Source organism: Streptomyces sp. NPDC102490 (assembly GCF_044765285.1).
Taxonomy (GTDB): domain Bacteria; phylum Actinomycetota; class Actinomycetes; order Streptomycetales; family Streptomycetaceae; genus Streptomyces.
In genome coordinates, this window is record NZ_JBIWJU010000012.1 from 167,075 (window position 1) to 221,550 (window position 54,476).

At 72.5% G+C, this 54,476-nt stretch carries 55 protein-coding genes, 1 other RNA gene and 1 pseudogene (2 of these 57 running past the window's edge); 27 read left to right on the top strand and 30 right to left on the bottom strand.

Going from position 1 to position 54,476, the window contains the following annotated elements; genetic code table 11:
• The 4 genes from eda to ACIRGB_RS27315 form a co-directional block, all read right to left on the bottom strand.
• Positions 1–278, bottom strand: partial view of a bifunctional 4-hydroxy-2-oxoglutarate aldolase/2-dehydro-3-deoxy-phosphogluconate aldolase gene (eda, locus tag ACIRGB_RS27300; protein WP_403870329.1) — the 5' portion only. The gene continues 397 nt to the left of window position 1, outside the view; 278 of the gene's 675 nt are visible here — the first part of the coding sequence; it begins with the start codon at positions 276–278; the stop codon falls past the left edge of the window.
• A gap of 75 nt (positions 279–353) precedes the next feature.
• Positions 354–1,136, bottom strand: a complete 783-nt coding sequence (gene yaaA, locus ACIRGB_RS27305; protein WP_403870332.1) for a peroxide stress protein YaaA — start codon at positions 1,134–1,136, stop codon at positions 354–356.
• Positions 1,137–1,170: 34 nt separating this feature from the next.
• Positions 1,171–1,800, bottom strand: a complete 630-nt coding sequence (locus ACIRGB_RS27310) for a hypothetical protein (RefSeq protein WP_403870335.1) — start codon at positions 1,798–1,800, stop codon at positions 1,171–1,173.
• Positions 1,797–2,558, bottom strand: a complete 762-nt coding sequence (locus ACIRGB_RS27315) for a MerR family transcriptional regulator (protein WP_403870338.1) — start codon at positions 2,556–2,558, stop codon at positions 1,797–1,799. Before ACIRGB_RS27315 ends, ACIRGB_RS27310 begins: the two co-directional genes overlap by 4 nt.
• A gap of 166 nt (positions 2,559–2,724) precedes the next feature.
• Between ACIRGB_RS27315 and ACIRGB_RS27320 the strand changes: the two genes are divergently transcribed.
• The 5 genes and pseudogenes from ACIRGB_RS27320 (at position 2,725) to ACIRGB_RS27340 (ending at position 6,787) form a co-directional block, all read left to right on the top strand.
• A complete protein-coding gene (locus tag ACIRGB_RS27320; protein WP_403870341.1) occupies positions 2,725–3,315 on the top strand; it encodes a Uma2 family endonuclease in 591 nt (196 codons plus the stop codon).
• 27 nt (positions 3,316–3,342) lie between these two features.
• Positions 3,343–4,176 (top strand): AraC family ligand binding domain-containing protein, encoded by an 834-nt coding sequence (locus ACIRGB_RS27325; protein ID WP_403870344.1) that lies wholly within the window; start codon positions 3,343–3,345, stop codon positions 4,174–4,176.
• Positions 4,177–4,195: 19 nt separating this feature from the next.
• Positions 4,196–5,023: pseudogene (locus ACIRGB_RS27330) on the top strand (DMT family transporter); the annotation flags it as partial.
• Positions 5,024–5,093: 70 nt separating this feature from the next.
• Positions 5,094–5,497: RNase P RNA component class A (gene rnpB, locus ACIRGB_RS27335), an RNA gene on the top strand.
• Between the two features lie 288 nt (positions 5,498–5,785).
• Positions 5,786–6,787 carry a glycoside hydrolase family 11 protein gene (locus tag ACIRGB_RS27340; RefSeq protein ID WP_403870347.1) on the top strand — a complete coding sequence of 334 codons (1,002 nt, stop codon included), beginning with the start codon at positions 5,786–5,788 and terminating at the stop codon, positions 6,785–6,787.
• Positions 6,788–6,869: 82 nt separating this feature from the next.
• On the opposite strand, the gene ACIRGB_RS27345 is transcribed toward ACIRGB_RS27340, so the two are convergent.
• Together ACIRGB_RS27345 and ACIRGB_RS27350 are read right to left on the bottom strand one after the other, a co-directional pair.
• A complete protein-coding gene (locus tag ACIRGB_RS27345; protein WP_403870349.1) occupies positions 6,870–7,211 on the bottom strand; it encodes a MazG-like family protein in 342 nt (113 codons plus the stop codon).
• A gap of 30 nt (positions 7,212–7,241) precedes the next feature.
• Entirely contained in the window at positions 7,242–7,784 is a 543-nt protein-coding gene (locus ACIRGB_RS27350; protein ID WP_403870352.1) for a DoxX family protein, read from the bottom strand.
• Between the two features lie 153 nt (positions 7,785–7,937).
• Here ACIRGB_RS27350 and ACIRGB_RS27355 point away from each other — a divergent pair, with 153 nt between their 5' ends.
• Positions 7,938–8,264, top strand: a complete 327-nt coding sequence (locus ACIRGB_RS27355; protein ID WP_403870355.1) for a nuclear transport factor 2 family protein — start codon at positions 7,938–7,940, stop codon at positions 8,262–8,264.
• Positions 8,265–8,509: 245 nt separating this feature from the next.
• Here the strand turns inward: ACIRGB_RS27355 and ACIRGB_RS27360 are convergent, their stop codons facing one another.
• A complete protein-coding gene (locus tag ACIRGB_RS27360) occupies positions 8,510–9,301 on the bottom strand; it encodes an SDR family oxidoreductase (RefSeq protein WP_403870358.1) in 792 nt (263 codons plus the stop codon).
• 132 nt (positions 9,302–9,433) lie between these two features.
• On the opposite strand from ACIRGB_RS27360, the gene ACIRGB_RS27365 reads away from it, so the two are divergent.
• Positions 9,434–11,104 (top strand): alkaline phosphatase D family protein, encoded by a 1,671-nt coding sequence (locus tag ACIRGB_RS27365; protein ID WP_403870361.1) that lies wholly within the window; start codon positions 9,434–9,436, stop codon positions 11,102–11,104.
• On the opposite strand, the gene ACIRGB_RS27370 is transcribed toward ACIRGB_RS27365, so the two are convergent.
• Positions 11,091–12,176, bottom strand: a complete 1,086-nt coding sequence (locus ACIRGB_RS27370; RefSeq protein ID WP_403870364.1) for a Gfo/Idh/MocA family protein — start codon at positions 12,174–12,176, stop codon at positions 11,091–11,093. The two genes, ACIRGB_RS27365 and ACIRGB_RS27370, sit on opposite strands and share 14 nt — an antisense overlap.
• A gap of 118 nt (positions 12,177–12,294) precedes the next feature.
• Here ACIRGB_RS27370 and ACIRGB_RS27375 point away from each other — a divergent pair, with 118 nt between their 5' ends.
• The 6 genes from ACIRGB_RS27375 to ACIRGB_RS27400 all read left to right on the top strand — a co-directional run bounded on the left by ACIRGB_RS27375 (position 12,295) and on the right by ACIRGB_RS27400 (position 18,423).
• Positions 12,295–13,590, top strand: a complete 1,296-nt coding sequence (locus ACIRGB_RS27375) for a multidrug effflux MFS transporter (protein WP_403870367.1) — start codon at positions 12,295–12,297, stop codon at positions 13,588–13,590.
• The gene (locus ACIRGB_RS27380; RefSeq protein WP_403870370.1) at positions 13,542–14,714 is read left to right on the top strand and encodes a serine hydrolase domain-containing protein; all 1,173 of its coding nucleotides are present in this window, start codon (positions 13,542–13,544) and stop codon (positions 14,712–14,714) included. Before ACIRGB_RS27375 ends, ACIRGB_RS27380 begins: the two co-directional genes overlap by 49 nt.
• 494 nt (positions 14,715–15,208) lie before the next feature.
• The gene (locus ACIRGB_RS27385; RefSeq protein ID WP_403870373.1) at positions 15,209–16,198 is read left to right on the top strand and encodes a small ribosomal subunit Rsm22 family protein; all 990 of its coding nucleotides are present in this window, start codon (positions 15,209–15,211) and stop codon (positions 16,196–16,198) included.
• Positions 16,199–16,211: 13 nt separating this feature from the next.
• Positions 16,212–16,874: a response regulator transcription factor gene (locus tag ACIRGB_RS27390; RefSeq protein WP_403870707.1), complete on the top strand. Its 663-nt coding sequence runs from the start codon at positions 16,212–16,214 to the stop codon at positions 16,872–16,874.
• 57 nt (positions 16,875–16,931) lie between these two features.
• On the top strand, positions 16,932–17,591 hold the full coding sequence (locus ACIRGB_RS27395) for a TetR/AcrR family transcriptional regulator (RefSeq protein ID WP_403870376.1): 660 nt from the start codon (positions 16,932–16,934) through the stop codon (positions 17,589–17,591).
• Positions 17,592–17,691: 100 nt separating this feature from the next.
• Positions 17,692–18,423 carry a bifunctional DNA primase/polymerase gene (locus ACIRGB_RS27400; RefSeq protein WP_403870379.1) on the top strand — a complete coding sequence of 244 codons (732 nt, stop codon included), beginning with the start codon at positions 17,692–17,694 and terminating at the stop codon, positions 18,421–18,423.
• A gap of 15 nt (positions 18,424–18,438) precedes the next feature.
• On the opposite strand, the gene ACIRGB_RS27405 is transcribed toward ACIRGB_RS27400, so the two are convergent.
• The 4 genes from ACIRGB_RS27405 to efeO are packed head-to-tail and all read right to left on the bottom strand — an operon-like array spanning position 18,439 to position 22,690.
• On the bottom strand, positions 18,439–19,428 hold the full coding sequence (locus tag ACIRGB_RS27405; protein WP_403870381.1) for a hypothetical protein: 990 nt from the start codon (positions 19,426–19,428) through the stop codon (positions 18,439–18,441).
• Positions 19,388–20,260, bottom strand: a complete 873-nt coding sequence (efeU, locus tag ACIRGB_RS27410; protein ID WP_403870384.1) for an iron uptake transporter permease EfeU — start codon at positions 20,258–20,260, stop codon at positions 19,388–19,390. The genes ACIRGB_RS27405 and efeU overlap by 41 nt, the downstream gene beginning before the upstream one ends.
• Before the next feature lie 2 nt (positions 20,261–20,262).
• The gene (gene efeB, locus ACIRGB_RS27415; protein ID WP_403870386.1) at positions 20,263–21,519 is read right to left on the bottom strand and encodes an iron uptake transporter deferrochelatase/peroxidase subunit; all 1,257 of its coding nucleotides are present in this window, start codon (positions 21,517–21,519) and stop codon (positions 20,263–20,265) included.
• 16 nt (positions 21,520–21,535) lie between these two features.
• Complete coding sequence (gene efeO / locus ACIRGB_RS27420) at positions 21,536–22,690, bottom strand: iron uptake system protein EfeO (protein ID WP_403870389.1); 1,155 nt, start codon at positions 22,688–22,690, stop codon at positions 21,536–21,538.
• A gap of 284 nt (positions 22,691–22,974) precedes the next feature.
• On the opposite strand from efeO, the gene ACIRGB_RS27425 reads away from it, so the two are divergent.
• Together ACIRGB_RS27425 and ACIRGB_RS27430 are read left to right on the top strand one after the other, a co-directional pair.
• Complete coding sequence (locus tag ACIRGB_RS27425) at positions 22,975–23,619, top strand: PhzF family phenazine biosynthesis protein (RefSeq protein ID WP_403870392.1); 645 nt, start codon at positions 22,975–22,977, stop codon at positions 23,617–23,619.
• Positions 23,620–23,723: 104 nt separating this feature from the next.
• On the top strand, positions 23,724–23,936 hold the full coding sequence (locus tag ACIRGB_RS27430; RefSeq protein WP_403870394.1) for a hypothetical protein: 213 nt from the start codon (positions 23,724–23,726) through the stop codon (positions 23,934–23,936).
• A gap of 84 nt (positions 23,937–24,020) precedes the next feature.
• Here the strand turns inward: ACIRGB_RS27430 and ACIRGB_RS27435 are convergent, their stop codons facing one another.
• Both ACIRGB_RS27435 and map read right to left on the bottom strand, forming a co-directional pair.
• Entirely contained in the window at positions 24,021–24,668 is a 648-nt protein-coding gene (locus tag ACIRGB_RS27435) for a heme oxygenase (biliverdin-producing) (protein WP_403870397.1), read from the bottom strand.
• A gap of 131 nt (positions 24,669–24,799) precedes the next feature.
• On the bottom strand, positions 24,800–25,657 hold the full coding sequence (gene map / locus ACIRGB_RS27440; RefSeq protein ID WP_361007197.1) for a type I methionyl aminopeptidase: 858 nt from the start codon (positions 25,655–25,657) through the stop codon (positions 24,800–24,802).
• Positions 25,658–25,714: 57 nt separating this feature from the next.
• Between map and ACIRGB_RS27445 the strand changes: the two genes are divergently transcribed.
• Positions 25,715–25,957, top strand: coding sequence for a hypothetical protein (locus ACIRGB_RS27445; RefSeq protein WP_403870400.1), 243 nt, complete (start codon positions 25,715–25,717; stop codon positions 25,955–25,957).
• Here the strand turns inward: ACIRGB_RS27445 and ACIRGB_RS27450 are convergent, their stop codons facing one another.
• Positions 25,958–27,289 carry an MFS transporter gene (locus tag ACIRGB_RS27450; protein WP_403870402.1) on the bottom strand — a complete coding sequence of 444 codons (1,332 nt, stop codon included), beginning with the start codon at positions 27,287–27,289 and terminating at the stop codon, positions 25,958–25,960.
• A gap of 528 nt (positions 27,290–27,817) precedes the next feature.
• Positions 27,818–28,432, bottom strand: coding sequence for a hypothetical protein (locus ACIRGB_RS27455; RefSeq protein WP_076974077.1), 615 nt, complete (start codon positions 28,430–28,432; stop codon positions 27,818–27,820).
• Positions 28,433–28,563: 131 nt separating this feature from the next.
• Between ACIRGB_RS27455 and npdG the strand changes: the two genes are divergently transcribed.
• A complete protein-coding gene (gene npdG / locus ACIRGB_RS27460; RefSeq protein ID WP_403870405.1) occupies positions 28,564–29,283 on the top strand; it encodes an NADPH-dependent F420 reductase in 720 nt (239 codons plus the stop codon).
• A 53-nt stretch (positions 29,284–29,336) separates the two neighbouring features.
• Positions 29,337–29,537 carry a hypothetical protein gene (locus ACIRGB_RS27465; RefSeq protein ID WP_403870408.1) on the top strand — a complete coding sequence of 67 codons (201 nt, stop codon included), beginning with the start codon at positions 29,337–29,339 and terminating at the stop codon, positions 29,535–29,537.
• A 6-nt stretch (positions 29,538–29,543) separates the two neighbouring features.
• Here the strand turns inward: ACIRGB_RS27465 and ACIRGB_RS27470 are convergent, their stop codons facing one another.
• Entirely contained in the window at positions 29,544–30,341 is a 798-nt protein-coding gene (locus ACIRGB_RS27470) for a site-2 protease family protein (RefSeq protein ID WP_403870410.1), read from the bottom strand.
• Between the two features lie 199 nt (positions 30,342–30,540).
• Here ACIRGB_RS27470 and ACIRGB_RS27475 point away from each other — a divergent pair, with 199 nt between their 5' ends.
• A complete protein-coding gene (locus ACIRGB_RS27475; RefSeq protein WP_403870413.1) occupies positions 30,541–34,431 on the top strand; it encodes a BTAD domain-containing putative transcriptional regulator in 3,891 nt (1,296 codons plus the stop codon).
• A gap of 12 nt (positions 34,432–34,443) precedes the next feature.
• Here ACIRGB_RS27475 and ACIRGB_RS27480 read toward each other — a convergent pair whose 3' ends face one another.
• The 6 genes from ACIRGB_RS27480 to panB form a co-directional block, all read right to left on the bottom strand.
• Positions 34,444–35,286 carry an ABC transporter permease gene (locus tag ACIRGB_RS27480; protein WP_403870416.1) on the bottom strand — a complete coding sequence of 281 codons (843 nt, stop codon included), beginning with the start codon at positions 35,284–35,286 and terminating at the stop codon, positions 34,444–34,446.
• Complete coding sequence (locus ACIRGB_RS27485) at positions 35,283–36,314, bottom strand: ATP-binding cassette domain-containing protein (RefSeq protein WP_403870419.1); 1,032 nt, start codon at positions 36,312–36,314, stop codon at positions 35,283–35,285. The genes ACIRGB_RS27480 and ACIRGB_RS27485 overlap by 4 nt, the downstream gene beginning before the upstream one ends.
• 546 nt (positions 36,315–36,860) lie before the next feature.
• A complete protein-coding gene (locus ACIRGB_RS27490) occupies positions 36,861–37,751 on the bottom strand; it encodes a hypothetical protein (RefSeq protein ID WP_403870422.1) in 891 nt (296 codons plus the stop codon).
• A 175-nt stretch (positions 37,752–37,926) separates the two neighbouring features.
• Positions 37,927–38,787, bottom strand: coding sequence for a DUF3592 domain-containing protein (locus ACIRGB_RS27495; RefSeq protein ID WP_403870425.1), 861 nt, complete (start codon positions 38,785–38,787; stop codon positions 37,927–37,929).
• 299 nt (positions 38,788–39,086) lie between these two features.
• A complete protein-coding gene (locus ACIRGB_RS27500; protein WP_403870428.1) occupies positions 39,087–40,190 on the bottom strand; it encodes a hypothetical protein in 1,104 nt (367 codons plus the stop codon).
• Between the two features lie 174 nt (positions 40,191–40,364).
• Positions 40,365–41,240, bottom strand: coding sequence for a 3-methyl-2-oxobutanoate hydroxymethyltransferase (gene panB / locus ACIRGB_RS27505; RefSeq protein WP_403870431.1), 876 nt, complete (start codon positions 41,238–41,240; stop codon positions 40,365–40,367).
• A gap of 319 nt (positions 41,241–41,559) precedes the next feature.
• Here panB and ACIRGB_RS27510 point away from each other — a divergent pair, with 319 nt between their 5' ends.
• The 4 genes from ACIRGB_RS27510 to ACIRGB_RS27525 all read left to right on the top strand — a co-directional run bounded on the left by ACIRGB_RS27510 (position 41,560) and on the right by ACIRGB_RS27525 (position 45,103).
• Positions 41,560–42,612 carry an endonuclease/exonuclease/phosphatase family protein gene (locus ACIRGB_RS27510; RefSeq protein ID WP_403870434.1) on the top strand — a complete coding sequence of 351 codons (1,053 nt, stop codon included), beginning with the start codon at positions 41,560–41,562 and terminating at the stop codon, positions 42,610–42,612.
• Positions 42,613–42,724: 112 nt separating this feature from the next.
• Complete coding sequence (locus ACIRGB_RS27515) at positions 42,725–43,960, top strand: MFS transporter (protein WP_403870437.1); 1,236 nt, start codon at positions 42,725–42,727, stop codon at positions 43,958–43,960.
• Positions 43,961–44,039: 79 nt separating this feature from the next.
• Positions 44,040–44,891: a helix-turn-helix domain-containing protein gene (locus ACIRGB_RS27520; RefSeq protein WP_403870439.1), complete on the top strand. Its 852-nt coding sequence runs from the start codon at positions 44,040–44,042 to the stop codon at positions 44,889–44,891.
• Positions 44,888–45,103, top strand: coding sequence for a DUF397 domain-containing protein (locus tag ACIRGB_RS27525; protein WP_403870442.1), 216 nt, complete (start codon positions 44,888–44,890; stop codon positions 45,101–45,103). The genes ACIRGB_RS27520 and ACIRGB_RS27525 overlap by 4 nt, the downstream gene beginning before the upstream one ends.
• A gap of 6 nt (positions 45,104–45,109) precedes the next feature.
• Here the strand turns inward: ACIRGB_RS27525 and ACIRGB_RS27530 are convergent, their stop codons facing one another.
• The 4 genes from ACIRGB_RS27530 to glnA form a co-directional block, all read right to left on the bottom strand.
• Positions 45,110–45,340, bottom strand: coding sequence for a hypothetical protein (locus ACIRGB_RS27530; RefSeq protein ID WP_403870445.1), 231 nt, complete (start codon positions 45,338–45,340; stop codon positions 45,110–45,112).
• A 288-nt stretch (positions 45,341–45,628) separates the two neighbouring features.
• Positions 45,629–46,126 (bottom strand): FBP domain-containing protein, encoded by a 498-nt coding sequence (locus ACIRGB_RS27535; RefSeq protein WP_403870448.1) that lies wholly within the window; start codon positions 46,124–46,126, stop codon positions 45,629–45,631.
• Complete coding sequence (locus ACIRGB_RS27540; RefSeq protein ID WP_403870451.1) at positions 46,123–47,649, bottom strand: MFS transporter; 1,527 nt, start codon at positions 47,647–47,649, stop codon at positions 46,123–46,125. Before ACIRGB_RS27540 ends, ACIRGB_RS27535 begins: the two co-directional genes overlap by 4 nt.
• 605 nt (positions 47,650–48,254) lie before the next feature.
• Positions 48,255–49,616, bottom strand: coding sequence for a type I glutamate--ammonia ligase (glnA, locus tag ACIRGB_RS27545; RefSeq protein ID WP_031046192.1), 1,362 nt, complete (start codon positions 49,614–49,616; stop codon positions 48,255–48,257).
• 290 nt (positions 49,617–49,906) lie between these two features.
• Here glnA and ACIRGB_RS27550 point away from each other — a divergent pair, with 290 nt between their 5' ends.
• The 3 genes from ACIRGB_RS27550 (at position 49,907) to ACIRGB_RS27560 (ending at position 53,041) form a co-directional block, all read left to right on the top strand.
• Entirely contained in the window at positions 49,907–50,575 is a 669-nt protein-coding gene (locus ACIRGB_RS27550) for a DUF3105 domain-containing protein (RefSeq protein WP_403870455.1), read from the top strand.
• Positions 50,572–51,198: a DUF305 domain-containing protein gene (locus ACIRGB_RS27555; protein ID WP_403870458.1), complete on the top strand. Its 627-nt coding sequence runs from the start codon at positions 50,572–50,574 to the stop codon at positions 51,196–51,198. Before ACIRGB_RS27550 ends, ACIRGB_RS27555 begins: the two co-directional genes overlap by 4 nt.
• 82 nt (positions 51,199–51,280) lie before the next feature.
• A complete protein-coding gene (locus ACIRGB_RS27560) occupies positions 51,281–53,041 on the top strand; it encodes an NAD+ synthase (protein WP_403870461.1) in 1,761 nt (586 codons plus the stop codon).
• Positions 53,042–53,074: 33 nt separating this feature from the next.
• On the opposite strand, the gene ACIRGB_RS27565 is transcribed toward ACIRGB_RS27560, so the two are convergent.
• From ACIRGB_RS27565 to ACIRGB_RS27575, 3 genes are all read right to left on the bottom strand, one after another.
• Entirely contained in the window at positions 53,075–53,521 is a 447-nt protein-coding gene (locus tag ACIRGB_RS27565) for a VOC family protein (RefSeq protein ID WP_403870464.1), read from the bottom strand.
• Between the two features lie 81 nt (positions 53,522–53,602).
• Complete coding sequence (locus tag ACIRGB_RS27570; protein WP_333752445.1) at positions 53,603–53,857, bottom strand: Txe/YoeB family addiction module toxin; 255 nt, start codon at positions 53,855–53,857, stop codon at positions 53,603–53,605.
• Positions 53,854–54,117, bottom strand: a complete 264-nt coding sequence (locus ACIRGB_RS27575; protein ID WP_361007257.1) for a type II toxin-antitoxin system prevent-host-death family antitoxin — start codon at positions 54,115–54,117, stop codon at positions 53,854–53,856. Before ACIRGB_RS27575 ends, ACIRGB_RS27570 begins: the two co-directional genes overlap by 4 nt.
• A 173-nt stretch (positions 54,118–54,290) precedes the next feature.
• Here ACIRGB_RS27575 and ACIRGB_RS27580 point away from each other — a divergent pair, with 173 nt between their 5' ends.
• A protein-coding gene (locus tag ACIRGB_RS27580; RefSeq protein ID WP_403870468.1) for a bifunctional [glutamine synthetase] adenylyltransferase/[glutamine synthetase]-adenylyl-L-tyrosine phosphorylase crosses the window boundary here: on the top strand, positions 54,291–54,476 show its beginning. It continues 2,811 nt past the right edge of the window; the window shows 186 of its 2,997 coding nt (coding positions 1–186); its start codon is at positions 54,291–54,293; its stop codon lies beyond the right edge, outside the window.

The following is a 54,476-nucleotide window of genomic DNA, read 5'->3' on the forward strand; positions in this document are numbered from 1 at the left end:
AGGAACCGCGCCCCGGCCGCCACGACCTCGGCGACCTGCTCCGCCGTGATGACCGTGCCCGCGCCGACCACCGCGCCCGGCACCTCACCGGCGATGGCCCTGATCGCGTCGAGGGCGACCGGTGTCCGCAGCGTCACCTCGATCGCGGGCAGCCCACCGGCGACGAGCGCCCGGGCGAGCGGCACGGCGTCGGCGAGGTCGTCGACGACCACGACGGGCACCACGGGCGCGAGATCCAGCACCGAGGCGGCGGGGGAGGAGGGCAGCGGAGAACTCATGCCCTCATCGTGCCGCCCCAACGCACTCCCTGCAATCACCGTTGCAGTCAGCGCAACGGCGGCGCGATCGACGGATCAGTGCACCTCGTCCACCAGCACGTCCAGCGACCACGGCCGCCCGGCCTTCGCGGGCGCCGCCGCCTCCACCTCGTACCCCAGGTCCCGCAGGGCCTCCACCAGCTCCGCGGGCCCCGAGGGCGCGGTCCCGGACGCCAGCAGACTCCGTACGATCCGCCCCTTGGTCGCCTTGTTGAAGTGGCTGACCACCTTCCGGGTCGGCGCGTGCAGCACCCGTACGGTCGCCGTCCGCGAGGCGACCTCGCCCTTCGGCTTCCACGCCGCCGCGTACGCCGCCGAACGCAGGTCGAGCACCAGCCCGTTCCCGGCCGCCTCCGGCAGTACCTCGGCCATCGGCTCCCGCCAGTGCGCGCCCAGTGCCCCGAGCCCGGGCAGCTTCACGCCCATCGAGCACCGGTAGGAGGGAATCCGGTCGGTCACCCGCACCGCACCCCACAGTCCCGAGAACACCAGCAGCTGCCTGGCCGCCCGCCGCTTGGCGGCGGCATCCAGCGAGGCCAGGCCCAGGGCGTCGTACAGCACACCGGTGTAGATCTCCCCGGCCGGACGCGCGCCCGCCGTCAGCAGCTCCACGTTCTTGGCGACCTCGCCGCGCAGCCCCTCGCTCAGCCCGAGTACCTCGCGGGCCTTCTCCTCGTCGCCGGCGCACAGCTCCACCAGCTCGGCGAGGACGGCCTCCCGGGCCGCGGTGAGCCCCGGCAGGGACAGCGACCCGGTCTTCAGCGGGGCGCCCCGGCCGGACGCGGCCTTCCCCTCGGACGGCGGCAGCAGGACAAGCACACGTACTCCTTCACAACAAGCTCCGGGCCCCAGGTCAGGGTACGGCGTACCCCTCCCGTGCCTGCTCGACGGCCCGTACGAGCGCCCCGGGGTCGTCGGCGTGACACCGCACCACGCGGACCTCCCGCCGCCGTCCGAAGAAGGAGACGTGGGCGACGGGCTCGGCCAGTTCGAGGGTGACGGAGGTCTGGGACCCCACGGGGAGGTCGAGCGCCCCGTCCGTCCGCTCGTGCGTCGTGCGCAGCTCACGCCGGACGGAGGCGATCCGCTCCAGCGGTATCCGCACGTCGACGTGGCCGGCCCGCCGGACCCGCAGCGTCCCGGCGGCCGGGTCCAGGACGTGCGGCCGGACCACGGACGCGGCGTGCAGCCCGACCACGACCAGGACCGTGTACACGTCCAGCACCAGCACCACGTGGTGCACGGCGGGCCGGCTCCGCAGCAGCACGGACATCATCACGGACTCGACGACACACACGAACGCGAACCCGGCCATCATCGCGCCCTGCCCCCGCGCGTACCCGAAGACCGACCCGCCGGCCACCGCCCCGTGGGTCCGCCGCACCGCCCACAGCCACAGACTGGCCAGCAACCGCAGCTCGTGCCGGATCAGGAGGGACGGGACGGTGACGAAGGACGGGCGGCCCGGACCCGGGCGCGTCATGACCGCCGCTCCCGCGACACGAGGGCGAGCGCCTGCCGCACCGCCTCCGACTGCCCCGGCGCGAAGTCGGCGTACATGGCGCGCAGGACACCGTGGCCGGAGTCGAGGTCGACGCCCTCCGCGGGCAACAGCTCCGCCGGGATGCAGTCGGCGAGCGCCCGCGCGGCCCCGGCCACCCGGGGATCGTCGGCATCGGCGTCGGCCAGCTCGTCCAGCAGGGCGTACGCCTCGTGGGCGCGCGCCACCGCCTCCGGCGACTCGAACGCCTCGCGCAGCGTGGCCAGCAGCCCCTCCCGCTCCTCCGGGCCCACCGCGCCCTCCATGAACGCCAGCATCTCCCGGTCCCGCAGGGCCATCGGCGAACCGGACACGTCGCCCATCCCGGCGAACAACCCGGCCAGCTCCGGCGAGACCGGCCCCTCGGCCGGCAGCCCGCCCTCCGTCTCCAGCAGCGCCCGCAGCCGCGCCCGGCGGTCCCGGATCGCCGCCTCCTGCCGCGCGAGATCCGCGTCCAGTTCCTCCAGCACCTCGGCAAGGTCCTTCCCGGCCTCGTCCGCGAGCACGTCCCGCACCTCCGCGAGCCCGAGCCCCAGCTCGGTCAGCCGCCGGATCCGGGCCAGCACGACGACGTGCCGCAGGGTGTACGTCCGATACCCGTTGGCCAGCCGCTCCGGCTCCGGCAACAGGCCCTGGTGGTGGTAGTGCCGCACGGTCCGCGTGGTGACGCCGACGGCGCCGGCGAGTTCTCCGATCCGCATGACCCCAGTAGAAACGTTGACGCTGCGACAGGGTCAAGCGCGACGAGCCCGCCTTCCGGACAGGGACCTCGCTCCTGTGCCACGATCGAGGGAACGGTTCCCGATCTCTCGGACAGGTGATCAGCCGATGTCCCAGTCTGGCGAGCGACCGAAGGAGGGGCGTGACATGACTGCCATGGCCCATGAGCCGCTGGCGCAGGCGGATGTCCTGCTGGAGGGGTTCCTCGCCCTGGAGACGCCGGAAGGCTTCCGGGCCGAGCTGATCGAGGGGGAAATCGTTGTGACGCCGCCGCCGGACGGGGATCACGAGGACTACATCAACCTGATCGTGAAGCAGGTGATCAGGAGGTCCAGGGCGGACATGGACTTCTCCGGGAACAAGGGGCTGAAGCTCAGAGGCGGCCTCGACCTGCCCATGGATCACGTCATCCCGGACGCCACCTTCGCTCCCACCGACCTGCGCCTGTATCGCGGCGCCGACCCCTGGATGCCCTGTCAGGGAGTTGCCATGGTCCTGGAGGTGACGTCGAGCAAACCCCGGGTCGACCGCGAGGCCAAGCGCCGCTGCTACGCAGGTGGCGGTATTCCCCTCTACCTGCTGGTCGACCGGCACGCGTCCTCGATCACGCTGTTCAGTACCCCGCAGAAGATCGACCATCGGGACGACTACCGGGAGCACTGCACCCGCCCCTTGGGCAAGTCACTCACGCTCCCCGCCCCCTTCTCCTTCGACCTGGACACCGCCGACTTCCTCTGATCCCGTAGGGGCAGGGGGTGGGCAGCGGTGGGCGCACGGGGTGAACAGGCGCGCTGGACCAGGGCGCGGCTGGGGGCGGCAGGACCGCCGCTCGATCTCCTGACCGCACGCTTCGACCGGCACGTCTACGCCCCGCACGCCCACGACGAGTACACCGTCGGCGTCACCGTCGGCGGCCTGGAGGTCATCGCCTACCGGGGCGGGCACATCCACTCGGGGCCGGGCTCCCTCGTCGTCCTGGAGCCGGGCGAGGTGCACACCGGCGGCCCCGCCGCCCCCGACGGCTACTCGTACCGCGCCCTGTACGCGGCCCCGGACCTCCTCACCGACGGCACCCGCGCCGCCGCCCTCCCGCACTTCCGCGAGCCCGTCCTCGACGATCCCGAACTCGCCGCCGCCCTGCGCGCCGCCCACACCGACCTGGCCCGCTGCCCCGACCCGCTGGAGGCGGAGTCCCGCCTGCCCTGGCTGCTCGCGGCGCTCGCCCGCCGCCACTCCACGGCCCGCGCGGCCGACGACACGGTCCCCGGCGCCGACCGCGTCGCCCGCGCCGTACGCGACCGCCTCGCCGACGAACTCCTCGCCCCGCCGTCCCTGGCGGCCCTCGCCACCGACCTCGGCCTGTCCCGCTACCAACTCCTGCGCGCCTTCCGTACGGCGACGGGGATGCCGCCGTACGCCTGGCTCGCCCAGCACCGGGTGGCCCGGGCGCGCGGACTCCTGGAGGCGGGCCTGCGCCCGGCCGAGGTGGCGGCGCTGGTGGGCTTCGCCGACCAGGCGCACCTGACCCGCTGGTTCCGGCGGGTGCTCGGGGTGACCCCGGCGGCGTACCGCAACAGCGTTAAAGACCGCACCCGCTGACCCGGCGGAGACTCGCCGCATGACTGCACGCGGCTGGTTCCTGTTCTCCCTGATGGGAGTGGTCTGGGGCGTTCCCTACCTGATGATCAAGGTGGCGGTGGACGAGGTGTCCCCGTCCGGAGTGGTGTTCACGCGCTGTGCGCTCGGCGCGCTGCTCCTGCTCCCCTTCGCCCTGCGCAAGGGAGACCTCCTCGGCACCGTACGGAGCCACTGGAAGCCCATGCTGGCCTTCGCCGTGATCGAGATCATCGGCCCCTGGTGGACCCTGACGGACGCCGAGCGGCACCTGTCCAGTTCCACCGCGGGGCTGCTGATCGCGGGCGTGCCGATCGTCGCCGTGCTCCTGGCCCGCTTCTTCGGCGCCGAGGAACGGGTCGGCGCCCGCCGGGTCACCGGACTCGGCCTCGGCCTCGGGGGCGTCGCCGTGCTCACCGTGCCGCACCTCACCGGCGGCGACGCCCGTTCGCTGGCCGAGGTGCTGGTGACGGTCGTCGGTTACGCCACCGCCCCCCTGATAGCCGCCCGCCACCTCAAGGACGTCCCCACCCTCCAGCTCATCACCCCCTGCCTCACCCTCGCCGCCGTCGTCTACGCACCCGCCGCCTTCCTGACCCGGCCCACCACCCTGCCCTCGGGCGAGGCCCTGGCAGCCCTGGCCGGCCTCGGCCTGGTCTGCACCGCGATCGCCTTCGTGGCCTTCCTGGAGCTGATCAAGGAGGTCGGTCCGACCCGGGCCGGCGTCATCACGTACGTCAACCCGGCGGTCGCCGTCGCCGCGGGCGCTCTCCTCCTGGACGAGGACCTGACCCTCGGCATCGGCGTCGCCTTCACCCTGATCCTGGCCGGCTCGGTCCTCGCGACGGCCGCCGCCGGTCCGGGGCGGGAGGTCCGCCGGGTACCATGGTCGACACGGCAGACGAGCCGGGCGGGCGGCCGCGTGGAGTCCCTCACGGGACTTCCCGAGGAACGTCCGGGCTCCACAGGGCAGGGTGATGGCTAACGGCCACCCGGGGTGACCCGCGGGACAGTGCCACAGAAAGCAGACCGCCCGGGACCTCGGTCCCGGGTAAGGGTGAAACGGTGGTGTAAGAGACCACCAGTGCCCAGGGCGACCTGGGCAGCTAGGTAAACCCCACCCGGAGCAAGGTCAAGAGGAGCGCTGTGAAAAGCGCTCTGCGCGGACGTTCGAGGGCTGCCCGCCCGAGTCCGCGGGTAGACCGCTGGAGGCCGGTGGCAACGCCGGTCGTAGATGGATGGCCGTCGCCGGAAGGCCCGCGAGGACCTTCCGGAACAGAACCCGGCGTACAGCCCGACTCGTCTGCCGCTGTGCGGCTCACGCCGCTGGATGCGACCCCCACCCCCCGCTCCGCACCCGATGCGTCGAAAGTTTCGGTGGGGGGCCTCCTGCTTTCCGGGTCCTTCGGTGCGGGGTTTCTGCTTGCGGTGCGCTGTCCTGGGGTGAGGGCTAGCTGATCTGCATATACGGCCGATCAGAGGCGTCTCCTGGCGCGTCGAAGGTTTCGAAATATTTACCGAAACTGTTGACGCTTGATGGGTGCAGGTCAACACTGTCGCCGTTGTCCGAACCCGCAGGAGAGGAACACCCCCCATGAACCTGCTCGTCCCACCGAGGCGTCGCAGACGAGGTCCCGTCACCCTGCTCGTCAGGAGCGCGTGGGTCGTCGCCCTCGCCGCGCTCGCCGCGCTGATGCTGCCGGGCACCGCCCAGGCGGACACGGTCGTCACGACCAACCAGGAGGGCACCAACAACGGCTACTACTACTCGTTCTGGACCGACAGCCAGGGCACCGTCTCCATGAACATGGGCTCCGGCGGTCAGTACAGCACCTCGTGGCGCAACACCGGCAACTTCGTCGCGGGCAAGGGCTGGAGCAACGGCGGGCGCAGGACCGTGCAGTACTCGGGCAGCTTCAACCCGTCCGGCAACGCGTACCTGGCGCTCTACGGGTGGACGTCGAACCCGCTCGTCGAGTACTACATCGTCGACAACTGGGGCACCTACCGGCCCACTGGCGAGTTCAAGGGCACCGTCACCACCGACGGCGGTACGTACGACATCTACAAGACGACGCGGTACAACGCCCCCTCCGTCGAGGGCACCCGCACCTTCGACCAGTACTGGAGCGTCAGGCAGTCGAAGCGGACCGGCGGCACCATCACCACCGGCAACCACTTCGACGCGTGGGCGCGGGCCGGGATGCCGCTCGGCAACTTCAGCTACTACATGATCATGGCCACCGAGGGCTACCAGAGCAGCGGCAGCTCCAACATCAACGTCGGGGGGACCGGCGGCGGTGGCGGCGACAACGGGGGCGGTGGCGGCGGCGGGTGCAGCGCGACGCTGTCCGCCGGGCAGAAGTGGAGCGACCGGTACAACCTCAACGTCTCCGTGAGCGGTGCCGCCGACTGGACGGTGACGATGAACGTGCCGTCCCCGGCGAAGGTCCTGTCGACCTGGAACGTCAACGCCAGTTATCCCAGCGCGCAGACGCTGACCGCCAAGTCGAACGGCAGCGGCAACACCTGGGGTGCCACCATCCAGGCCAACGGCAACTGGACCTGGCCGACCGTGTCCTGCACCGCGGGCTGACCGAGCCCGGCCCCGGTCCGTACCCGTGGCCACGGCTCACGGGTACGGGCCTCTGCGGTCACTCACTCACTCGCTCACTTACTCATTCACCCAGCGAGCGTCCAGCCACCCGCGCCAGGTGCCGGCCGAAGACCTCCCGGGCCTCGGGCGTCAGGGTCCGCAGGGCCACCATCGCCGTGATCACGACGTCGCACAGCTCCGCCTCCACGTCGTCCCAGGTGTGGGTGACGCCCTTCCTCGGATTCTGGCCGATCGCGCCGATCACCGCCTCGGCGACCTCGCCGACCTCCTCCGACAGCTTCAGCATGCGCAGCAGCAGGCCCTCCCTGCCGCCGACGGGCTGGTCCGCCTCCAGCCACGTCCACAGGGCGTCGACGGTGTTCCAGAGGTCGTCGGCCCGCGCGCCGTCCGGGTTGTCGCTCATGTGGAGCAGCGTGCCACGGTCTCGCTAGCTTCAGTCGAAGAGTGCTTCCTGCCGCCCCTCGGCCGCCCTGCGCAGCCGCCTGTTCCGCGCCCCGACGACCACCGTCGTAGCCGCCGCCGTCACCGCGAGGGCGGCCGGGACCATCCAGTTCCGGTTGACCGCGTGGCCGAGGGCGTGGTCGAGGGAGAGGCGGCCGGGGCCCGAGACGGCGAGGCCCGCGGCGGTCAGACCGAGGGAGACCGCGTACTCGTAGCCGCCGGCCGGGGCGAAGAAGCCGTTCGGGGCGTGCACCGCCGCGGCGCCCGCCATCGCGCCGGCCGCCGCCGCGCCCGCGGCCGGCGTGGCCAGGCCCAGCGCCAGCAGCGTCCCGCCGCCCGCCTCGGCGAGGCCCGCCGTGGTGGCGCTGGCCCGGCCCGGCGCGTAGCCCATGGCCTCCATGGCCCGGCCGGTCTCCCCGAGGCCACCGCCGCCGAACCAGCCGAGCAGCTTCTGCGTGCCGTGCGCGGCCAGGACGCCGCCGGTCCCCAGGCGGAGCAACAGCAGTCCCAGATCACGCCGGTCACAGCACTTCACGTCGACTCCTCGCGGACGATGGCGGCTCATCTGTCCACCGTCGCCCGTCGGCGGCGTCCGGGCCCGTCACCGGGCGCCGTTCGGGTGGCGGCGGACGGGCGAAGCACGGCGGGCCCGGTGGCGGGGGTGCGGGGCCGGTGTGACGCTGCGGCCATGACCATTCAGACCACGCGACTCAGCGACCCGGCCGTCCGCGCCTTCGTCGCCGCCGTCAACGCCCACGACCGCGAGGCCTTCCTCGCGCTGCTCGCGCCGGACGCCACCATGGCCGACGACGGGGACGAGCGGGACCTCGACCAGTGGATCGACCAGGAGATCTTCTCCTCCCACGGTCACCTGGAGGTCGACCGGGAGTCCAACGGCGGTCGCGCCCTCATCGCCCGCTACCGCAACGACACCTGGGGCGAGATGCGGACCCGGTGGGACTTCACTGTCGACGAGGACGGCCGGATCGCCCGCTTCGAGACCGGGCAGGCGTAACCGGGAAACGGTGCGGCGGCCGTTCCGTCCACCGGTGCGCCGGTGTGGCGGAACGGCCGCCGCCTCCCCCCTCGGTATGGCTCATGGAGCGTCGCGGAAGGGTCTTGTGAAAGACCGTCTTGCGGAAGACCGCCTTGTGGAAGACCAACGCTTCAAGTGTGAAGTTCCGGTGAAGGAGATTTGAGCATACGGCCTGCACCGGTCGCAATACCGCGGACGTTGAAATTCCGAATGTATGAATCTGCTCAGCCGCGCCCCACGTACGGCATCGCCGTCGCCATGACCGTCGCGAACTGCACGTTGGCCTCCAGGGGCAGCTGGGCCATGTGCCGCACCGTGCGCGCCACGTCGGCGACGTCCATCACGGGCTCGGGTGCCGTCTCCCCGTTGGCCTGGAGCGCGCCGGTCTGCATGCCGACCGTCATGTCGGTCGCCGCGTTGCCGATGTCGATCTGGCCGACCGCGATGCCGTAGCGGCGGCCGTCCAGCGACAGCGACTTGGTCAGACCCGTCAGCGCGTGCTTGGTCGCCGTGTACGCCACCGAGTGCGGGCGCGGCGTGTGCGCCGAGATCGAGCCGTTGTTGATGATCCGCCCGCCCCGCGGGTCCTGCTCCTTCATCTGCCGGTACGCCGCCTGCGCGCACAGGAACGCCCCGTTGAGGTTGGTGTCCACCACGTGCTGCCAGGCCTCGTAGGGCAGATCCTCGACCGGCACGCCGCCGGGGCCGAACGTCCCGGCGTTGTTGAACAGCAGGTCCAGTCGCCCGAACCGGTCGCGCACGGCGCCGAACAGGGCCGCCACGTCCTCCGGGCGCGACACGTCGGCGCGGACGGTGAGGGCCGAGCCGCCGCCCGCCGGTGCCGCCGCGGCCGTCTCCGCCAGCGGCTCGGGGCGGCGGCCGGCCAGGGCCACCGACCAGCCGGCGGTGAGCAGTTCGACGGCGACCGCCCGGCCGATGCCCGATCCGGCGCCCGTGACGACGGCGACCTTCCGTGCGCCGGTGCTTTCCTCGGCGCTGGTTCTCACGGTGTTCATGAGTCGGCAGCGTACGGGTCGCGGAACATCCGGAACTCATCCGTCCGACATGCGATCGCCATGTCCGCGCCAAGCATGGGTCGTTCCCGGCCCGTCGAATTCCCCTGGCAACCACCGCTAGGGGAGGAACGGATGACACCCGCGAACCACCAGGCCCCGACCCCGGTCCCGGCCCAGTCGCAGTCCTCGCACGCGCCCGAACTCCGCGCCGCCGCCCGCAGCCTGGGCCGCCGCCGCTTCCTGACCATCACCGGCGCCGCCGCCGCGCTCGCCTTCGCCGTGAACCTGCCGGCCGCCGGCACCGCGAGCGCCGCCGAGCTGGACGCCGCGCAGCTGACCGCCGACCCCTTCACGCTCGGTGTCGCCTCGGGCGACCCGCAGCCCGGCTCCGTGCTGCTGTGGACGCGCCTGGCCCCGGTCCCCTACCAGGCCGACAGCGGACTGCCCGCCAAACGCGTCGAGGTGAGCTGGGAGCTGGCCCTGGACGAACGCTTCCGCCGCGTCGTCAGAAGGGGCCGGGCCACCGCCCACCCCGAGTTCCACCACACCGTGCACGTCGAGGTCGACCACCTCGCCCCCGGCCACGTCTACTACTACCGCTTCCGCGCCGGCCGGTACGTCAGCCCGGCCGGCCGCACCCGCACCGCGCCCGCCCAGCACAGCCGGGTCTCCGACCTCACCTTCGGCCTGGTCTCCTGCCAGAAGTACGACGAGGGCTACTACACCGCCTACAAGCACCTGGCCCAGGAGGACGTGGACGTCGTCTTCCACCTCGGCGACTACCTCTACGAGTACGCCGTGAACGCCACCGGCGGCTCCCGCGCCTACCCCGCGGGCACCCTGCCCGCCCACTTCAACCACGAGACGGTGACGCTGGAGGACTACCGCCTGCGGTACGCCCTCTACAAGTCGGACCCCGACCTGCGGGCCGCGCACGCCGCGCACCCCTTCATCGTCACCTGGGACGACCACGAGACCGAGAACAACTACGCCGACGAGACCCCGGAGAACAGCGTCCCGCCGGAGGAGTTCCTCATCCGCCGGGCCGCCGCCTACCGCGCCTACTGGGAGAACATGCCGCTGCGCCGGCCCCAGCTGCCCGACGGCCCCGACCTCAAGCTCTACCGCCGCCTGCACTGGGGGCGCCTGGCCCAGTTCGACGTCCTCGACACCCGGCAGTACCGCTCCAACCAGGCGTACGGCGACGGCTGGCAGTTCCCCGGGCCCGAGTCCGAGGACCCGAGCCGCACGCTCACCGGCGACGCCCAGGAGCGCTGGCTGATCAACGGCTGGCACCGGTCGAACGCCCTGTGGAACGTGGTGCCCCAGCAGGTCACCTTCTCCCGGCGGTACAACATGACCACCACGCCGTCCAAGGTCTCCATGGACTCCTGGGACGGCTACCCGGCCTCCCGCGAGCGGGTCCTGGCCGGCGCGCAGGCCGCCGGGATCGAGAACCTCATGGTCCTCACCGGCGACGTGCACGTCTCCTACGGCTTCGACATCAAGCGCGACTTCGACGACCCGGACTCCCGGACCCTGGGCACGGAGATCGTCACCACCTCCGTCACCAGCGGCCGCGACGGCTCGGCGAAGCCGTCCAACTGGGACACCCTCATGACCGCCAACCCGCACCTGAAGTTCTTCAACGGGCTGCGCGGCTACGCCACGGTGGCGCTGGGCCGGGAGTCGGCGCGCGCCGACTTCAAGACCGTGTCCCACGTCAGCACCGAGGGCGCGCCGCTCACCACCGCCGGGTCCTTCGTGACGGAGGCGGGGGAGCCGGGGCTCAAGCCGGCGTGACGACCGGCTCCGCCGCTTCTCCCCGGTCCCCGGGTGTGCCCTGGTCGCCCTGGTCGCTCTGTGCGTCCTGTGTGCCCTGTTCGCCCGGGTAGTGGACGCCGACGCGGTCCCGGATCGCGTCGAGCGTCCGCATCACGGCCAGCGTGCCGTCGAGGGGGACCAGCGGCGACTCCCTCTCCCCGGCGCGCAGGGCCCGCATCACCTCCTCGGCCTCGTGCCGCAGGCTCTCGCGGGGGCCGTCGGCCGGGTCGGCGCGGAACTCCTGCGGGTCCCGGCCGGTGCGGTGCAGTACGAAGTGGTCCGGGAAGAAGAAGCCGTTCGGGACGTCGATGCGGCCCTCGGAGCCGGTGACCGACGCGGAGTTGGGCGTACCGCCGGTGATGGAGCAGTGCACCGAGGCGAGGGCGCCGCTCCCGTAGGAGAGCAGCGCGCCCGTCTGGAGATCCACGCCCTCCTCGGAGAGCACCGCTCGCGCCGCGACGTCCGAGGGCTCACCGAGCAGCAGCTGCGCGAACGACACCGGGTACACCCCCAGGTCCAGCAGCGCGCCGCCGCCCTGCGCGGGGTCGCGGAGCCGGTGCGCGGGCGGGAAGGGGCCCGCGAGGCCGAAGTCCGCCTGGAGGCTGCGGACCTCGCCGATCGCGCCGTCGTCGACCAGCGTCTTCAGGCGCCGCACCAGCGGGTTGCAGTACATCCACATCGCCTCCATGAGGAAGACGTGCTTCTCCCGGGCGAGCGCGACCAGTTCCGCGGCCTCCCGCGCGTTCAGCGTGAACGGCTTCTCGCACAGCACGTTGCGGCCCGCCTCCAGGCACAGGCCGGCCGCGGTGCGGTGCGCCGAGTGCGGGGTCGCGACGTACACCACGTCGACCTCTTCGTCCCGGGCGAGCGTCTCCCAGTCGCCGTACGCCCGCGGTATCCCGAACCGCTCGGCGAACGCCTTCGCCGACGCCTCCGTCCGCGAGGCCACCGCCACGACCTCCGCGTCCGGCAGATCGACCAGATCCGCCGTGAACCGCGCCGCCATCCCGCCGGTCGCGAGAATCCCCCAGCGCACCTTCTGTCCGGTCACCGCTGACACCCTGCCCCACCCTCGCTCAGGTTCGTTCGTCGTTCGAGTTTGTTCGTTCGAGTCCGTACGAGCTGAGAGCATAGGTGGCGGATCTGTAGAAGAGGGAGGGGCACATCACATGCCCGAGCGCGGGCCGTCCACGCACATGCCGCACACATCGCAGTCGTCACCCATACCGCAGACCCTGCCCGCCGCCCGGCGCGTCGGTCTGCTCGTCACCCTCATCCTCGGCAGCCTGACCGCCACGCCGCCGCTGGCGATGGACATGTACCTCCCCGCGCTCCCGGAGGTCACCCGGTCCCTGAGCGCACCGGCCGCGACCGTCCAGCTCACGCTCACCGCCTGCCTGGCCGGCATGGCCCTCGGGCAGATCGTGGTCGGCCCGATGAGCGACAAGTGGGGGCGCAGGCGTCCCCTGCTGGCCGGCCTCGCCGTCTACGTCGTCGCCACCGCGCTGTGCGCCGTCGCCCCGAACGTGGAACTCCTCGTCGCCTTCCGGCTGGTCCAGGGGCTCGCGGGCGCCGCCGGGATCGTCATCGCCCGCGCCGTCGTACGCGACCTGTACGACGGTGTGGCCATGGCCCGCTTCTTCTCCACCCTCATGCTGATCTCCGGTGTCGCGCCGGTCGTCGCGCCGCTCATCGGCGGGCAGATCCTGCGCGTGACGGACTGGCGGGGCGTGTTCGTCGTCCTCGTGGTGGTCGGGGTGGTGCTGGGCGTCGTCGTGTGGGCCCGGCTGCCGGAGACGCTGCCCGTCGAGGAGCGGCACGCGGGCGGTGTCGGCGACACCCTGCGCGCGATGCGCGGCCTGCTCGCCGACCGGGCCTTCACCGGGTACATGCTCGCCGGCGGCTTCGCCTTCGCCTCGCTGTTCGCCTACGTCGCGGCGTCGCCGTTCGTCGTGCAGGAGATCTACGGTGCGTCCGCGCAGACGTTCAGCCTGCTGTTCGGCCTCAACTCGATCGGCCTCGTGGTGGTCGGGCAGATCAACGGCAAGGTCCTCGTCGGGCGGGTCCGGCTGGACCGGGTGCTCGGCCTCGGCCTCGTCGTCGTGATCGCCGCCGCGACCGCGCTGCTGCTGATGTCCCTGGGCGTCTTCGGAGAGGTCGGGCTCGGGCCGGTCGCCGCCGTGCTGTTCGTGCTGATGTCGGCGATGGGCATCAGCCTGCCCAACACGCAGGCGCTCGCGCTGATGCGGGTCAAGAAGTCCGCCGGGTCCGCCTCCGCGCTGCTCGGCACGTCCTCCTTCCTCATCGGCGCGGTGGCCTCGCCGCTGGTCGGGATCGCGGGGGAGGACACCGCCGTACCCATGGCCGTGGTCCAGCTGGTGGCGGCGGTGATGGCGCTCGGGTTCCTCGTCACCCTGTGCCGGACCCCGGCCGGGCAGGGAGCCGGCAAGGGGGAGGACAACTGAGCGCTCCCAGACTGCGCGGCGACACCCCGGAGCGGGCCGGACTCGACGCCGGGCAGCTCCGCCGTGTCGTCGCCCAGGTACGCGGCCTCACCGCCGGCGAACGCCCCTGGGCGGCGGGCGCCGTCGTGGCCGTCGGACGCGGGCCCGTGCTCGCCGTCGAGGAGGCGGCGGGCTGGGCCGTGCGCTACGCCTCCTACGACCCGCGCACCGACAGGGGCGTGGAGCTGCCGGCGGGCTCGCGGGTGCCGGTGAGCGTGGACACGCCGTTCGATCTCGCCTCGCTGACGAAGCTGTTCACGGCGGTCGCGGCCGTGCAGCAGATCGAGCGGGGCACGCTCGGCATCGACGCGGAGGTCGGCGCGTACCTGCCGGACTTCCGGGCCGCGGCCCGGCACCACGTCACCGTGCGGCAACTGCTCACCCACACCTCCGGGTTGCGGCCCGAACTCCCGCTGTACGACTGTGCCGACGAGGAGGAACGGCTGCGGCGGCTGCGGGCGGAGCCGCCGGTGGGGGTGCCGGGCACGTACTGCTACTCGGACCTGAACCTGCTGCTCCTGCAACAGGTGCTGGAGCGGATCACCGGGCGGGGCCTGGACGTCTTGGTCCGGGACGGGATCACCCGGCCGCTGGGCATGACGGCGACGCGCTTCGGACCGTGTCCGGACGCCGCGGCGACGGAGGACCAGCGGCGGCCGTGGGCCAAGGTGGACCGGGGGATGCTGCGCGGGGTCGTCCACGACGAGAACGCGTGGGCGCTGGGCGGGGTGGCGGGGCACGCGGGGCTGTTCTCGACGGGGCGGGACCTCGCGGTCTTCTGCCGGACGCTGCTGGCGGGCGGCTCCCACGGGCCGGCGCGGATCCTCGGGCCGGACTTCGTGGAGCTGCTGCTGACCGCGCCGGGGCTGGGCTTCGCCCTGGACCAGCCGTGGTTCATGGGCGAGCTGGCGGGGCGCGGGGCGGCGGGGCACACCGGGTTCACCGGCACGATGCTGGTCCTCGACCGGGCGACGGACACCTTCGCGGTCCTCCTCGCCAACACGGTCCACCCACGCCGCCGGGCGCCGGACAACCGCCCACGCGCGGCACTGTGCACACGGGTGGCACGGGCGGTACGGGTCTGACGGGCGTGCGCGTAGCGCGGTGCGTCCGGTGGGTGGCACGGGCGGTGCGGGTCTGACGGGGGTGCGCGTAGCGCGGTGCGTCCGGTGGGTGGGTCGGGGCCGCGCCGGGGGGTGTCCGTCCTCGGAACGGCGCGGAATCGGTCGGCTACGGGGGTGCGGGGCGTTGACGCGCCAACCGCTGCGGGCGGACACCCCCCGACACGACCCCTTCGCGCCGTACGCGGCTTTCCCGCAGCGTCGCCCCAGCTGCGGGCAGTCGTGCCGCCGGGGCGGCACGGGTGGGCGCAGCGGCACCCGGCCAGCGCCGGCCCGCGTCCCCCCACCCCGCGCCCACACCCGCGCCGGGCACCCTGGCAGCGCCGGGCTCGCGTCCCCACCCCGCGTCCACGCCCACCCCGGGTGAGCCAGGGACCCCGGACCAGCTGGCCGCGCCCGCACCCACCCCCGGTGACCAAGGAACCCGAGCCCCACGGAGTGCCTCGTACAATCGCCGGGTGAACCACCCCGCCGACACCCTGCGCACCGCCCTCGCCGACCTCGTCGACGGGTTGCCGCCCCGGCAGGCCGCGCAGGCCGTGGAGCGGCTGATCGCCAACTACCGCGGGGACACCCCGACCGACACCCCCATCCTGCGCGACCGCGCCGACGTCGTCGCCTACGCCGCCTACCGCATGCCCGCCACCTTCGCCGCGGTGCGCTCGGCGCTGGACGCGTTCGCCGCGGCCGTGCCGGGCTGGGTGCCCGGCAGTCACGTGGACGTGGGCGGGGGGACCGGCGCCGCGACCTGGGCCGTCAGCGACATCTGGGACGGGACGCGTCCGGTGACCGTGCTCGACTGGGCCGAGCCCGCCCTCACCCTCGGGCGGGAGATCGCCGCCTCGCTCCCCGCCCTGCGCGAGGTCCACTGGCGGCGGGCACGGATCGGAGCCGCGCTCGCCGTCGAGAGCGCCGACCTCGTCACGGTGTCCTACGTACTCAACGAGCTGACCGGTGCCGACCGCGCCGCCCTCGTCGACGCCGCCGCCGCTGCCGCGCAGGCGGTCGTCATCGTCGAGGCCGGCACCCCCGCCGGGTACGCCCGGGTCATCGAGGCCCGCGACCGGCTGATCGCCGCCGGGTTCCGGGTCGCCGCGCCCTGCCCGCACAGCGCCGCCTGCCCCATCGTGCCCGGCACGGACTGGTGCCACTTCGCGGCCCGCGTCAGCCGGTCCAGCCTGCACCGGCAGGTCAAGAGCGGGTCCCTCGCCTACGAGGACGAGAAGTTCAGCTACGTCGCCGCCACCCGGCTCCCCGCCGAACCCGCCCCTTCCCGGGTGGTCCGGCGTCCGCAGCTCCGCAAGGGGCAGGTGCTGCTCGATCTGTGCGAACCCGATGAGCAGGTGCGGCGCCGTACGGTCACCAAGCGGCACGGCGACCTGTACAAGGCGGCCCGCGACGCGGCCTGGGGCGACTCCTGGCCCGCAGAGGAGCCCCGTGGAACGTGACGTGCACCGCGCCCTGCGGATCGTGATCGCCGAGGACGATCCGCTGCTGCGCGAGGGGCTCGCCCTGCTGCTGCGGGCCGAGGGACTGGACGTGGTGGCCACCGCGGACACCGCCGACTCGGTGCTCGCCGCCATCGACGAGCACGAGCCCGACGTGGCCATCCTGGACGTGCGCATGCCGCCCACCCATACGGATGAAGGGGTCCGCGCGGCCGTCGAGGCGCGGCGGCGGCGTCCCGGGCTCGCCGTCCTGGTGCTGTCCGCGTATGTGGAGCAGTCCTTCGCCACCGACCTGCTGACCGGGGGCGTGGGCGGCCTCGGCTATCTGCTCAAGGAACGCGTCGGGCGGGTCGAGGAGTTCATGGACGCCCTCGGCCGGGTCGCGGGCGGCGGCACCGCCATCGACCCGGAGGTCGTCGCGCAGCTGTTCACCCGGATCCGGCAGGACACCCGGCTGGAGCGGCTCAGCCCGCGGGAGCGCGAGGTGCTCGGTCTGATGGCCGAGGGCCTGGGCAACAGCGCCATCGCCGGACGGCTCGTGGTCACCGACGGTGCCGTCCACAAGCACATCCGCAGCATCTTCGCCAAGCTCGACCTGTCCCCGGCGGACCAGGTCGACCGGCGGGTGGCGGCCGTCCTGCACTACCTGGAGAACGCGCGGGCGCCCCGCCACTGAGCGGTCCCCGACGCGGTGGCGAGACGTACCGTCTTGTCGACCTGGTAGCTTCGGAGCATGGCCACCATCCGGAAAACCGCCCGCACCACGCCCCCCGCCGCCGAGCGGCCGCACCCCGACGCCACCCGGCGCAGCCAGCGCTCCCGCCAGGCCATCTACGACGCCGCCCTCGCCCTGGTCGGGGAGGTCGGCTACCCGAAGACCACCATCGAGGGGATCGCCGCCCGCGCCGGCGTCGGCAAGCAGACGATCTACCGGTGGTGGTCCTCCAAGGCGGAGGTCCTGCTGGAGGCCTTCCTCGACCTCGGGGAACAGGCCGTGCACGCGCAGGGACAGGAGGCGCCCTACGCCATCCCGGACACCGGCGACATCGCCGCCGACCTCAAGGCCGTACTGCGCGCCACCGTCGACCAGCTGTACGACCCGAAGTTCGAGGCGCCGTCCCGCGCCCTGGCCGCGGAGGGGCTCGTCAACGAACAGCTCGGCCGGGAGTTCGTCGCCAAGCTGCTCGAGCCCTCGCTCCAGCTCCACGTCGACCGGCTGCGCGCCGCCCAGGCGGCCGGGCAGGTGCGGCCGGAGATCGACCCCCGCATCGCGCTGGAACTCTTCGTCTCGCCGCTCGCCCAGCGCTGGCTCCAGCACACGGCACCCGTCTCCTACGCCTACACCGACACCCTCGTCGACTACGCGCTCCACGGGCTCGCTCCGCGGCGGTGACCAGTCTGACCAGGGAAGTTTGTCCCTTCACGGCCCCCAAGCGCGGAATGGTGCGACGATAGGGCATGCTGGTGCGCACGACGGCGAGGCAAGGGGATAGATGAGCGCGGAGTTCGGCGGTCGGAGCGGTCTGCAGGGCAAACTCTCCTCGTGGCTGCGCGGACGCCGGCCCAAGGAGGTCACCGGAGACGGTGGCCGGGAGGACCTGCTGCTCGCCGCCGCCGGTGCCGGACTGCCCCTGGCGCCCGCCGCGCACCCCGCCGGATACCGATGCTCGTGCGACCGCGTGGGCTGTCCCACCCCCGCCCGGCACCCGGTGTCGTTCGCCTGGCAGACGCAGTCCACCACCGACCGCGCCCAGATCGAGCGCTGGGCCCGGCACCAGCCCGAGGCCAACTTCATCACCGCGACCGGCATGGTGCACGACGTCCTGGACGTGCCGCTGGAGGCCGGTCGGGAGGCGCTGGAGCGGCTGCTCGCCGCCGGCGTCGAGGTCGGGCCGGTCGCCGAGAGCGACGACGGACGCATGCTGCTGTTCACCCTCACCCGCGGCACCCCCGAGGACGAGGACGAGTGGTGGCCCTGCGAGCTGGACTGCCACCCGGAGACCATGGACGAGCACCCCGGGCTGCGCTGGCACTGCCGCGGTTCCTATGTGCTGGTGCCGCCGGCCCGGCTGCCCGGCGAGGACCGGACCGTGCACTGGGTGCGCGGCCCCGAGCACCCGCTGCCCGACCCGCTGACCCTGCTGGAGACCCTCACCGACGCCTGCGCCCGGCACGCCGGAACGGAGAGCGACCACGAGGGAGCCTCCTGGCCGCTGCGCCGCTGAGGCCCCCGGCCACCGCTACTCGCCCTTCCCCGACGTCAGGCCCTGGACCCGGCCCAGCACCGCCACCTGTCCGTCCGCGGGGTCGAGCGCGACCTGGTTGGAGACGAACTCCATCGTCAGCGACTGCTTGATCTCGCCGTCCGTCAGCGCCAGCACGTCCTTGTTCGGCGTCGGCACCGACGCCCCCCGCGCGGCGGTCTGCTTCTCGAAGTGCCGCGTGGTGAAGAACACCAGCGCGTCGCCGTCCTTCGTGCGCAGCGCCAGCGGCGCGTGGTCGCCGCTGGTCAGCGGCTCGTCGAGGTACTGGGTGACCAGGCCGGGGCGGATCGACCGCTTCTCGCGCAGCGCGCGCCAGGAGCTGGTGTGCACGCCGTCCGCGAAGGACGTGCCGCCGTCTTGCAGATACCTCGTGTAGCCCTTGCTCAGGTCGGCCGGCGGGACGCTCACGCCGGTGGAGTTCGCGGGCACGGCCTCGGCCCAGCCGTCCCGGTCGGTCTTGAACTCGGGCACCTTGCCGGGGGCGACCAGTGTCAGGTACGCCGCCTGCCAGGTCTCCTCCAGGCCGTTGCGGGTGAACACCAGCAACCAGCGTGCCGTACCGCCCTTGTTGGCCTTGGTGTCCGCGAGGAACCAGCGCGGCCAGCCCGCCTTCTTCGGGATCGTGAACTTCGCGTCGGTCAGCTCCAGCGGCTCGTGCGCCGGATTGCCGTCCGGGTGGTTGGCCGCCCCCGCCTTCAGCCGCGCCGCGTCGATCGCGCCGAGGGCGCCGGTGGTGTGGTCGGCGTCCAGGGAGGCGTCGTACGCCTTGTCGGCCGCGTTGTACGCGGTGGTGAACTGCTCCAGCGCCTTCGCGGCCTCGGCCCGGGTGGCCGAGGGGAGCACCTCGCGCTCACCGTGCACCACCACGCAGCCGCTCGCCGTCAGCGACAAAGCCGTCGCCGAGGCGGATATGAGCGCGTACTTCTCAAGCCTGCGGGGCCTTCGAGGGCCGCGATCCTGGCTCATCAGGTTCCTTCACCTTCCCCTTCCCGGAGGCGAACCCTACCGGGGCGAGGAAGAGCGCGAGCGTCGGGACCAGGTACAGCAGCCACACCGTGACCTGGAGGACGGTCGGATCGGGCTGGAAGTTGAACACGCCCTTGAGCAGCGTGCCGTACCAGCTGGCCGGGTCGACCGTGCCGCTGATGTCGAAGGCCAGGTTCGTCAGGCCCGGCACCAGGTCGGCCTCCTGCAAGTCGTGCACGCCGTACGCCAGGACGCCCGCCGCCACGACGACCAGCATGCCGCCGGTCCAGGTGAAGAACCGGGCCAGGTTGATGCGCAGCGCGCCCCGGTAGAACAGCCAGCCCAGCAGGACCGCGGTGGCCAGCCCGAGGGCCACGCCGATCAGCGGGCGCGGGGTGCCGTCGCTCGCCGCGTGCACCGACGCCCACACGAACAGGGCCGTCTCCAGGCCCTCCCGGCCGACCGCCAGGAACGCCGTGGCCACCAGCGCGCCGGTGCCCATCGCGAGGGCCGCGTCCAGCCTGCCGTGCAGCTCCGCCTTCAGGTGCCGGGCGGTGCGCCGCATCCAGAACACCATCCACGTCACCAGGACCACGGCCAGGATCGAGAGCGAACCGCCCAGCGCCTCCTGCGCCTTGAACGTCAGCTCCTGCGAGCCGAACTCCAGCGCGCAGCCGAAGCCGAACGCGATGGCGACCGCGACGCCGATGCCCGCCCAGATGGGCTTCAGGGCGTCCCGGCGGCCCGTCTTGACCAGATAGGCGATCAGGATGCAGACGACGAGTGAGGCCTCCAGGCCCTCGCGCAGTCCGATCAGGTAGTTGGAGAACACGGTTACGCCTCCTTGCCGAACAGCGTGCTGCCCCACCAGTCGTCCGCGTCGCGGACCCCGGGCGGCACGGCGAAGACCGCCGAACCCACGTGCTGGATGTACTCGTTGAGCGCGTCCGTCGCCAGGTTCCGCTGGACGCGGACGAAGCCGGTGCGGATGTCGCGCTGGTAGGCCAGGAAGAACAGCCCGGCGTCCAGGCGGCCCAGGCCGTCCGTGCCGTCGGTGAAGGAGTAGCCGCGGCGCAGCAGCGTCGCCCCGCCGTTGGAGTCGGGGTGCGCGAGCCGGACGTGCGCGTCGGGCTTCATCGCCTTCAGGAACGGCTCGTCCCGCTCCTTGGCCTTGCCGACCGGGGCACCCTCGCCCTTGTCGCGGCCGAACACGTCCTCCTGTTCCTGGAGCGAGGTCCGGTCCCAGGTCTCGATGTGCATGCGGATGCGCCGGGCGACCAGGTAGGAGCCGCCCGCCATCCAGGCCGGGCCGTCCTGCTCGGCGGCCCAGACGAACTTGTCCAGCCGGTCCCGCTCGGTGCCCGCGATGTTGCGGGTGCCGTCCTTGAAGCCGAGCAGGTTGCGCGGGGTCTGCTCGCCGGGCGTCGTGGACGAGGTCTTGCCGAAGCCGAGTTGGGACCAGCGCACCACGACCTTGCCGAAGCCGATGCGGGCGAGGTTGCGGATCGCGTGCACGGCGACCTGGGGGTCGTCGGCGCAGGCCTGGACGCACAGGTCGCCGCCGCTGCGGGCCTTGTCGAGGTTGTCCCCGGGAAACTTCGGCAGGTCGGCCAGCGCCTCGGGGCGCAGGTCGGCGAGGCCGAACTTCGCGAAGAGGGACGGCCCGAAGCCGAGGGTGAGGGTCAGCCGGGACGGCCTGAGGCCCAGCGCCTCGCCGGTGTCGTCCGGCGGGGCCTCGGGCAGTCCGCCGTAGGCGCCCTCGCCCACCGCGTGACCGGCGGTCATCCGGCGGGCCGCCGCCGTCCACTCCTTGAGCAGCGCGACGAAGGCGGCCCGGTCCTCGGTCGTCACGTCGAACGCGGCGAAGTGCAGCCGGTCCTGCACCGGCGTGGCGATGCCCGCCTGGTGCGCCCCGTGGAAGGGGACGGCCGAGCCCGCGCCGGCCGAATCCGCGTCGTCGCCGGACCGGTCCAGCGCCACCGCCCCGCCGGCCGCCGCGGCGGCGCCGAGCGCGAGGCCCGCGCCGCCCCAGCCGATCAGCGCCCGCCGGGAGGGGGCGGGTGCGGGTGCGGGGGAGTCGGTGTCCGTCATCGTCGTCTCCCCGCGCCTACTTGGCGACCACGGCCGCGGCGAGCCGGGACAGCGGCTCCGCGAGCGCGTTGACCGCGTCCGACAGCTCCTTGCGGTCCGCCTTGCCGACCTTGTCGTAGGAGGTGAACTCGTAGGAGGAGGTGTTCGGGCGGTACTGGTCGAGCAGCTGGTCCAGCGCCGCGAACTGGCGGTCCAGCTCCGTCGTCAGCGCCGCGTCGTTCTCCTTCGCGACCGGCTTCAGCAGCGTGTACGACCGCTGCGCGCCCTCCACGTTGGCCTTGAAGTCGACCAGGTCGGTGTGCGAGTAGCGCTCCTCCTCGCCGGTGACCTTGCCGGTGGCGACCTCGTCGAGGAGTTCCTTGGCGCCGTTGGCCATGGAGGTGGGGGTGATCTCGGCCTTGCCGACCCGGTTCTGCCAGTCCTCGAGGTCGGTGACCAGGGTGGCGGCGAGTTCCTTCTCCCGGCCGCCGATCCTGCCGTCCTGCCAGAGCGCCTTCTCCAGGCGGTGCCAGCCGGTCCAGTCGGTCGCCGGGTCCTGGCCCTCCTCCAGACCGTCCTCGCGGACGTCGACCTTCGGGTCGATGTCGCCGAAGGACTCCGCGACCGGTTCGGTGCGCTCCCAGCCGATGCGGGAGGGCGCGTACGCCTTCTTCGCGGCCTCCAGGTCACCGGCCCGGACGGCCTTCGCGAACGCCTCGGCCTTCGGCAGGGTCTCGTCGGCCTGCTGCTGGACGTACTGGCGGTAGGCGGCCACGGCCTTGTCGAGGCGCGGGTCGCGCGCGGCGGCCTTGCCGCCGGTGGCATGGACGTGCTGGCGGATGCCCTTGCCCTTCATGCCGGGCTTGCAGGCGATCCGGTAGTCGCCCGCCTTCACCTCGGCGGTGACCCGCTGCTTGGTGCCGGGGCCGATGTTCTCCCGCTCGGTGACCACCCGGTCGTCGGGGAAGAGGAGGTAGACCTCGGTGACCTTGGAGCCCTTGTTCTCGACGGCGAGTTCGACGTGACCGGCCGGGAACTCCGACGCCGACACCTCGCAGGCGTCGTCCGTCGCCGTGACCGTGATGACGTGCTCGCCGTCCTCGGCGCCGCTCTTCTCCGTGCAGCCCGTGACGGCGGCCAGGGCCGCGGCGGTGGCGACGGCGGTGACGACGGAGAGTCTGGCGGCTCGCATGCGGGGCTCCAAGGGATGGCCGAAAGTGCGCGTGACGGACCTCATAGGAAGGTGAGGCTGGCCTAACATACCTAAGGATTTCCTAAGCAAAACCCGTCCATACGGTGATCCGAATCTCATGGACGGTGTATGAGCACGGGCCGGTCACGAGGGGTCGATGAAGTGCTCATAGGAGAGTCAAAGGTGCGTCAAGGATGGCCCGGTCCGGGGAGGGCGGACGTCGCGGCGAGGGGGGCGGGACGACGAGGAGCGCGCCCGTGCGCGGACGGTGCTTGAATGCCCCGGTGACCGACTACGACGTACTGCGCGTCTTCTGCGCTCCGAACGGCGGATACGGCAACGAACTGGGCGTCGTCCGGGACGGTGCCGTGCTGCCGGAGCCCGAGCGGCGGCAGGAGCTGGCCGCCAAGCTGGGCTTCAGCGAGACCGTGTTCGTCGACGACCCGGAGCGCGGCGTCGTCGACATCTACACGCCCACCCTGCGGCTGCCCTTCGCCGGCCACCCCTGCGTCGGCGCCGCCTGGCTGCTGGACGTGCCCGAGCTCGTCACCCGGGCCGGGGTGGTGGGCGTCCGGCTGGACGGGGAGTTCAGCTGGATCGAGGCCCGCCCGGAGTGGGCCCCGCCGCGCACCCTGCGCCAGTACGCCACCGTCGCCGAGGTCGACGACCTCGCGGTGCCGCCGAAGGGGGAGTGGATCTACGCCTGGGCCTGGGAGGACGAGGCGGCGGGACGGGTACGCGCCCGTGCCTTCCCGGGCCGGGACGACGGCATCGACGAGGACGAGGCGACCGGCGCTGCGGCGCTGCTGCTGACCGGGCGGCTGGGCCGCGCCCTCAACATCACCCAGGGGGTCGGCTCCCAGATCCTCACCGCCCCGCAGCCCGGGGGCTGGGTCGAGATCGGCGGGCGGGTGCGCCTGGAGCGGTGACGGGAGCGCCGTACGGCGCCTCCGTACGGGTGGAACAGCGTGTGCGCGCGGCGGTGAGGGGGGACCTCTGGGCCTGACCGCTCAGTCTCCCCGAGAGGAACCCCATGCGCATCCGCTCCGCCCTCGCCACGGTCCTGCTGACCGCCGCCATGACCGCCGGTGGCGCCGCGACCGCCACCGCCTTCGACGGCCACCTGCACGGTGACGAGGACGCCACGTGCAGCCCGTACTTCGGCGCCATCACCACGGACAGCACCGGCGACCTGTACTACGGCGGCATCAACTGCCGCAGCGACGACTACGACATCGACAACTGAGTCGGTCCGGCCGTCCGCTCTCCCGGTCCCCCTCGGCCCACGCGGCCGAGGGGGGCCGGTCCGTCCACGGGGCGCCGGGGCCGCTCACGCGGAGAGCGGGAACTCCTCGCCGAGCGCCCGGAAGACCGCCGTGTTCAGCGCGAAGGCGCGCTTGCACTCCGCGACGACCCGCTGCTTCTCCAGGTCGTCCGCGCGGATGCCGTCCAGCAGGTCGCGGTACTCCCGCTTGAAGGCGGCCGGGTTGGGGATCTCCTCGAAGACGTAGAAGCGGACCCCGTCGCCCTTCCTGGCGAAACCCCACGTCCGCTCGGCCTTGTCGCGGATGATCTGACCCCCCGACAGGTCGCCGAGGTAGCGCGTGTAGTGGTGGGCGACGTACCCCGCCGGCCAGTCCTCGGCGCACTCGCGCACCCGGGCCGCGTACGCCTCGGTCGCGGGCAGGGCGGTCAGCCCCGCGCGCCAGCCGTCCCCGCGCAGATGCGCCAGGTCCCGCTCCAGGGAGTCCAGCCGCAGCAGCTCCGGCCGGACGAACGGCCCGGCCACCGGGTCCGCCGCGAGCCGTCCGGCGGCGGCCTCCAGGGCTTCGTAGACGAACCACAGCTGCTCGGTGTAGCGCGCGTACGCGTCCACGCCCAGCCGGCCCCCGAGCAGGTCGCTCATGAAGGTGGAGGTCTCCGCCTCCACATGCTGCTCGTGGGACGCCGTGCGGATGAGGGTCGAGAAGGAGTCCATGGGCGCGATTTTCTGTGGTTAGGCTTACCTAAGTCAATAGGTTGCCGACGGCCTGTCGGTAAGAGCCTACCCACCGGGACGCCAAACGGCCCGCCCTCCGAGGAGAGCGGGCCGTCCGGGGACGTGCGGGGTCAGGGCAGGGTGAGGATCTCCGCGCCCGAGTCCGTCACCACCAGCGTGTGCTCGAACTGCGCCGTCCGCCTGCGGTCCTTCGTCACGACCGTCCAGCCGTCGTCCCACATGTCGTACTCGTGGGTCCCGAGCGTCAGCATCGGCTCGATGGTGAAGGTCATCCCGGGCTGGATGACGGTCGTCGCGTGCGGGCTGTCGTAGTGCGGGACGATCAGCCCCGAGTGGAACGACGAGTTGATGCCGTGGCCGGTGAAGTCCCGCACCACCCCGTACCCGAACCGCTTGGCGTACGACTCGATGACCCGGCCGATGATGTTGATCTGCCGGCCCGGCTTGACCGCCTTGATCGCACGGGCCAGGGACTCCCGGGTCCGCTCGACCAGCAGGCGGCTCTCCTCGTCCACGTCGCCGACCAGGTAGGTCGCGTTGTTGTCGCCGTGCACCCCGCCGATGTACGCCGTCACGTCGAGGTTCACGATGTCGCCGTCGCGCAGCACCGTGGAGTCGGGGATGCCGTGGCAGATGACCTCGTTGACCGAGCTGCACAGGGACTTCGGGTAGCCGCGGTAGCCGAGCGTGGAGGGGTAGGCGCCGTGGTCGCACATGTACTCGTGCGCCACCCGGTCCAGCTCGTCCGTCGTCACGCCGGGCGCGATGTGCTTCGCGGCCTCCTCCATCGCCCGCGCCGCGATCCGCCCGGCCACGCGCATCGCCTCGATCGTCTCGGGCGTCTGCACCTCCGGCCCGGTGTACGGCGTCGGCGCGGGTTTGCCGACGTACTCGGGCCGGCGGATGTTTCCGGGCACGGAACGGGTGGGAGACAGCTCCCCTGGTACGAGCAGCGACTGGCCAGACATGCAGCGAGTCTAACCAGCACGCATGGGGGAACATGTCGGTGGCGAGAGGAGCTGCCCATGGCCCTGTTCAAGAAGCGCACGGTCGGCAAACCGGGCGAGTGGTACTACTGCCTGGAGCACCAGAAGGTCGAGGAGGGCCCGGACTGCCCGGGCCGGGACCGCTTCGGGCCGTACGCCTCCCGCGCCGAGGCCGAGCACGCGATGCAGACCGCCCGCGAGCGCAACCTGGAGTGGGAGAACGACCCCAGGTGGCACGACGCCTCCGCCCCGGGAAGCGCCGACGGCGACCGGGACGGCTGATCAGCCGCTCGCGGCGGCGGCTGCGCGCTTCTCGCGCAGCCGCACCGCGTGCTCGTTCGTCCGCACGTCGTAGGTCATCATCGTCGGCAGGCACAGCGCCAGCAGCCCCACCGCGCCCGCGCACAGCAGCCCGCCCGACCACACCGACGCCCGCACCCCGGCGAGCGCGGCCGTGCCACCCGCCCGGACCTGGCCGAGCTGCGGGCCCACCGAGTACGACAGCAGCTCGATGCCCGCGAGCCGGCCGCGCAGTTCGTCCGGGATGGTCTGGTTCCACATCGCGCCGCGGAACACACCGCTGACCATGTCGCAGGCCCCGGCGCACACGAAGCACAGCAGTACCAGCCACACGTTCCCGGCGAAGCCCGCCGCGGCGATCGCCACGCCCCACCCGGCCGCCGCGAGCACCACCATCCGCCCGTGCCGGTGCACCCGCGACGTCCAGCCGCTGCTCACGCCGACCAGCAGCGACCCGGCCGGGATCGCCGCGTACATCAGCCCGAGCGACCACTCGGCGTCCAGCTCGTCGGCCAGGAACGGCAGCACCGCGAGCGGCATCGCCAGCAGCATCGCCGCGATGTCGACCGCGTACGTGCCCAGCAGCTCCTTGCGGCTCCACGCGTACCTGGCCCCCTCGGCGATCGCCGCCCACGACGGGCTGCGCGCCTCGTGCGAGGCCGGTGCGGAGGCGAGGCCCGCCACCAGGGCCACCGAGGCGGCGAAGGTGACCAGGTCCACCGCGTACGCCCAGCCCAGGCCCGCGTACGCCACCACCACGCCCGCCAGCGCCGGTCCCGCGATCCCGCCGACCTGCCAGCGCAGTGCGTTCAGCGAGGCGGCGGCCGGCAGGTGCTCGTGGGCCACGATCCGCGGGATCAGCGAGTCCAGCGCCGGGCGCTGCACCGCGCCGAGCGCCGAGGTGAACGCGGCGATCACGTACAGCGGCCACACGGCGGGGCTCGGCAGCACCGCGTTGACCAGCAGCGCCGCGCACAGCGCGCCCTGACCGGCCTCCGTCCACAGGATCAGCTTCCGCTTGTCCCAGGCGTCGGCCAGCGCGCCGCCGTACAGCCCGAACACCACCAGCGGCACCAGTTCCACGGCACCGATCGCGCCCACCGCCGCCGCCGAGCCGGTCAGCTCCTTGATCTGCACCGGCAGGGCGACGAACGTCAGGAAGCTTCCGAAGTTCGTGATCAGACCCGAGACCCAGAGCCGCCGGAAGTCCCGGGAGGCCCGCCAGGGGGAGAGATCGGGCAGCAGGCCACGCAGGCCGGTGGGCGCGCCGGCGGCCTTGTCGGCGGGGGCGTCGGCGGGGGAGGTGTCGGTCACGAGGGCTCATCGTCCGGGGGCCGCCCGAACACGGGCAACCGGTTTTCCCCGGGACGGCAGACGCCCGGGCCACGGCCGTCACCCGCCGGGCGGCGACGGTCACGGGTCGGGTCGTGCGGGGTTGGGTCGGGCCGCGGGTCGGGGCGGGCCGCGGGGCGGGGCGGGCCGCGGGGCGGAGCGGGGCGGGTCGTGGTGGTTGTGCGTCGGGCGGTCGGGATCACGGCCGGGCGCCGGTGGCCAGTGGCCGGGGGCGTGGACGTCACGGGGCGGACCGTGGTGGTCGCGGTTCGGGGTGGGGGCGGGCAGTGGTCGGGGGCGCGGACGTCTCCGGTTGGGCGGTGGCGGACGCGATCGGTTCGCGGTGGGCTGTGGCGGGGGCGTGGCCGTCACGGGCTGGGGTGGGGGTGGTCGCGGTTCGGGGTGCGGGCGGGCTGCGGCGGGGGCGTGGCCGTCTTCGGGCGGGCGGTGGCGGACGCGGGGGGTTCGCGGCGGGCTGTGGTCGGGGCGCGGTGGGCGGTCGCCGGGGTGTTACCAGCCGGACGGTGGGGGTGCCGTCAGGTGGTCGGCGAGGCGGGAGAGGCGGTCGCGGAAGCGGCGGCGGCCCCGGGGCTGCGGCACCGCGTTCTCCCCGGCCGACGCGCTGACCAGGTGCTGCACCGTGTCCAGGTCCAGTTCCGCGCCGTCCGGGACGGTCAGCGTCTCGTGCGCCATCGCCGTCAGCTCCCGCTCGCCCGGCGCGCGGTCGGTGCCCAGCGCCAGCACCGTCGCACCGGCCCGGCGGGCGTCGTGCACCCGCTCCAGCAGGGGGGCGCCGGGATCGTCGGGCGTGACCACCAGCAGCGTCTCCCCGCGCCGGGCCGCCGCCAGCCGCCCCAGGCCGACCGCGAGGTGCGCCGGGTCCGACGGGCGCGCCCCGTGCCGTACCAGCGTCGGCGCCAGCTCCGGCGTCCCCGACCAGGCGGCCTCGTCCACCAGGTGCGCCGCCAGGTGCCAGGGCTCGAACCCGGGGGTCCCCACCAGCAGCAGACCGCCCCCGTGCGGGACCACCGACCCCCGCAGCGCCCCCGCGAACCTCCGGGTGGCCCCCAGCCACTCGGTCCCGGCGAGCACTTCCCGCAGCAGCGCGACCCGTACGGCGTCCATGCCGCCGCATCCTGCCGCACCCCCGTCCCCGCGGTCCGGTGTTCGCCCCGGATTCACCCGGCCCGGGGACCGCCTCCCGCCGGGCGGGACCCCTGCCCCTGGGCCGGTCCGCACGGACGTAGGGTCGCCCCATGACCTCTACCGACAGTGCTGCACAGAAGGCCCCCGCCAAGGCTCCGGCCAAGGACCCCTGGGACCTGCCCGACGTGTCCGGGCTGGTCGTCGGCGTGCTCGGCGGCACCGGTCCCCAGGGCAAGGGCCTCGCGTACCGCCTCGCCAAGGCCGGCCAGAAGGTGATCGTCGGCTCCCGCGCCGCCGAGCGCGCCCAGGCCGCCGCCGAGGAGATCGGGCACGGCGTCGAGGGCGCCGACAACGCCGAGACCGCCCGCCGCAGCGACGTCGTGATCGTCGCCGTGCCGTGGGACGGACACGGCAAGACCCTGGAATCCCTGCGCGAGGAACTGTCCGGCAAGCTCGTCGTCGACTGCGTCAACCCGCTCGGCTTCGACAAGAAGGGCGCCTACGCGCTCAAGCCCGAGGAGGGCAGCGCCGCCGAGCAGGCCGCCGCCCTGCTGCCGGACAGCCGGGTCGCCGCCGCCTTCCACCACCTCTCGGCGGTCCTCCTCCAGGACCCGGAGATCGACGAGATCGACACCGACGTGATGGTGCTCGGCGAGGAGCGCGCCGACGTGGAGATCGTGCAGGCCCTGGCCGGGCGCATCCCCGGCATGCGCGGCGTCTTCGCCGGGCGGCTGCGCAACGCCCACCAGGTCGAGTCGCTGGTCGCCAACCTGATCTCCGTCAACCGCCGCTACAAGGCACACGCCGGGCTCCGCGTCACGGACGTATGAGGCGATGGGGGACACTGGTCGGTACCAGTGTCCCCCCGACAGGAGCCGTTCCCATGCCCCGCCTCGCCCTCTACGCCCTGGTCGTCTGCGTGCTCGCCGTGGCCGCCGCCGTCGTCTCCTTCGTGCGGGGCAGCATCGTGATCGGCGTCGTGTGGGTGCTGCTGTCGGGGCTGTCGTCCAACATGTGCTGGTACTACGTCAAGCGCGGCCGGGACGCCCGCCGCGCCGGCTCGTCCCCGTCCGTCACCGGCTGAGCGGTCTCAGCCGCCCGGCGTGCACAGCGGGTCGGTCTGCCAGAAGCGGTACAGCTCGAAGCCGCAGTACGTGTCGATCTCGCCGATCCCCAGACCGCGCAGCAGCGCGTCGATCGCGTCGAAGAACACGCCGTTGAGCGCCGGGATCCACAGCAGCGCGAACACGATCAGCAGGCCGAACGGCGCGAGCGGCTCCACCTGCCGCCGCACGTGGTACGACAGCCAGGGCTCGATCACGCCGTAGCCGTCCAGGCCGGGCACCGGCAGGAAGTTCAGGATCGCGGCCGTGACCTGGAGCAGCGCGAGGAACGCCAGCGCCAGCCGGAAGTCGCGCGGCACGCCGTCCAGCGCGTCCAGCCAGAACGGCGCCGTGCACACGACGGCGAACAGCACGTTCGTCAGCGGGCCCGCCGCCGAGATCAGACTGTGCCGCCAGCGCCCCCGGATCCGCCCGCGCTCGATGAAGACCGCGCCGCCGGGCAGGCCGATGCCACCCATGATCACGAAGAGGACGGGCAGGACGATGCTGAGCAGCGCGTGCGTGTACTTCACCGGGTTCAGCGTGAGGTAGCCCTTCGCGCCGACCGAGATGTCGCCGCTGTGCAGCGCGGTGCGGGCGTGCGCGTACTCGTGCAGGCACAGGGACACGACCCACGCGGCCGTCACGAACAGGAACACGGCGAGACCCGGCTGCTCGGCGAAGCCGGTCCAGGTGGCCCAGCCCGTGACCGCGGCGACGGCGACGATCCCGAGGAAGACGGGACTGATCCGCCGGTCGCTGGGGCGGGCGGTCGCGGTGGACATGGAACTCCCTGACGGTCGGGCACGCGTGACGGGCACCCGCGGGGTGCGGGACTGCCCGACCGTACCGGGCGCAGGGGGAGAACGTCTCGTGCGGGGCGGACGGTTCCGGGACGGGCGGGGAGGGCGGGCGGAGGCGCCGGCCGCGCCGTGCGGCCAAAACCCCGTGACCGGCGCGGACGGCAGCGGGGACAATGGGTCCGTGCGCTATCGCATCCTCGGCACCACACAGGCACTCCGCCCCGACGGCACGGCCGTCCCGCTCGGCGGGGCGCGGCTGCGTGCCCTGCTGACCGTGCTCGCCCTCCGGGCCGGCCGCGCCGTACCCGCGGGACTGCTGGTGGAGGAGGTCTGGGACGGGGACCGGCCCGCCGACGCGCCGGGCGCCCTCCAGGCACTGGTGGGGAGGCTGCGCCGGGCGCTGGGCGCGGACGCGGTCGCCTCCGCCGACGGCGGCTACCGGCTCGCCGCCCTCCCCGACGACGTCGATCTGCACCGCTTCGACCGGCTCGCGGGGGAGGGCACCCGCGCCCTGGCCGACGGCGACCCGGCCAAGGCCGCCGTCGTGCTCGACGACGCCCTCTCCCTGTGGCGCGACCCCGTCCTGCCCGACCTGCCCGACCGCACCGCCGAGGCGGCCCGCTGGACGACCCGGCGCCTGGACGCCCTGCGCGCCCGCCACACCGCCGCCCTGGGCCTCGGGCAGGCCGAGCACTCGCTGCCCGAGCTGACCGCGCTGTGCGACGGGCACCCCCTGGACGAGCCCCTCCAGGCGCTGCGGCTGCGCGCCCTGCGCGACACCGGCCGCACCGCCGAGGCACTGGCCGCCTACGAGGCCGTACGCCGCCTCCTCTCCGACCGCCTCGGCGCCGACCCCGGCCCCGAACTGCGCGCCCTCCACACGGAACTGCTCAACCCCGCGCCCACCCCGACACCGGCCCGAACCCGCCCCCCGGTCCGGACGACCGACACCACCCCGAGCACGACACCCACCCCCGGCGCGAACCCCGCCCCCGCCCCGACCTCGAAACCCGCCGCCGCGCCCGGCTCCGGTACGGACCCTGCCTCCGGTGGGTGGCCCGCCTCCGGACCGGCGCCGGGGACCTCCACCACGCCGTCCCACGGCACGGTACCTGCCCCCGGCGAGGCCCCAGCCCCTGGCACCACGCATGCCCCGGGCACGGCACCTGCCCCGGGCACGGTGCCTGCCCCCGGCACGTCATCTGCCCCGGGCACGGCATCCGCCCCGGGCACGGCACCTACCCCCGGCGAGGCCCCAGCCCCTGGCACCACGCATGCCCCGGGTACGGCACCTGCCGCAGGTACGACGCCCGCCCCTGACACGGCCCCCGCCCCTGGCGCCACGCCCGCCCCCGGCGCGGCCCCCACCCCTGACCCCACGTACGCCCCCGGCACAGCCCCCGCCCCCGGTCCGCAGTCCGCCGCCGGGCCGCAGCCGGTCACCGCGCCCGGCACGGCGTCCGACGCCGCTGTCGCGTCGTCGGGTGGCGCGTCGTCGGACGGGGGCGCCACCGCGGGCGTCGCGGACGGCTACCGGCCCCGGGGTAATCTGCGGGCCCGGCTCACCTCGTTCGTCGGGCGGGACGGGGACGTCGAGGCGCTGCGGGCCGACCTGGCGAGGGCCCGGCTCGTCACCCTCCTCGGTCCCGGCGGCGCCGGGAAGACCCGGCTGTCGCAGGAGGCCGCCGAGGTGGCCGGGGACACGGCGCGGGACGGGGTGTGGCTGGCCGAGCTGGCCCCCGTGGACGACCCCGCCGACGTACCGGAGGCCGTCCTGACCGCCGTCGGCGCCCGCGAGACCGTGCTCTACCGCGCCGGTGCCGAGGAGATGCGGGCCGTCACCGGCGCCGACGGGCAGGCCGGCGCCGTCGAGCGGCTCGTCGAGCACTGCGGCCGGCGCCGCATGCTGATCGTCCTCGACAACTGCGAGCACGTCGTCGACGCCGCCGCCCGCCTCACCGAGGAACTCCTCGCCCGCTGCCCCCACCTGACCGTCCTCGCCACCAGCCGCGAACCCCTCGGCGTGCCGGGGGAGTCGCTGCGCCCCGTGGAGCCGCTGTCCGAGCCCGCCGCGCTGCGGCTGCTCGCCGACCGGGGCGCCGCCGCCCGCCCCGGCTTCCGCGTCGACGCCGACGAGGAGACCGCCGCCGCCTGCGCCGAGATCTGCCGCCGCCTCGACGGCCTGCCGCTGGCCATCGAACTGGCCGCCGCCCGGCTCCGCATGCTCACCCCGCGCCAGATCGCCGACCGGCTCGACGACCGCTTCCGCCTGCTCACCTCCGGCAGCCGCACCGTCCTGCCCCGCCAGCAGACGCTGCGCGCGGTCGTCGACTGGTCCTGGGACCTGCTCGACGCGGACGAACGCGACGTGCTGGGACGGCTGTCCGTCTTCGCGGGCGGCTGCGACCTCACCGCCGCCGAGGCCGTGTGCGGCCCCGCCGCGCTGGACGCCCTCGGCTCCCTCGTCGACAAGTCCCTCGTCGTCGCCACGCCCGTGACGGACCGGCTGTCCGGCGACGGCATGCGCTACCGGCTCCTGGAAACCGTCGCCGAGTACGCGGCCGAGCGCCTGGACGAGTCCGGCGGACGCGCCGCCGCGGCCCGCGCCCACCTCACGTACTACCGCGAACTCGCCCGCACCACCGACCCGTTGCTGCGCGGCGCGCGGCAGCTCGCCGCCATCGAGCGGCTGGAGCGCGAGTACGAGAACCTGCGCACCGCGCTGCGCCACGCCGTCGCCGAGCGCGACGAGCAGGAGGCCCTGTGCCTGGCGCTGTCGCTGGTCTGGTACTGGCAGATGCGCGACCTGCGGGTGGAGGCCCGGAACTGGTTCGTCGAGGTGATGGCGCTCGGCCCGGACCCCTTCGCCGAACCGGTCACCCCCGCCCAGCCGGTCTGGGAGCGCTGCACCTCCGCCCCGCCCCCGATGACCGGCGAACTCCTCGCCGAGGCCCGGCGCGGCGTGCACCTGGCCCATGTGGCCTGCATGGACACGGAGCTGGACGCGTGGCAGAACCCGGCGGCCCAGCACAAGCTGCGCGCCATCGCGGACACCTACGAGCCGGGCATGCCGCAGACCTGTTCCAGCCCCGGCCTGCTCTGGTTCTACGCCGTGATGCTCACCGGTGACATGGAACGGCTGCGCGAGATCATGGACGCCACCGTGCGCACCTGCCGCGAGACCCCGGGGTACGAGTGGGAGCTGGCCGGCGGGTTGCAGATGCGCGCCAACATGCTCGCCAACCGCACCGACTGGGCGGGCGACGCGGTCCGCGACGCCGACGAGTCGCTGGAGATCTACCACCGGCTCGGCGACGCCTGGGGCATGGCCGAGGCACTCTCCGGGCGGGCCGAGGCCCGGGAGCGCGTCGGCGAGTACCGGCTGGCCGCCGCCGACTACCGGGCCGCCGCCGAACACGCCGATCGGCTCGGTGCCCGCGCCCAGGTCGACATCCTCGAAGCCCGCCTCGGCAGCGTGCTCCTGGAGGCGGGCGACACGGAGCGGGGCGAGCGCGTCCTGCGCGACGTGATCGGCCGCACGGCGGGCACGGGCCACAACGGCGCGATGCCCGCCGCCCGACTGTACCTCGCCGGGCACCTGGGCATGACCGGCCGTCTGGACGAGGCCGGCGAGCAGCTGCGGTTGCTGCGCCAGGACTTCTCCCTCGCGCACTTCGTGGTCTTCGACGCCTTCATCCTCGCCGCCGAGGCCTGGCTCGCCACCCTGGAGGACCGGCACGAGGAGTGCCTGGGCCGGATCCGCCAGGCGCTGCGGAAGGCCGAGGACCCGCTGTCCACGGCCATCGCCCCGCACATGAGCTCCGCGTACCTGACCATCGCCGCGATGGCCCTGGCCCGCCTGGACGGCGGACGCCGGGCCGCGGACGGCGCCCGGTGCCTGGGCGCCGCCGACGCGATGCTTCCGCCCGGGCACGTGTCGACGGGCATGGAGCGGGACGCGCGCGGGCGGGCCGCGGAGCGGGTCCGCGAGGCGCTCGGCACGGAGGTCTACGACACGGCGTACGCCGAGGGCGGCCGGCTCTCCGCCGAGGAGGCCGTCGCCCTCGTCTGACGCGTACGCGGTTCAGCTCTTCGTGCGGAACTTGTGGATGGCGATCGGTGCCATCACCGCGGTGATCGCCGCCGACCAGCCGAGCGTGATCCACAGGTCGTGCGCGACCGGGCCGCCCACCATCAGCCCGCGCGCCGCGTCGGCGAGCGTGGACAGCGGGTTGTAGTCGGTGAAGGACTGAAGCCAGCCCGGCATCGACTGCGTCGGCGCGAAGATCGAGGAGCCGAACTGCAGCGGGAACAGCACCATGAAGCCCATCGCCTGCACCGACTGCGCGTTCTTCAGGACCACGCCCAGGGTGAGGAACACCCACATGATCGACGAGGCGAACACCGCGGACAGACCCACCGCCGCGAACAGCCCGGCCCAGTGGTCGATGTCGAAGCCGACCAGGACGGCGACGATCATCAGCACCGTGGTGGCGAACAGCATCCGGGCCATCTCGACCCCGATCTTCGCGAAGAGGACCGAGCCGCGGCCGATCGGCAGCGACCGGAAGCGGTCCATGACACCGGAGTTGAAGTCCTGGCTGAAGCCGGTGCCGACGCCCTGGGAGAGCGTCATGCTCATCATGGCGATCATGCCGGGGATCACGTACTGCACATAGCCGTCCTGCCCGCCGCCCAGGGCCTGGCCGATCGAGCCGCCGAAGACGTACACGAACAGCAGGGTGAAGACGATCGGCATCAGCAGCGCGTCGAACATCGACTCCGGGTCCTGCCGGATCCACAGCAGGTTGCGGCGGACCAGGGCGCCGGTGTGCCGCACGTGCGCGCGCAGCGAGATGCGCGCGTCGGGGGCGGGGGCGGCAGGAGCGGGAGTGGCAGGAGCGGTGGCGGTGGCGGTGGCGCTCATACGGCGACCTCCTCGCGGGCGTTGTCGGTGGCGGGGGCGGGGTCCTGCGGAGCACTGGCGCGGTGGCCGGTGAGGGACAGGAAGACCTCGTCCAGGCTGGGGAGTTCGGTGGTGACGGCGGAGACGGTGATGCCGCGCGCGGTGACCGCGCCGACCACGGCCGTCAGCTGCTCGTCGCTGAGGATCGGCACCAGGACGGTCCCGCGCTCGGCGTCCACCGTGGAACTGGCGAGCCCGGTGATGCCCAGCTCGTCCAGGTAGGCGGCGAGCGGACGCAGGTGCAGCGGGTCGGCCGGGCGGACCCGCAGGGTGCGGCCACCGACCTTGGCCTTCAGCTCCTCGATGCCGCCGTTCGCGATGACCTTGCCGCGGTCCACGACGGTCAGCTCGGAGGCGAGCTGCTCGGCCTCCTCCATGTACTGGGTGGTGAGCAGCACGGTGACGCCGTCGCCGACCATGCGCTTGACCTCGTCCCACACCTCGTTGCGGGTGCGCGGGTCCAGGCCGGTGGTGGGCTCGTCCAGGAACAGCACGGCCGGGTGCCCGATCATGGACGCGGCGAGGTCGAGGCGGCGCCGCATGCCACCGGAGTAGGTGGAGGCGGGTCGCTTGCCGGCCTCGGTGAGCGAGAACCGCTCCAGCAGCTCGTCGGCGCGGGTGCGCGCGTCCCGGCGGGACAGGTCGAGCAGCCGGCCGATCATGTAGAGGTTCTCCCAGCCGGGGAGCTTCTCGTCCACGGACGCGTACTGCCCGGTCAGCCCTATGACCCGGCGCAGCTGCCGGGGCTGCCGTACGACGTCGTACCCGGCGACGCGCGCCTGGCCGGAGTCGGGGGTGATGAGGGTGGACAGGATGCGCACGAGGGTGGTCTTGCCGGCGCCGTTCGGCCCGAGCACGCCCATCACGGTGCCCTCGCGCACGTCCAGGTCGACGCCGTCCAGCGCCTTGGTCTCGCCGTAGTGCTTGACCAGCCCCCGCACGGAGACCGCGCTGTCCGCGGCCCGGGGGATGTCGTCGATTCGCTTCATGCCCCAGACGATGACAGGCCCCACCGACAAACCACCGACATCCCACCGACAGCACGACCGACGGCGCCGACATCTCGCCGATGGGCGCCGCAACCAGGGCCGGCGCCCGCCACGAGAACGACGTCCCCGGGACCGGAACGACTGCGGCCGGCACCGTGCCATGCGACGGACATCGGCTCGACCAGAGCGCCCCTTTGAAGGTCGACGTCCTCAGGAAGCCGGTGGACCTGTCCCGCGTCGACCGACACGAACTCCGCCATGCCGCCGCCGTTGGCGTTCGCCCCCAGACCGGCCACGAGACGGCAGCTGCGCCCGGTCACGGGATGCGGACGGAAGAGATCGACAGGCGAAGCCTCCGGGTGGAAGTAGGTGTGCACACATCACCACCGCAGATACCGACGTACCTGTTGCGGATCTTCACCCGTCCGGGACCGACCTCATCGCGTGCACGGCCCACTGAACAGGCACTCACACGCCGGTGTTCAGGGGGACCACTCCGGGTGGGTTCGGGGACGGTGGAGTCCTCGGCCGCCAGGAGCCCAGCGCTCACTCGATGAAGACCTTCACGGAATCGGCGCTTCCGCCGTTTCGGTTGACTCCGATGAAGAAATCGCTCCCGATGTGGGTGACATCTTCGATCTCGTCGGTCCGACCGTTCCCCGGAATTCCGATGTCGCTCTCCACATCGCCTCCGGACCAGTTGTACTGGTACACCCAGTTCCACCCGGTTTCTGGCGTTGAACTGTTGATGGACTTGGTGTTCCAGATGTAGTTCTCGGAGCAGTCGATGCCTTGGTCGGAGCGATTGTCGTGACTCGTCAGGTTGCTCTTCACCAGCGTCCAACCGCTCGTCAGAGAACCGGCACCGGGATGGGTCCACAGGTTGCCCGAGCGGCGGGCAGCATATTTGCCGGCTCCGTCGGCCGCCGTCGCGCTGTAGCAGAGGCCGCTGATATTGCCAATGGGCAGATGGACTACCTCGCTTGCGCCAACAGATCCCGTCGAGCTGAGGTGAATGATCGTCACATCGTCGCTCGGGTAAGCCGATTGACTTCCTTGAGTGGCGATCAAGGCAGGTCCCTGGCCCCGATAGTTCGGATGGTAGGCGAGGTCGTTGCCATGGCCGAGTGCGGGTATGGAGGTCGGCGCCCCGGCGCAACTCCAGCTGGCACCGTCCCAGGTTGAGCCGTCGCGCAACCACCTGGACAGGACCGGCTCCGCCCCGCCCGCCTTGGTGAAAACGATGTAGAGCTGGCCGCCCGGCCCCGCGACCATGCCTTGCATGACAGTGCGGCCTGCCCTGCAGGCACTGCTGTTCGGGATGTTCAGCCGTTCCGCCCCGCTCCTGTCCGCAGCGGCGTAGGCGGACGTTGTCGAGGCCATGGCTATTCCGGTCAGGAGTGCCAGTACAGACGCGAAGCTCAGTAGTTTCTTCACTCGGTGCCTTTCCTCTGTGGATAAACGGGAGGAGGCTAGCGTTTGATGTGCACCTTACATCCGAGACGGCGTCAATTCGTCGCGATGTCGATAACTGTGACGGCCGGCCGGCGATGCGGATTCCTCACCCCCGATGCCCGTCCTGACCTCGTCGTCGGGCGTCGCTCCTCGGGTGTCACAACAGCGCTGCCCCTATGACGGCCGCCGCCACTCCGAGGGCCAGTGCCCCGGTGCCGCAGGTGATGTCGAGCAGGCGGGAACGGTCCTCGGAGGCGAGGTCCGGGGTGAAGACGGCGGGGTCGTCGGGGTCGTAGTGGATCGTGACGTCGCGTCCGTGGGAGGTGGTGGCGTCGGGCAGGTCGTCGGGGCAGTAGGCGGTGACGGCAGTGCCCTCGTGGGTGGTGAAGGCGATGACCGGCGTGTGGCTGGTGAAGGTGCCGCCCTCACTGTCGGTGTCGGTGTCCGTGAGCACGGCGATGACGCGGCCCTTAACAGGGGGGCAGGAGTTCAGCGCGGCGATTCGGCGTCTCACCGCGCGTGCGCTCTGGGGCACGTACCACACGCCGGACAGGGTCCAGGGCACGCCGAAGCCGATCAGAGCCCACGGCCAGCTCCAGTCGATCGCGGCGAAGACCACCAGTGCGACGTAGATGAGGAAGAGCGCGAAGTTCGGCCATCCGAGTCCGCGTCGGCCTGCCCGGAGGTCGCTGGTGAACTGGTACGCGTGCGGCCTTCCGCGCGGGTAGCGGACTCCTATGTCCCGCCCCGTCCAGGCTGCTGTGATCCTCTCCCCGTGGTCGCTGTCGTTCGTCACGGTGAACTCCTCACCGCTGCGGGGGTCCTGGAAGGAGACGACCACGAATATCCCGTCGCGCTGCGAGCTTCCGTGCCTCGGTTCGCGGACCTGCTCGATCCGCCCCATCACCCGGACCGACCGTTGCGCCGCGGTCATCCCGGCCAGCGACCGGGCGTAGCCGACGAGCGCGACGGTGCCGAACACCGCGCACCACAGCGCCAGATATCCCTGAAGGCTCACGCGGCTCCACCTTCTTGCTGGGTCTGCCCCAGCCGTTCGTAGGGTTGGGGCACCCAGGGGGCCGGGTGTCCCTTCAAACGGCGGCTGACGACCGCAGGCACGCGGACGGAACACGCCGTACCCAGGCCGTCCTCGCCCCTGCCCACCGACGCGTCAACGTCTTGCGGGCCCTGGTCAGCGGCCGACGGTGCCGCCCAAACGCACCTCCCGTCACTGCGACGGCTTGACTTCAGCCTTGGAAGGCTTCCCTTCATCGGTGGGATCTCTTCACCGGTGAGACCCGGCCGTCGCGGCATCCGTCAGCGTGCCGGGGTGCGCCGGACCACCTTGGCCTCCCCGTCCGCCTCCAGCGACGCCGTTCCCCCGGCACCCGTCACACCGACCCTGATGGTGAGCGAGCCGGTGAGCCGCTCGACGGTGAGCTGCCAGGTCTGGGGCGACCCGACCCCCAGGCCGCTCTGCGCTTCCCTGACGAGGGCGGGGAACCGGTCGTAGGGCAGGGAGCCCAGGTCGAACGCCGGGGTCTGCGAGCCGGTGGGCGCGTACACGACGGACAGCCGCCGGTCCTGTACGACGACGGTGAGCCCCATGCGCGCGTCCGTGCCCTGGGTGAGTGAGGTGACGGCCTTGCGCAGCTCGCCCTGGTCGAGGAATGACTGGTGCGGTGCGAGAGTGACCGTGCCGGAGGCCGACGAGACCACCGTGGTCGACGAGGAGGCAGAGGTGGAGACCGAGGGCCGGGTGGAGGACGGCGACCCTGCGGAGGTGTCCTCGTCGAACAGGTCGGTGCGGAACAGCAGGACCACACCGGCCGCGGCGAACAGCAGGGCGAGCAGCCTGACGAAGCCGACGGCGGAGCCCTCGGGCTCCTCGCCGGTCAGGACCGGCCCGACCGCGGGGTCGACGCGGGCGCCGGCCGCCCGCTCCTCCCACTGAGGCGTCGGCCGCTTCACGATCCTGACCCGCCACGGCCTGTCCGGCGGGTACTGGACCACCACAACGCCGCCCGCCCGGTAGTCGGGCAGGTCGGCGAGATTGACGTGCTGCGTGAACGCGACGCGGTACGCCGCCGCGTCGTCCGGCGCAACGGTCGACACGAACCGTACCGCCACGTCGCTGGTCGCCTCGCCCCCGACGGCTTCCACGCTTTCGACCATCGCGAGCGCCGTCCGCGGTGCGATCGCCGCCTCCCGGGCGCGTCTCGGCACACCGGCGAGGAAGCCAAGCAGGCCGTACACCGCCGGCACTCCCAGTCCGGTGACGAACAGCGGCACGCTCTTGATGACGGCGCCGACGACGAGAGCGGCCAGCGACGCCCCGATCACACCGCCTGTCAGAGCCCCTCGGGCGAGGGCGAACAGTGTGTTACGAGCCGGGGGCACGACACCGGTGGTGATCGCCATGAGGTGATTGTGTCGGAGTCGGGTGACAGCCGGTAGATCTCCATGCGCCCGACTCCGGGGCTGCGGGGCTGCGGGGCACAGCCTGCCAGGACTCAGGCGCAAAGAGGGCCCCGCCGACGGGGGAAGATCGGCGGGGCCGGTGGTCGTACCGCGACGGCCTACTGGTGGACGGAGCTAGTGGACGGAGTGCTCGTCCGCGGGGAACGTTCCGCCGACGACGTCCTCGGCGTACGCCTTCGCCGCGTCGCCCATGACCTTGCGCAGGTCGGCGTACTGCTTGACGAACTTCGGCATCCGGCCGCCGGTCAGCCCGAGCATGTCGGTCCACACCAGCACCTGGGCGTCGGTGTCCGGGCCCGCGCCGATCCCGACGGTCGGGATGTGCAGGGTCCGCGTCACCTCGGCGGCCAGCTCGGCCGGCACCAGTTCGAGGACGACCGCGAAGGCGCCCGCGTCCTGCACCGCCTTGGCGTCGCGCAGCAGCTGCTGGGCGGCCTCCTCGCCGCGGCCCTGCACCCGGTAGCCCATGGAGTTGACGGACTGCGGGGTGAGGCCGATGTGCGCCATCACCGGGATGCCGGACTCCACCAGCAGCTCGATCTGCCGGTGCGAGCGCTCGCCGCCCTCCAGCTTGACCGCCCCGACCCCGGCCTCCTTCACCAGCCGGGTCGCCGAGCGCAGCGCCTGCACCGGACCCTCCTGGTAGGAACCGAAGGGCAGGTCGCCCACGATCAGGGCGCGGCTGGTGCCCCGGACGACCGCCGCCGAGAGCATCGTCATCTCGTCCAGCGTGACCGGCACGGTGGTCTCGTAGCCGAGGTGGCAGTTGCCCGCGGAGTCGCCGACGAGCATCACCGGGATGCCGGACTCGTCGAAGACGGAGGCGGTCATGGCGTCGTACGCGGTGAGCATGGGCCACTTCTCGCCGCGCTCCTTGGCGGCGGTGATGTCCCGGACGGTGATACGGCGGTTGATCTTGCCCCCGTACAGCGCCCTGCTCCCGTCGGAGGGGGTGCGCTGCGACGTCTGGGCAGCCGGAAGCTGCGTCATGGCAACGGCTCCTTCATGTCATCTCGAGGCGCCCTGACGGCGTCCCCGGATCCCTTCCATGGTGGCACTGGTGGCGCCCCGACGGCTAGGGGACCCCCGTCACGTACCCCGTCCCGGGGCAGAGCGTGGCTCATGGGGTCGAATGTGCCCGTTCTGTCACAGAGCCGCCCGTCCCGGGGCGGTGCGGAACTCCGCGGGGCGGCCCGTGCGTCCTCGTGCCGTACGGCCGTCCAGGGACGGCGGGATCGGAACCGATCATCCCCTATGGTGCTGAGTCACAGGGGGCGACGGTGTGCACAGCAGGCAGTGAGGCAACGGTATGGCGCAGCAGGCGTACGTGACGGAGACGGACGGTGGCGGCTCGGACTCCGAGCGCCGGGAGACCCGGATTCGGCGCCTGTTCGTCCGGGCGGTCCGCGGCTGGCGCGGCGACCGGCGGATCTGGCGCCGGGGCCTGGTCACGGCGGTGGTCGCGCTGCTTCTGGCGGCGGTCATGGCGGCCCACTCGCACATCCCGAACGCCATCGGCAACCTCGGCAGCCTCACGGAGACCTTCCTGCCGTGGTTCGGCCTGCTGATCCCGGTCCTGCTGGTGATCGCCCTGGTCCGCAAGTCGGCGACGGCGCTGATCGCGCTGGTGCTGCCGGTGAGCGTGTGGCTCAACCTCTTCGGCGGCCTGCTCTTCGACAAGACCGGCTCCGGCGGCGACCTCACCGTGGCCACGCACAACGTCAACGCCGACAACCCCGACCCGGAGGGCACCGCCCGCGCGGTGGCCGCCGCCGGCGCGGACGTGATGGCCCTGGAGGAACTGAAGGCGTCCGCCGTCCCGACGTACGAGAAGGCGCTGGCGGCGAAGTACCCGCACCACGCGGTCGTCGGCACCGTCGGGCTGTGGAGCAAGTACCCGGTCAGCGATGTGCGGCCGGTCGACATCGAGCTGGGCTGGAAGCGCGCGATGCGCGCCACCGTCACCACGCCGTCCGGGCCGATCGCGGTGTACGTCGCCCACCTGCCCTCCGTACGGGTGAAGCTGGAGGCCGGTTTCACCGCCCGGCAGCGGGACAAGAGCGCCCAGGCCCTCGGCGAGGCCATCGGCCACGAGAAGCTGCCCCGCAAGATCCTCCTCGGTGACCTCAACGGCACCATGAACGACCGGTCGCTCACCGCGATCACCTCCCAGCTGCGTTCCCCGCAGGGCGCCGTGGGCGACGGCTTCGGCTTCAGCTGGCCGGCGTCCTTCCCGATGGCCCGCATCGACCAGATCCTGGTCACCGGCGTGGAACCCATGACCAGCTGGACCCTCCCGGCGACCGGCAGCGACCACCTGCCGATCGCCGCGCGTGTGAAGGTCGACACAACGGCTTCCTAGAATTCGTCCGAGGAATACCCGCCCTGAGAGTCTTTGTTCCGTACGGGAACATACAGTCGTCCCCCTGTCCCCGTCCCCGTACGGACCCCGCTCTCGAAAGGTGAGACTCCTCATGCCCCTGGCCCTGCTCGCCCTTGCCGTGGGCGCCTTCGGCATCGGTACCACCGAGTTCGTGATGATGGGCCTGCTGCCCGACGTCGCGGACGACCTGGGCATCTCCATCCCCACCGCCGGCCACCTCGTCTCCGCCTACGCGCTGGGCGTCGTCATCGGCGCCCCGCTGCTCGCGGCGGCGACGACGCGGATGTCCCGCCGCGCCGTCCTGATCGCCCTGATGGCGCTGTTCGTGGTGGGCAACGCCCTGTCGGCCGTCGCCCCCGGCGAGATCTCCCTGCTCGCCGCCCGCTTCGTCAGCGGCCTGCCGCACGGCGCCTTCTTCGGCGTCGGCGCGGTCGTCGCCACCGGCATGGTCGCGCCGGAACGCAAGGCCCGCTCCGTCTCCCTGATGTTCCTCGGCCTCACCGTCGCCAACATCGTCGGCGTCCCCGCCGCCACCGCCATGGGCCAGCAGCTCGGCTGGCGGGCCACCTTCCTCGGCGTGAGCGCGATCGGCGTGGCGGCGATAGCGGCGCTGGCCCTGCTGATCCCGCGCGACAGCGCCCCCGCCCCCACCACGGGCCTGCGCGGCGAACTGGCCGCCCTGCGTTCCCTGCCCGTCTGGCTGGCGCTGGGCACGACGGTCGCGGGCTTCGGCGCGCTCTTCGCGGCGTACAGCTACATCACGCCGATGCTGACGGATGCCGCCGGGTTCGCCGAGACCAGCGTGACGCTGCTGCTGGCCCTGTTCGGCGTCGGCGCCACCGCGGGCAACCTGCTGGGCGGGCGCCTGGCCGACCACTCCCTGCGCGGCACCCTCTTCGGCGGCCTCGCCTCTCTCGTCGTGGTCCTGGCCCTCTTCCCCCTGCTGATGCGTACGCCGGTCACGGCGGCCGCGTCGGTGGCCCTGCTCGGCATGGCCGCCTTCGTCACCGGCTCCCCGCTCCAGCTCATGGTCATGGAGAAGGCCGCCGCGGCCCCCTCCCTGGCCTCCTCCGCCAACCAGGCCGCCTTCAACCTGGCCAACGCGGGCGGCGCCTGGATCGGCGGCCTCGCCCTGGCCGCCGGATTCGGGGTCACCTCCCCGGCGACGGCGGGCGCGGCCCTGGCGGTCCTCGGCCTCGCGGTCGCGGGCACGGCGTGGGCGGTCGACCGCCGGCACGCGGCCCCGGCTCCCGGGCGCCGGCGCGTGGTCGCGGCCCACCTGCCGGAGACCGACCGCTCCGCGTCCCACGCCGGGGTGACGGAGTGACCGTTTTCCGTCACGCAGCGTAGACGCCCCCTCTATCGTGTCGCGGGCGCGATGCCACGCGTACGACGGAGGGGTGCGGATGCCGGTGAACGGCGAGGTGGAAGAGCCGGGTTGGGAGGTCGACCCGGACGACGAGTGGGGCGTGGCCGTCCTCACCACCGTGGGCAGGCAGCTGAAGCTGCGCCGGGAGGCGGTGGGAATGCGGGCGGGCGACTTCGGGGTGGCGGTCGGATACGGCGAGGACCTCGTCTACAAGGTCGAGGGCGGGAAGCGGATCCCTCGCCGGGAGTACCTGGAGAGGGCGGACCAGGTCCTCGAGGCGGGCGGCCTCATCGCCGCGGCCTGGGAGGACGTGAAGCGGGTCCGGTATCCCAAGCAGGTGCGGGACTTGGCGAAGCTGGAGTCGCGAGCCGTCGAGTCGCTGTCGTATGGCAGTTACAGCCTGCACGGGCTTCTCCAGACCGAGGAGTACGCGCGGGCACTCCTCGGCAGGCGGCGGCCCGCCCTCAGCGACGACGAGGTGGAGAGCGCCGTCGCCGCACGGATGGGTCGGAAAGCGATGCTCGAACGGGCCCCGGCCCCAGAACTCAGTTTCGTCCAGGAGGAGGCGACCTTGCGGCGTCCTGTGGGAGGCACGGGTGTGCTGCGGCGCCAGCTGGCGCACCTCCTGGAAGTGGCGGAACTGCGGCATGTGGAGATCCAGGTGATGCCCACGTCCCGCGGTGACCACCCGGGAGGCGGACGGATGCAGGTGCTCAAGTTCGAGGACGGCACCGCGGTCGGTCGGGCCGATGACGTGTTCGGCGGCCGGCCTGTCACGGACCCCCGGCAACTGAGAGTGCTCGAACTGCGTTATGGCAGTATCCGGGCCGAGGCGCTGCCCGCCAGGGAGTCAGTGGCCTTCATCCAACAACTGCTGGGGGAGACATGAGCCGTAAGGACACACCTGGACACCTCGCCGACCTGGCCTGGTTCAAGAGCAGCTACAGCGATACCAGTGAACCCACCGACTGCGTCGAGGTCGCGATAACCCCCGCCACCATCCACGTCCGCGACTCCAAGCGCCCCCACGGCCCCCGCCTCGCCGTCACCCGGACGGCGTGGACGGGGTTCGTGGGGGCGGCGGAGCTTCTGGCGCCCTGACCCGGCTCAGGCCATCGTGGTGTGCGCGTGGCCCTGGGCCGTCGCGCCGCCGAAGGACGCCGAGGCGCCGAGACCGGCGGTGACGGCGAACGGGCCGGACTCCGCGTGCAGGCCGGCACCGAGGGCGCTGTCGCCCGCGAAGAGGGCCGTGCTCGCGGTGAGGCCGATGCCGCCGGACACCCGGTCCAGGTGGGCGTCGGAGATCTCGGCCGTCTCGACCTGGGGGACAGTGTTCATGGCAGGTCTGTTCCTTTCGTGGGGGAAGGGGAGCGGTGCGGGCCGCGCCCCGATCAAAGCACGGGACTGAACGGCCCACCATCGACGAGCCGTTGACCGTCCCCGCCCGGCCGCCGCGGACTTCACGGGTGTGTGCGTGCGGTCAGGGAAAGCGCCCGGATCTTCACCCCGTCCCCGGGAGCACGGCCCGGTTCGGTGCCGCGCGGGGCGCGGCCCGCCCCGCGCGGCCCCACCGCACCCCGGCCGTGCGACCGAGCGATGGACGCTGTGGAGATTCACGGCTTTTCCTCAGTGGAGGAGCCGCTCCACGAACGCGTCGAGGTTGCCGCGCAGCCGCTCGATCTGCTGCTCGACGGTGAGGGACTCCTCGAAACGCGCGCCCGGTGCCGCCTGCTTCTTGCCCCGTACGTACAGCGAGCAGTCCAGGTCGGCGCAGATGTAGAGGCCCACCGAGTTGCCCTCGCGGCCGGCCCGGCCCGCCTTGGGAGCGGTCATGAGGGAGACGCCGCCGCCGGGATGCGTGGTCAGGCACAGCGAGCACATGCTGCGGCGCAGGAAGCCGCCGTTGCCGGAAGCGGAGCGCAGGGACAGGCCGACGAGTCCGGTGGCGCGCTCGAAGACGAGATAGCTGCGATCCGGCGCGGACAGATCGGACCAGCCCAGGAAGTCCAGGTCGTCCCAGTGGTCGAGATCCGCCAGGTTCTTGGGCAGGGGGAGGCGTTTGGCCGCGCCCTTCGAGCAGTTGACGAACGAGGTACGGATGGCGTGCTCGGTCAGGGGTTTCATGAAGGGTCCTTCGGGAGTCGTACGGTGAGGCCCGCTACGAGGGCGGCGAGCAGCAGGACGCCGGCCGAGCACCAGTAGGCGACGGAGAAGCCGTGCACCATGCCCTCGTCGAGGGTCGCGCCGCCGTGGGCCGGACCGCGCTGGTGCGCGTGGACGTAACGGCCGGTGGCGCTGGTGGCGATGGTGTTGAGCAGTACGGTGCCCAGCGAAGCGCCCATCTGCTGGACGGTGTTGAGGACGGCCGAGGCCACACCGGTGTCCTGCGCGGGCACGCCGGCGGTGGCCGTCGCGTAGACCGGCATGAAGGTCAGGCCCATGCCCACACCGAGCAGCAGCAGGGCGGGCAGCACGTGGGGGAAATACTGCGCGTGCACGGTCAGGCGGCTGAGCAGCACCATGCCGACGGCGGCCAGCACCATCCCGGACGACATCAAGAGGCGCGGCGCCGTGCGGGGGAGCAGGCGGGCCGCGATCTGGGTCGCGCCGATGACGATACCGGCCGAGATCGGCACGAAGGCCAGGCCGGTCCGCACCGGCGGGTAGCCGAGGACGACCTGAAGGTAGTACGTCAGGAACAGGAAGACGCCGAACATGCCGATGGTGGCCAGGCCCATCGTCGCGAGCGATCCGGCCCGCACCCGGTCCTTGACGATGCGCAGCGGCAGCAGCGGGCTCGCCGCGCGGCTCTGCCACCCCACGAAGGCGGCGAGCAGGAGCACTCCGGCCACGAGCAGCGTGAGCACGGTCGGGCTGGACCAGCCGCGAGGTTCGGCCTCGCTGAAGCCGTACACGAGAGCGACGAGCCCGCCGCAGCCCAGCAGCGCGCCCGGCACGTCCAGGTGCCCGCCCCGGCGGCCGGAGCGGTCGCGCAGGAAGGCCGGTGCGCCGAGCAGGGCGGCCAGCGCGATGGGCACGTTGACGTACAGGGACCAGCGCCAGTTCACGTACTCGGTCAGCAGGCCGCCCACGATCAGCCCGACCGCGCTGCCGCCGCCGGCCAGCGCACCGTAGACCCCGAACGCCCTGGCCCGCTCCTTGGGGTCGGTGAACGTCGTCGCCAGCAGGGACAGGGCCGAGGGCGCCAGGACCGCCGCGAACGCGCCTTGCAGCGCCCGCGCCGCGAACAGCATCCCGGGGCCGGACGCCGCGCCGCCCAGTGCGGAGGCCGCGGCGAACCCGGCCAGGCCGATGACGAAGGTGCGCTTGCGGCCCACCAGATCGGCGATCCGGCCGCCGAGCAGCAGCAGCCCGCCGAAGGCCAGCGTGTAGGCGGTGATCACCCACTGCCGGTCGGCGTCCGACATGCTGAGGGCGTGCTGGGCGGAGGGCAGCGCGATGTTCACGACGGTGCCGTCGAGGATCACCATCAACTGGGCGAGGGCGATGACGGCCAGCGCCCACCAGCGCTTCGGGTCCGGTGCTGGTGCTTCGGCCGCGGCCGGAACCTCGCGGTCCGGGGGAGGGCCGGTGGCCGGGGAAGGGGCGGGCGGGAGGGATGTCCCTCCGGGGCGTTTCTTGTTCATGGCGATCACGCACGTTTCGTGTCGAAGTGCTGTCGAGACAGCCGGCCGGGGACGGTCGCGGTGGTGACGACGGGCCGGAGCAGGCAGCACGGGGACACGGCAGGGCGGTGGGGCAGCGGGACGCGCGGACAGCAGCCGGGGTCTGCCTCACCGGCCGCGTGTCACGCACGCCGGCGCCCTTGCCGGTGGCGAGGCGGAGAACGCCGAGATCACCGCGACCGGCAAGGGAAAGGCCCGTCTTCGGGCGCGCGCCCCCGCGGCTCGCGCGGCGGAGCACCGCACGGGCCGGGACGTCCCGGGACGCGACATCTCAGGAAGACGCCGAGACCAAGAAACAAGAAGGGGGGAAGAGTTACCGCGCGCCGCAGAGGAGGGAGGGCACACGGCCGGAGGCAACTATGGCCGCAACGCATTCGGAACGGTCCATGTCTCTCGCCTCCTTCCGGGGCAGGGCACGCGGTGCGTGTCGGCGCGGAGCACGCCGAGCGGGGCGGCAGAGAACCTGCCGCACGAAATCCCGGAAAGCGTAACCCATCGGCACCACCGGGCGCCCGGAATTACCGACCGCCCGCGGCGCCCCGACGGTTCGAGCAGCTGCTCCGGCCCTACAGCACCGGCAGCGACTTCCGCAGCTCGAACGCGGTGACCTGGGAGCGGTACTCCTCCCATTCCTGGCGCTTGTTGCGCAGGAAGAAGTCGAAGACGTGCTCGCCGAGCGTCTCGGCGACCAGGTCGCTGCGTTCCATCAGGGCGAGGGCCTCGCCCAGGTTCTGGGGGAGGGGCTCGATGCCCAGGGCGCGGCGCTCCGCGTCGGAGAGGGCCCACACGTCGTCCTCGGCGCCCGGCGGGAGCTCGTAGCCCTCCTCGATGCCCTTGAGGCCGGCGGCGAGGAGGACGGCGTAGGTCAGGTACGGGTTGGCGCCGGAGTCGATGGAGCGGACCTCGACGCGGGCCGAGCCGGTCTTGCCGGGCTTGTACATCGGCACCCGGACCAGGGCCGAGCGGTTGTTGTGGCCCCAGCAGATGTAGGAGGGGGCCTCGCCGCCGGCGCCCGCAGTGCGCTCGGTGCCGCCCCAGATCCGCTTGTAGGAGTTCACCCACTGGTTGGTGACCGCGGACGTCTCCGCCGCGTGCCGCAGCAGGCCCGCGATGAAGGAGCGGCCGACCTTGGAGAGCTGGTACTCGGCGCCGGACTCGTAGAACGCGTTGCGGTCGCCCTCGAAGAGCGAGAGGTGGGAGTGCATGCCCGAGCCGGGGTACTCCGAGAACGGCTTCGGCATGAAGGTGGCTTGGAGGCCCTGCTCCAGCGCGACCTGCTTCATGACCAGGCGGAAGGTCATGATGTTGTCGGCCGTGGAGAGCGCGTCCGCGTAGCGCAGGTCGATCTCCTGCTGGCCGGGGGCGCCCTCGTGGTGGGAGAACTCCACCGAGATGCCCATCGACTCCAGCATGGTGATCGCCTGGCGGCGGAAGTCCATGCCGATGTTCTGCGGGGTGTGGTCGAAGTAGCCGGAGTTGTCGGCGGGGGTCGGGACCGAGCCGTCGACCGGCTTGTCCTTCAGGAGGAAGAACTCGATCTCGGGGTGGGTGTAGAAGGTGAAGCCCAGATCGGAGGTGCGGGCCAGGGCGCGCTTGAGGACGTACCGCGGGTCCGCGAAGGACGGCGAGCCGTCCGGCATGAGGATGTCGCAGAACATGCGGGCCGTGCCGGGGGCCTCCGCGCGCCACGGCAGGACCTGGAACGTCGACGGGTCCGGCTTGGCGATCATGTCCGACTCGTAGACCCGGGCGAAGCCCTCGATCGCGGAGCCGTCGAAACCGATGCCCTCGTCGAAGGCCTGCTCCAGCTCGGCCGGGGCCACGGCGACGGACTTGAGGAAGCCCAGAACGTCCGTGAACCACAGGCGTACGAACCGGATGTCGCGCTCCTCGAGCGTCCGGATCACGAACTCCTGCTGCTTGTCCATCTTCCGCTTCCCCATCCTTGCTGGTCAGGCCGCCTGTCTCCGGTACGGCGGGAGGCGGTCGGGCACCCGAGCATCACACCACAGCGCCGTTACGTACGCGTTGCGGACCTCCCTCGGCCGGCCCACCCCGTGACCGCAGCGTAGAGGCCACCTGTTCGATCGGGCCATTCCGGGGATCCGGCCGGGACGGATCCCGCGCCCGCCCTACGAAGGACGGGCCCCACGCCATTACGATCAGCGGACCTCACGCTCGTCCGTCCCCAGCATCCTTCCCAGAAGGGCAGCACCCCATGGGTTCCGCCAAGAAGAGCAGCAACACGGCGCGACAGGCCCGCATAGCCGAGATGCGGCGCGCCGAGGAGGCCCGCGACCGCCGGAACCGGGTCCTCGCGATCGCGCTCAGCACCGTGGTCGTCGCCGGTCTCGTCGTCGGCGGCGTCTTCCTCGTCCGGTCGCAGTCCGACGACTCCTCCGGCGACACGGCCTCCGACGGCAAGACCTCCGGGAAGTTCGCCACCGGCGCGGACGGCGTACGGACCTGGAAGGGCGACCTGGGGCGCAACCACGTCACCAAGAAGGTCACCTACCCCGTCGAGCCCCCCGTCGGCGGCGACCACAACCAGGTCTGGATGAACTGCGACGGCGACGTCTACACCAAGCCGCTGAACAACGAGAACGCCGTGCACTCGCTGGAGCACGGCGCCGTCTGGGTGACGTACACCGACGCCGCCCCCAAGGCCGACGTGGCCAAGCTGGCCGCCAAGGTCGAGAAGACGCCGTACTCGCTGATGAGCCCCGACGACAAGCAGAAGGACCCGATCATGCTGTCCGCGTGGGGGCACCAGCGCACGGTGACCGGCGCCGACGACCCGAACGTGGACGCGTTCTTCGAGAAGTTCGTGCAGGGTGAGCAGACCCCCGAGCCGGGGGCCGCGTGCACCAACGGGCTGTCCCAGTGACCCCGCAACGGGCCGGCTGGATCGCGGGGGCCGCGACCGCGGTGCTCGTCGCGGCCGGCGCGATCACCTACGCGGTCGCCGGGGACGACGGCGGCACCGAGGTCCCGGCCGCCGACTCCGCGGACGCCGGGTTCGCGCGGGACATGGCGGTCCACCACCAGCAGGCCGTGGAGATGTCGTACATCGTGCGCGACCGCACCGACGACGAGGAGGTGCGGCGGCTCGCGTACGACATCGCGCAGACCCAGGCCAACCAGCGCGGCATGCTGATCGGCTGGCTCGACCTGTGGGAGCTGCCCAAGGTGTCGTCGGACCCGCCGATGACCTGGATGGGCATGGGCGACGCCCCGTCGGCCGGTGCGGGCTCGCTGATGCCGGGGATGGCCACCGACGCCGAGATGAAGAAGCTCGGGACGCTGGACGGGAAGCGGGCCGAGGTCTTCTACCTTCAGCTGATGACCGAGCACCACCAGGGCGGCGTCCACATGGCGAAGGGCTGCGTCGAGCGGTGCGCGGTCGGCGTGGAGAAGCGGCTGGCCCGGGGGATGGTGGAGTCGCAGGAGTCGGAGATCCGGCTGATGGCCGACCTGCTGGCCGAGCGGGGCGCGAAACCGCGGCCGTGAGACGGGGTGCGTGACGTCTTGGACATCACGCGGTAACACACCCGTCGCCCCATCGCGTCGTTCTGACGATTACAGTGGACGCGTGCCTCGACTACGACTCGCCCTGAACCAGATCGACTCCACCGTCGGCGACATCGACGGCAACGCCGAGTCGGTCCTGCGCTGGACCCGGCACGCGGCCGGGCAGGGAGCGCACCTGGTGGCGTTCCCGGAGATGATGCTGACCGGATATCCGGTGGAGGACCTGGCGCTGAGGTCGTCCTTCGTCGAGGCCTCCCGCGCCGCCCTGCGCTCTCTCGCGGCACGGCTGGCGGACGACGGCCTCGGCGGGGTCCCCGTGGTCGTCGGCTACCTCGACCGCTCGACGACCGCCCAGCCGAGGTACGGACAGCCCGCGGGCGCCCCGCAGAACGCGGCGGCCGTGCTGCACGGCGGCGAGGTGGCGCTGAGCTTCGCCAAGCACCACCTGCCGAACTACGGCGTCTTCGACGAGTTCCGCTACTTCGTGCCCGGCGACACCCTGCCCGTGGTGCGGGTGCGCGGCGTGGACGTGGCGCTGGCCATCTGCGAGGACCTGTGGCAGGACGGCGGCCGGGTGCCGGCCGCCCGCTCGGCGCGCGCCGGGCTGCTGCTCTCCGTCAACGCCTCCCCGTACGAGCGGGACAAGGACGACACCCGGCTGGAGCTGGTGGGCAAGCGGGCCCAGGAGGCCGGGTGCACCACCGCCTACCTCGCCATGACCGGCGGACAGGACGAGCTGGTCTTCGACGGCGACTCGATCGTCGTCGACCGGGACGGGGCGGTCCTGGCCCGGGCGCCGCAGTTCACCGAGGGCTGCGTGGTGCTGGACCTCGACCTGCCCGCCGCCGAGGCGGAGCCGCCCACCGGCGTCGTGGACGACGGGCTGCGCATCGACCGGGTGGTGCTCTCCGAGCGGCCGGCGCCCGAACCCGACGCCGGGCCGTGGCTGTCCGGCGGCCACGCCGAGCCGCTGGACGACGACGAGGAGGTCTACTCGGCGCTCGTCGTCGGCCTGCGCGCGTATGTCGCGAAGAACGGTTTCCGCTCGGTGCTGATCGGGCTGTCCGGCGGCATCGACTCCGCGCTGGTCGCGTCGATCGCCTGCGACGCGCTCGGCGCCCGGCAGGTGTACGGCGTCTCCATGCCGTCCAGGTACTCCTCCGGGCACTCCAGGGACGACGCGGCCGAGCTGGCCCGGCGCACCGGACTGAACTACCGCACCGTGTCCATCGAGCCGATGTTCGACGCGTACACGGGCGCGCTGGAACTGACCGGCCTGGCGGAGGAGAACCTCCAGTCCCGGCTGCGCGGAACACTGCTGATGGCGCTCTCCAACCAGGAGGGCCACCTGGTCCTGGCCCCCGGCAACAAGTCGGAGCTGGCGGTCGGCTACTCGACGCTGTACGGCGACTCGGTGGGCGCGTACGGTCCGATCAAGGACGTGTACAAGACCTCGGTCTTCCGGCTCGCCGAGTGGCGCAACCGCGCGGCGGCCGCCCGGGGGCAGACCCCGCCGATCCCCGAGAACTCGATCACCAAGCCGCCGAGCGCGGAGCTGCGCCCGGGCCAGGTCGACACCGACTCGCTGCCCGACTACCCGGTGCTGGACGCGATCCTCGCCCGGTACGTCGACGGGGACCGCGGCGCGGACGAGATCGTGGCCGCCGGATACGACCGGGAGCTGGTGACCCGGACGCTGCGCATGGTGGACACCGCGGAGTACAAGCGGCGGCAGTACCCGCCGGGCACCAAGATCTCGTCCAAGGGCTTCGGCAAGGACCGCCGCCTGCCGGTCACCAACCGCTGGCGGGAGAGCGGCTGAGGAGACCGGCGGACGGCCGGCGGGCCGGCCGGATCAGCCCTCGCGCTTGCGGTCCGCCAGTACCTTGTGCAGCGGCTCCGTCGCGCGGCGCCGGTACTCCTGGATGGCCCAGCCGTTGCCGTCCGGGTCCTTGAAGTACAGGAACGTGGCGCCGTCGTCCGGGGCGTGCTGCACCGGCTCCGAGACGTCCAGGCCCCGCGCGGTCAGCTCCGCGTGGGCCGCCTTGATGTCGGCGACGCAGAGCTGGAGGGCCTGGTACGAGCCCGGCTCCGGCCGGCTCTGCCCCTGCACCATGCCCCAGATGGCGTCGCCGAGGGCGACCGAACAGCCGGAGCCCGGGGGAGTCAGCTGCACGATGCGCATGCCGGGCATGAACTCCTGGTCGATGTCGACGTGGAAGCCGACCTTGTCGCGGTAGAAGTCCCGGGCGCGGTCGATGTCGCTCACGGGCAGCGGGACGACTTCGAGGGTGAAGTCCATGGTGGGGGTTCCTTCGGCTTTCGTCGGACGCGGTCTCGGTCGAGCACGTGTCGGCCGAACAGGGTGTCGGCCGGCACGGTCTCAGTAGTGATAACGCGCCTGGACGATGACCATCGCGTCATCGACGGGTTTGTACACGAGACGGTGAGTGTCGTCGATGCGCCTTGACCAGTAGCCCGACAGGTCGCCCTTGAGCGGCTCGGGCTTGCCGATGCCCTTGAACGGGTCACGGGCGATGTCGGCGATGAGCCGGTTGATCCGCTTGGTCACCTTCCGGTCGCTCTCGGCCCAGTGGACGTAGTCCTCCCAGCCGTGGGACGTGAAAGTGATCCTCACGCCCGCTCCGCGTCCGGGTCGATCAGCTCGCGCCGCCGTGCGTCGCCCGCCTCGGCCTCCGCGATGGAGTCGAGCAGGCGGCGGGCGTTCCGCGGCGAGCGCAGCAGATGCACCGTCTCCGTCCACGCCGTGAAGTCCTCCTCGGACATGAGCACGGCATTCCCCTTGCGGGAGGTGATGTGCACCGGGGCGTGGTCCTCGTTCACCTGCTCTATCAGCGGGAACAGGTTCTGACGGGCCTCGCTGGCGGTGATGGACATACCGGTGCCTCCCTTTCTCGACTGGTACAAGATATCGTACGAGTCTGGAGCGGGCCACCGGAAGAGCGAGATCGGTACGCCCCGGCGCCCGCACGCCGTCCCCCGGTTACGCTCAGCCCGTACGACCTTGATCCGACCGGGCCACGCGCCCCACTGTCCGACAGGAGGCCGAGATGACGGCGCCGGGGCGCAGGAGCAGTACCTTCACGCGGCTGCTGCGGCACGGCTTCACCGATCCCTCGGCCGCCGAGCGGCTCCTCGACGGGGCCGAGCTGGCCGAGCTGCGCGCCGATCCCGTCCTCCTGGAGGCACTGGGCGCCACCGCCGACCCCGACCTCGCCCTGCTCGGGCTGGTACGG

What these genes read in the sequence shown, in the direction of transcription:
- ACIRGB_RS27310 (WP_403870335.1), bottom strand. Translation starts at nt 1,800, where the DNA reads ATGACGCGCCCGGGTCCGGGCCGCCCGTCCTTCGTCACCGTCCCGTCC.
- ACIRGB_RS27315 (WP_403870338.1), bottom strand. Translation starts at nt 2,558, where the DNA reads ATGCGGATCGGAGAACTCGCCGGCGCCGTCGGCGTCACCACGCGGACC.
- ACIRGB_RS27320 (WP_403870341.1), top strand. Translation starts at nt 2,725, where the DNA reads ATGACTGCCATGGCCCATGAGCCGCTGGCGCAGGCGGATGTCCTGCTG.
- ACIRGB_RS27340 (WP_403870347.1), top strand. Translation starts at nt 5,786, where the DNA reads ATGAACCTGCTCGTCCCACCGAGGCGTCGCAGACGAGGTCCCGTCACC.
- ACIRGB_RS27345 (WP_403870349.1), bottom strand. Translation starts at nt 7,211, where the DNA reads ATGAGCGACAACCCGGACGGCGCGCGGGCCGACGACCTCTGGAACACC.
- ACIRGB_RS27355 (WP_403870355.1), top strand. Translation starts at nt 7,938, where the DNA reads ATGACCATTCAGACCACGCGACTCAGCGACCCGGCCGTCCGCGCCTTC.
- ACIRGB_RS27360 (WP_403870358.1), bottom strand. Translation starts at nt 9,301, where the DNA reads ATGAACACCGTGAGAACCAGCGCCGAGGAAAGCACCGGCGCACGGAAG.
- ACIRGB_RS27365 (WP_403870361.1), top strand. Translation starts at nt 9,434, where the DNA reads ATGACACCCGCGAACCACCAGGCCCCGACCCCGGTCCCGGCCCAGTCG.
- ACIRGB_RS27375 (WP_403870367.1), top strand. Translation starts at nt 12,295, where the DNA reads ATGCCCGAGCGCGGGCCGTCCACGCACATGCCGCACACATCGCAGTCG.
- ACIRGB_RS27395 (WP_403870376.1), top strand. Translation starts at nt 16,932, where the DNA reads ATGGCCACCATCCGGAAAACCGCCCGCACCACGCCCCCCGCCGCCGAG.
- ACIRGB_RS27400 (WP_403870379.1), top strand. Translation starts at nt 17,692, where the DNA reads ATGAGCGCGGAGTTCGGCGGTCGGAGCGGTCTGCAGGGCAAACTCTCC.
- ACIRGB_RS27405 (WP_403870381.1), bottom strand. Translation starts at nt 19,428, where the DNA reads ATGAGCCAGGATCGCGGCCCTCGAAGGCCCCGCAGGCTTGAGAAGTAC.
- efeB (WP_403870386.1), bottom strand. Translation starts at nt 21,519, where the DNA reads ATGACGGACACCGACTCCCCCGCACCCGCACCCGCCCCCTCCCGGCGG.
- efeO (WP_403870389.1), bottom strand. Translation starts at nt 22,690, where the DNA reads ATGCGAGCCGCCAGACTCTCCGTCGTCACCGCCGTCGCCACCGCCGCG.
- ACIRGB_RS27430 (WP_403870394.1), top strand. Translation starts at nt 23,724, where the DNA reads ATGCGCATCCGCTCCGCCCTCGCCACGGTCCTGCTGACCGCCGCCATG.
- ACIRGB_RS27435 (WP_403870397.1), bottom strand. Translation starts at nt 24,668, where the DNA reads ATGGACTCCTTCTCGACCCTCATCCGCACGGCGTCCCACGAGCAGCAT.
- map (WP_361007197.1), bottom strand. Translation starts at nt 25,657, where the DNA reads ATGTCTGGCCAGTCGCTGCTCGTACCAGGGGAGCTGTCTCCCACCCGT.
- ACIRGB_RS27445 (WP_403870400.1), top strand. Translation starts at nt 25,715, where the DNA reads ATGGCCCTGTTCAAGAAGCGCACGGTCGGCAAACCGGGCGAGTGGTAC.
- ACIRGB_RS27455 (WP_076974077.1), bottom strand. Translation starts at nt 28,432, where the DNA reads ATGGACGCCGTACGGGTCGCGCTGCTGCGGGAAGTGCTCGCCGGGACC.
- npdG (WP_403870405.1), top strand. Translation starts at nt 28,564, where the DNA reads ATGACCTCTACCGACAGTGCTGCACAGAAGGCCCCCGCCAAGGCTCCG.
- ACIRGB_RS27465 (WP_403870408.1), top strand. Translation starts at nt 29,337, where the DNA reads ATGCCCCGCCTCGCCCTCTACGCCCTGGTCGTCTGCGTGCTCGCCGTG.
- ACIRGB_RS27470 (WP_403870410.1), bottom strand. Translation starts at nt 30,341, where the DNA reads ATGTCCACCGCGACCGCCCGCCCCAGCGACCGGCGGATCAGTCCCGTC.
- ACIRGB_RS27480 (WP_403870416.1), bottom strand. Translation starts at nt 35,286, where the DNA reads ATGAGCGCCACCGCCACCGCCACCGCTCCTGCCACTCCCGCTCCTGCC.
- ACIRGB_RS27485 (WP_403870419.1), bottom strand. Translation starts at nt 36,314, where the DNA reads ATGAAGCGAATCGACGACATCCCCCGGGCCGCGGACAGCGCGGTCTCC.
- ACIRGB_RS27500 (WP_403870428.1), bottom strand. Translation starts at nt 40,190, where the DNA reads ATGGCGATCACCACCGGTGTCGTGCCCCCGGCTCGTAACACACTGTTC.
- panB (WP_403870431.1), bottom strand. Translation starts at nt 41,240, where the DNA reads ATGACGCAGCTTCCGGCTGCCCAGACGTCGCAGCGCACCCCCTCCGAC.
- ACIRGB_RS27510 (WP_403870434.1), top strand. Translation starts at nt 41,560, where the DNA reads ATGGCGCAGCAGGCGTACGTGACGGAGACGGACGGTGGCGGCTCGGAC.
- ACIRGB_RS27515 (WP_403870437.1), top strand. Translation starts at nt 42,725, where the DNA reads ATGCCCCTGGCCCTGCTCGCCCTTGCCGTGGGCGCCTTCGGCATCGGT.
- ACIRGB_RS27520 (WP_403870439.1), top strand. Translation starts at nt 44,040, where the DNA reads ATGCCGGTGAACGGCGAGGTGGAAGAGCCGGGTTGGGAGGTCGACCCG.
- ACIRGB_RS27525 (WP_403870442.1), top strand. Translation starts at nt 44,888, where the DNA reads ATGAGCCGTAAGGACACACCTGGACACCTCGCCGACCTGGCCTGGTTC.
- ACIRGB_RS27530 (WP_403870445.1), bottom strand. Translation starts at nt 45,340, where the DNA reads ATGAACACTGTCCCCCAGGTCGAGACGGCCGAGATCTCCGACGCCCAC.
- ACIRGB_RS27535 (WP_403870448.1), bottom strand. Translation starts at nt 46,126, where the DNA reads ATGAAACCCCTGACCGAGCACGCCATCCGTACCTCGTTCGTCAACTGC.
- ACIRGB_RS27540 (WP_403870451.1), bottom strand. Translation starts at nt 47,649, where the DNA reads ATGAACAAGAAACGCCCCGGAGGGACATCCCTCCCGCCCGCCCCTTCC.
- glnA (WP_031046192.1), bottom strand. Translation starts at nt 49,616, where the DNA reads ATGGACAAGCAGCAGGAGTTCGTGATCCGGACGCTCGAGGAGCGCGAC.
- ACIRGB_RS27550 (WP_403870455.1), top strand. Translation starts at nt 49,907, where the DNA reads ATGGGTTCCGCCAAGAAGAGCAGCAACACGGCGCGACAGGCCCGCATA.
- ACIRGB_RS27565 (WP_403870464.1), bottom strand. Translation starts at nt 53,521, where the DNA reads ATGGACTTCACCCTCGAAGTCGTCCCGCTGCCCGTGAGCGACATCGAC.
- ACIRGB_RS27575 (WP_361007257.1), bottom strand. Translation starts at nt 54,117, where the DNA reads ATGTCCATCACCGCCAGCGAGGCCCGTCAGAACCTGTTCCCGCTGATA.